Below are 57,671 nucleotides of genomic sequence, written 5' to 3'. Positions count from 1 at the left end.
CTAGGCCTGACAATAATCCAAGTAATAACTCACCTGCAAATATATTACCGTACAAACGTAAACCAAGCGTTAACGTTGAAGTAAATTCTTCAAAAATGTTAATCGGTAATAAGAAGATAGGTTTTGTATAGTTTTGGAAATAGCCTTTAGTACCTGTCATCTTAACACCATAATAATGCGTCAATAGGATGACTAATGTTGATAGTGTTAAAGTTACAGTGGCATCTGCTGTCGGTGATTTCCACCACAGTGTATGACCTGAAATTAATTGAAATGGTAGCCCTAGCATATTACTTACAAATATGAAAAATATTAAGGTAACAGCTAAGAAATGGAATTGACCACCTTTGGACCAAGCCATGTTACTTTCAATAATTCCTCGTACAAAGTCAAAAACCCACTCGATAAAATTTTGCTTACCAGTCGGACGTTTCTTGAGGTTGCGTGTACAAATAATAGCTATGACAAAAACAATAACCGATGTAATAATCAACATCAAAATTGATGATAGGTTAAACACGATGTCTATACCGAATACATCCCAACTGACAAGAGGGTCTTTATGCTTCATGCTTTCTCACCTCTTTCATATATTAAATTTATTTCTTGTGTATAAATGGTTTGAAAACAATCAAAACATACGAAATCATTAAACCAATGACTACACCAATAATATTAATTTGATCCTTATAAAAATACCAAATACAACACGAAAGTATCACTACTAAATATCTCCAAACGTTGCCCGTTGATATATGTATATTGTCTTTCTCTTTTGCTTTCTCTAAATAATATTCGAAAGTAAAGGTGTTAATAAGTGATCCGAGTGTACCGATTATAAGTCCCAAAACAAATGGCGAGTATGTGAAAATAAACACAATTAATAGCACAATTATACCATAAAAATAGTATTTAATGTACCTATTAAAAAAGATGTTGAAACGTTTCATGACTGTGCCTCACTTCGTCTTTTTCGTTCAATTATGAAAACCATTTCAATCATACAATTTTAATAATAATATAGGGTAGTTAACGTGTCAATTCTATTCAAAATGTAGTTTTATTTTTTACATAATTGTCACAAAAATGACACATTAACACCTTTTATTATTTGAATGATTCTGGCTTTTCAGAAATTATATGAAAATAATATTTAATATTCTCACATATTCGTAATGATGCATTACCATCACCATAAGGATTGCGGGCACTACTCATCGTTTCATATACTTGTTGATTTTCAAGTAATTGTTTTGTAGCCTCAAAAACGGTTTGTTCATTTGTACCTACTATTTTAAGTGTGCCAGCTTCTACACCTTCTGGTCTTTCAGTTGTATCTCTTAAAACTAACACTGGTTTACCTAATGATGGCGCTTCTTCTTGTACTCCTCCAGAATCAGTCAATATCAAGTACGATTGGTGGGCGAAATTATGGAAATCAACCACTTCCAACGGTTCGACCAATTCTATACGATGATGCCCAGATAAATAAATATCAGCAATTTCTCGTACTTGAGGATTCTTATGCATAGGATAAACAACAACAACATCTTCATAAGTATCCACTATATCTCTTACCGCTTTAAAAATATGTGACATAGGTTCACCAATATTCTCACGTCTATGCGCAGTCAATAGGATGATACGTTTATCTTTATGTTTCGAAATAATATCAGATTGATAATTTTCGTGAATCGTTGTCTTCATCGCATCAATTGCTGTATTACCAGTTACGACTATAGAATCCAACGGTTTGTTTTCTGCAATAAGATTATTTGCTGCATCATTAGTAGGAGCAAAATTCAAATCTGCCATTACCCCTACCATTTGTCGATTCATTTCTTCAGGAAATGGCGCATATTTATCCCATGTACGTAAGCCAGCTTCAACATGCCCAATAGGTACTTGATTGTATAAAGCAGCTAAACTTCCAGCAAAGGTCGTCATAGTATCGCCATGAACCAATATCATATCTGGTTTCACTTCTTGAATGACATGCTCTAACCGTTGTAAAATACGCGATGTAATTTCTGATAAAGATTGCCCTTGCTTCATAATATTCAAATCATAGTCTGGCGTGATATGAAAACTTTCTAACACTGAATCAAGCATTTCTCTATGCTGAGCAGAAACTACAACAATCGGCTCTAGTTCATCATCGTTTTTCAATGCTTGTACAAGAGGCGCCATTTTTACTGCTTCAGGACGTGTCCCAAATACAGTCATTATTTTTTTCATTTTATTCCACTCCTAGGCGAAACTATTTTGTACCGAATAAACGGTCTCCTGCATCACCTAAGCCTGGTGTAATATAAGCATGTTCATCTAATTTCTCATCTAATGCTGCGATGAAAATGTCTACGTCTTCGTGCGCTTCTTGTAATTTTTTCACACCTTCAGGGGCTGCAATTAAGCACATAAAGCGGATATTTTTGGCTCCACGTTTTTTAAGTGAGTTAATTGCTTCTATAGCTGATGCGCCAGTTGCTAACATAGGGTCAACAACTACAATTTCTCTCTCTTCGATGTCTTGCGGTAATTTTACAAAGTATTCTACAGCTTCAAGTGTTTCAGGATCTCTATATAGTCCCACATGTCCAATTCTAGCTGCTGGTACTAAGTTCAATATGCCTTGTGTCATACCTAAACCAGCTCTTAAAATTGGTACGAAAGCTAACTTTTTGCCTGTTAAGCGTTTAGCTATCATTTTAGTAACAGGTGTCTCTATTTCTACATCTTGTAATTCTAAATCTCTTGTTACTTCGTATGCCATTAACATACCAACTTCATCTACTAACTCTCTAAATTCTTTAGTCCCAGTATGTACGTCTCGAATGTAACTTAATTTGTGTTGAATAAGTGGGTGGTCAAAAACATGTACTTTGCCCATAATTTATTTCCTCCAATTTTAGTTATATAAAGGATGTTTAGTAGTTAAAGCTTTAACTCTTTCTTTTCCTTTTTCTAACGCTTTTTCATTTTCTGGATCTTTTAAAACTAAGCTAATGATTTTTGCAACTTCTTCAAAAGCAGCTTCATCAAATCCACGTGTTGTTGCTGCTGGTGTACCTAAACGAATGCCGCTTGTCACGAATGGCTTTTCTTGATCAAATGGAATTGTATTTTTATTACATGTAATACCTATAGCATCTAATGTTTCTTCAGCAACTTTACCAGTTATACCTACTGAACCTTTGACATCTACAGAAACAAGATGATTATCAGTACCACCTGAAACAACTCTAAATCCTTCGTCAGTCAATGTATTTGCTAAAGTTTTAGCATTGTTAATTACTTGTTGTTGATATGCTTTAAAGTCATCTTGCAATGCTTCCCCAAATGCCACAGCTTTAGCAGCGATAACGTGTTCTAAAGGACCACCTTGGATACCTGGGAAGATTGTTTTATCGATTTGCTTTTTATATTCTTCTTTACATAAAATCATTCCACCACGAGGTCCGCGTAATGTTTTATGCGTTGTAGTAGTTACAAAATCAGCATGTTCTACAGGATTTGGATGTAAACCAACTGCTACTAAACCTGCAATATGAGCCATATCTACCATTAATTTTGCGCCTACTTCGTCTGCAATTTCTTTAAAGCGTTTAAAATCAATTGTTCTTGAATACGCAGAAGCACCTGCAACGATTAATTTAGGTTGATGTTCTTTGGCTACTCTTAATACTTCATCATAGTCAATTTGTTCGTTTTCTTCGTCTACGCCATATTCAACAAAGTTATAAAATTGACCACTAAAGTTAACAGGCGCGCCATGTGTTAAGTGTCCACCATGACTTAAATTCATACCTAATACAGTATCACCGTGTTCTAATGCTACGAGATAAACAGCCATATTTGCTTGAGAACCTGAGTGTGGCTGTACGTTAACATGTTCTGCACCAAATAATTTTTTGGCACGATCAATTGCTAAAGCTTCTGAAACATCCACAAATTCACAACCACCATAGTATCTTCTGTTTGGGTAGCCTTCAGCATATTTGTTAGTTAATACTGAACCTTGCGCTTCCATAACTGCTTCTGATACGAAGTTTTCTGAAGCAATCAGCTCGATATTGTTGTTTTGACGGTTAAATTCATTTTGAATCACTTCATATATTTCCTTATCTTGCTCTTGAATAAATGACATTTGGTAATTCCCTCGTTTCTGTATTAGTTGTATTTTGCTCTTTCGCCACCAATTTTTTTTGGTCTTGAAGAAGCGATTGTAACAATTGCTTCACCAATTTGCTTGACACTTGTACGCTCTGGAATCGCCACATGTTTGATATGCATTCCAATTAAAGTCTGTCCGATATCAATACCTTTAGGTACAGAAATATGCTCAACAACCATTGGATCAACCATATGTTGATACGCATAAGTTGCTAAGCTTCCACCAGCATGAACATCTGGCACAACTGTAACTTCTTCCATTGTAAGGGGATTAAAGTTTGATTTCTCAATGGTCACTGCACGATTAATATGTTCACAACCTTGAAATACAAACGAAACGCCTGTTTCATTTTCAATTTCTTTTAATGCTTCAAATATTTCTTGAGCAATTTCCATTGATCCAACACTACCGATACGTTCACCAATTACTTCAGATGTCGAACAACCAATAATGCATAATTCATCAGCTTTAAAAAATGATTGTGCTTTTAACTCGTTTAACAGTAACTTTAAGTCTTCCATTCTTCCACCCCTTTTAATTAAGTTGAATAAAAGTATGTAAATACCCAGGTGCTTTAACAACATACAAAATTGACTGACAGCAAATTTGCTACACGTTATCATTATAACGTATTTAGGAACGCTCTCATACTCATTTCACACATTTAATTTTTTTATATTTTATTTTTTAAACTATCTATCATTATATTTAATTCATTATATATTTTAATGTAGTCACCTTTGCCACCGCCAAATGGGTCTGAAACTTCGCCATGTAGCCCAACGTATTCGTTCAAGGTAAAAACATGTGCTGTATCATGACCCATTTGTTGAATAGCTAATTTATGCGACTGGCCCATGGTTAAAATTAAATCTGCACTTAAATCTTGATGTGTAAACGACATCGCATGTTCTGGTACTGGCAATCCTTCTTCTTCTATTATATTTAATGAATATTTAGAGATAGGTTGACCATCCATAGCATAAATACCTCTTGATACTATAGTATGGTTAGGTAATTTTGCTTTCGCTATACTTTCTGCTAAAGGACTTCTACAAGTATTCCCTGTACATACAAAAACGATTCTCATAATTCGTCTCCTTTTATAACAGTTTGGTTAGCTGCTTTCATCATTCTGTTCATAATCGCGGTAGTATCATCATTCAATGGAAAGCCAAAGATATAGGCATGCTCTATTTCACACTCTTGATCTAACCGATGTAATATATGATACAGATTATGATTGGCACCTTTAATATCATTGCCATCTTTACATAGTGGGATGAATTTTGCTTGATTCGGAACTATTTCTCGATGACTTTGTGGGACGATAAAGGCAACCTTACTCCAATTCTTAGCTGATGAAGGTTTCTTATGAAAATTTTCTAATATTTTTATAGGTGTGTCTGGTGAATAATGTTTATATTTCATACCAGGAGCAATCGGCTTGTCAGTATTCAGTGATACATCTGTTGCAATACTGTTAGGTAATACTTTTTCAATCATAGATTTTGTAATTGATCCAGGTCTTGCTATTCTAAAAGGATATTGTGTGCAGTCTAACACTGTACTTTCTAGTCCCTCTTCACTTTGGTCACCATTAACAATCCCATCTATACGACCATCTAAATCATGATATACATGATCAAAAGTCGTTGGCGAAGGCCTACCACTTAAATTTGCGCTAGGCGCAGCAATAGGAATATCAATGAATTGAAGTAACGCTCTGCCTATAGGGTGACTAGGCATTCGCACAGCAATAGAATTTAGTCCACCGCTTACACGATTACATAAGTATCCTTTTCTTAACGGTAAAATAAATGATATAGGTCCTGGCCAAAATGCATTCATTAATCCTTCAACTTCGGGTGTTAAGTCAGCAGTAAATGACTTTAATTGGTTAAGTTCATGTATATGAACAATTAAAGGGTTATCCGAAGGTCTACCTTTAGCTTTATAAATTTTTTCAATCGCTTGATTATTACGTGCATCCCCACCTAATCCATAAACTGTTTCAGTTGGAATTGCGATTAATCCACCCTTTTCAAGAATTGATTTTATATCTTCAATCCCATCATAAGCAGTCAGATTGTATTCATATTGACGTAAATCCCATATACGCGTTTTCATCTAGGCACATCCTTTCATCTTATTATTCATTTTAAAGCAAAATAAAAAGTTATGCACTCTCATGATTGTCCATGTTCAGTGCATAACTTTTTTACCATACGAAAGCAATTATACGATCGTTATTATTAATGTCTTTTATAATTTGAACATCTAATGTTGGATATTTTGCGATAATCTTTTCTTTTAATTTGGGGCCTTGCGCAAACCCTATTTCAAATACTACTTTGGCATTCGGTAGTAAGACTTCTGGTAAACGATCTAAAATTGTATCATAAACTTTGTAACCATTATCTGCTGCGAATAGCGCAGAGTGCGGTTCATATTTCAGCACTGTATCTTCCATCATTTCCGCTTCTTCACTATCAATGTATGGTGGGTTAGAGATTAAACCGTTTACTTTTATGCCTTGTTCTATAAGCGGGGTTAAACCGTCTCCATGTAAAAATTTAACTTCAACTTGATGATGTTCAGCATTTGCTTTAGCTACGGTTAATGCATTTTGATATAAATCTGTTGCATACACATTGAACGTGCTATCTAATTTTTTTAGTACAATTGGAATATTACCACTTCCTGTACCTACATCTACTACAGTATCGCCTTTTTCAAGTTGATGATAGAAATGTAACATAACTTCTTCTGTTTCAGGTCTAGGAATCAAACAATTTTTATTTACATTAAAAACCTCACCATAAAAAGTTTGTTTACCCGTAATATACTGTATCGGTTCACCATTTAGCATTCTATGCTCTGCTTCATCAAACATTTTTAAATGTGATACTGTTATTTCATCATTCATGTGCATTAAATAATCCGCCTTGGACCAATCGAACAAATCAAGCATCAACCATTCAGCTCGAGCGGTCTCAATATGTCGTTCGACGCACTTTTCTTTAGCATCGCTTAAAATAGTTTTATAATTCACCATTGTTAAGTTCTTTCAATTTATCAGTTTGTTCAGCTAATGTTAAAGCATCTATAATTTCATCCAATTTACCTTCCATAATTTGATCTAACTTTTGTAATGTTAAACCAATTCTGTGGTCGGTTACACGGCTTTGAGGATAATTGTATGTTCTAATACGTTCTGAACGGTCTCCTGTGCCGACTGCAGATTTACGTTGTGCTGCATATTTTTGTTGTTCTTCTTGTAATTTCATATCAAATAAACGTGCTTTTAATACTTTTAAAGCTTTTTCACGGTTTTGAATTTGAGATTTTTCTGATGAAGTCGCAATAATGCCCGTTGGAATATGTGTAATACGTACTGCTGAATCTGTCGTATTTACGTGCTGACCACCTGCACCACTAGAACGATAAGTATCAATTTTCAAGTCTTCATTACGTACTTCAATTTCCACATCTTCTACTTCTGGCAAAACAGCCACAGTAGCTGTTGATGTATGAATACGGCCACCAGATTCTGTTTCTGGAACACGTTGCACACGGTGCGCACCATTCTCATACTTCAATTTACTAAACGCACCACTTCCAGAAACTGAGAAACTGATTTCTTTATATCCGCCATGATCACTCTCTGTAATTTCTACAATATCAGTCTTGTAATTGAGTGCTTCAGCGTATTTAGAGTACATTCTAAATAAATCCCCTGCAAAAATAGCAGCTTCATCTCCACCTGCGGCAGCACGAATCTCTACGATAACATCTTTCTCATCATTAGGATCTTTAGGAATAAGTAAGAATTTAAGTTCTTCTTCTAATTTAGGAACTTTATTTTGAAGCGTTTGATGCTCTTCTTTTAGCATTTCAATTTCTTCACTATCCTTTGTATCACGTAACATTTCTTCAACTTCTGCTAAATCTTCTTTTGTTTGTTTATAGTCACGGTAAACTTCTACCGTTTTTTGTAAGTCTGCTTGTTCTTTTGAATAATTACGTAAATTATCTGGGTTGCTCACTACATCTGGATCACTTAATAATTCATTTAATTGTTCATATCTCTCTTCTACAATATCTAATTGATCAAACACTACATTTCCTCCTTCTCATCATTACTCGGTGCGACGATGTGATGTGCCCTACATCTCGGTTCATAACTTTCATTTGCACCAACTAATATAACTGGATCATCTATTTTTGCTGGGTTACCGTCTATTAACCTTTGAGTACGACTTGAAGATGCGCCACAAACTGCACAAACTGCTTGTAATTTCGTTACATCCTCACTCACTGCTAATAGCTCTGGTATAGGTTCAAAAGGTTTGCCTCTAAAATCCATATCTAAACCAGCTGTTATAACTCTATGTCCTTTTTCAGCTAATTGCTCAGCGATATGCACGATACCATTTTCAAAAAATTGCACTTCATCTATACCGATTACATCTACATCTGATAAATCGTGTTTAAAAATTTCTGCTGCTGTTGATATATTAATTGCTTCTATCGCGTTACCATTATGAGAAACAATTTTGTCTTTATGATAACGGTCATCTATAGCTGGTTTAAACACAACTACTTTTTGTTTAGCGTAAAGGCCACGTCTTAACCGACGTATTAGCTCTTCAGATTTACCACTAAACATACTTCCAGTAATACATTCAATCCACCCGGAATGATAAGTTTCATACATTATGCGTTCCACCTTTTTCAAAACATAATCGGTTTATTATATCATATTTTTTAAGTTAAAATATGATATATCTTCAAGTTATTGCGTTTATTTATGTCTGAATTTCTTTAATATCGCCATGCCATTATGTCATTTTTAATTTAAATTTATGTAAAAGTAAAAAAGCATCCTCATAATATGAGAATGCTTTAAAACAACAATTATTCGTTGCTTGATTTGAATCCGAATTTTTTGTTGAAACGTTCCACACGACCATCCGCAGCAGCGAATTTTTGACGTCCTGTATAGAATGGGTGTGAATCAGATGAAATGTCTAAACGAATAACTGGGTATTCATTACCATCTTCCCATGTCATAGTTTCTGATGAAGATTTAGTTGAACCACTTAAGAATTTAAAATCCGTAGTAGTATCTAAAAAGATAACCTTATGATATTCAGGATGAATATTTTGTCTCATTACTTTTCAGCTCCTTTGCCCTGAACCATCTGGCACAGAGTTTTTTGTGAGTTTTTACCCAATACTTGATAATTATAATGGCTTTAAATATAAAACGCAACCCCAAATCAAATATTGCTTAGATATATACCGAATTATTTCAGATTAAATAATTGGTTTACCTGTTTTAGTGCTTTCTTTAGCAGCTTTTTGTAACTGTTCAAAGAATTCTTTGTTGTTATATGTACGTTTCAATTTGCGCACAAATCTTTCTGTAAAATCTGTAGAATCCGTGAACATATTACGCAATTGCCACAATGACTCAAGCTCTTTTGGATCTATTAGCAATTCTTCTTTACGAGTGGAACTACGACCGATATCGATTGCTGGGAATACACGACGTTCAGCTAACTTACGATCTAGATGTAATTCCATATTTCCTGTCCCTTTAAATTCCTCATAAATCATATCATCCATACGAGACCCAGTATCTACTAGAGCAGTAGCTAAAATTGTCATGCTACCCCCCGCTTCAATATTTCTGGCAGCCCCGAAGAAAGCTTTAGGTTTGTGTAAGGATGCAGGGTCTAAACCACCAGATAATGTTCGACCACTAGGTGGAATCACAAGATTATAAGCACGAGCCAACCTAGTAATTGAATCCATCAAAATGATGACGTCTTTACCAATTTCTACTAGACGTTTTGCACGTTCTAATAATAATTCCGCAACTTTCACGTGATGTTGTGGCGGTTCGTCAAATGTAGAGTGCACTACTTCTGCAGATTCAACTGATCTTTCTAAATCTGTAACCTCTTCAGGTCTTTCTCCAACAAGCAACACAAATAACTCTGCATCTGGTTTATTTATCGCAATTGCATTTGCAATTTCCTTAAGCAATGATGTTTTACCAGCCTTTGGTGGGGCAACAATTAAGCCACGTTGTCCTAAACCGATTGGTGTTACTAAATCCATAATACGCGTTGAAAAGTTTTGTTTTGTTGTCTCTAATAGAATGCGCTCTTCAGGATATAATGGTGTCAAAGCTTGGAAATGCGGACGCTTTTTAACTTCTTCTGCATTCTCACCATTTACGAAATCAACTTGTAATAAACCATAGTATTTTTCATTATCTTTCGGCTTTCTCACTTTGCCAGTCACTTTGTCTCCACGTTTAATTTCAAAACGACGAATTTGACTAGCAGAAATATAGATATCTTTTTCACCTTTAGAATAATTAACTGTTCTTAGGAAACCATAACCATCTTGTTGGATATCATCTAAAATACCCTCCATATAATAATTACCATCTTTTTCCATTTGTGCTTCCATAATAGCTAGAACAAGTTCTTTTTTATTCAATTTACTATAATTTGTTAGTTTTAGAGATTTTGCTTTTTGAGTGAGATCTTTTGTAGTGTAATTTTTGTACAATTCGTGGAACGATTCATACTGAGGTGATGTCCGTACTTTTTCAGGCATTATCTTGCACCCATTTCATAAATAAGTTTTTAAATAACGTAGTAACTACGCTACTTACTTTTATAACTATAGCAAATTTCCTTTTTAATTACAAAACGTATTTCAATTTCTAAAAATCAGAAAAAAGATGAAGCATAAATGTATGCCCCATCTTCTAATAATTAAACTATTAAAATTTATTATTTATAGTAACCTGCAATAGATTTAACTTCTAGGAATTCTTCAATACCATAGTCTCCCCATTCACGGCCAATACCTGATTGTTTATAGCCACCGAATGGTAAATCTGGTTTGCGTCCTGCTTCATTAATTTCAACTGTACCTGCTTCTAATGAACGCGCTACTTTGTGCAACGTGTCTTGGTCCTCACCATATACATATGCTGCTAAACCGTATTCTGTATCATTTGCAATTTTAATAGCTTCATCTACATCATTATAAGTGATAATAGACATCACAGGTCCAAATATTTCTTCTCTAGCGATTACCATATCATTATCTACATTGTTAAAGATTGTTGGGCGTGCAAAATATCCTTTTTCCAGACCTTCTGGCTTACCTGGTCCACCGTAAAATAATTCTGCACCTTCTTCAATACCTTTATCAATGTATGATTGAACTTGGTCAAATTGTTTTTTACTAATGATAGGTCCTACCTCAGTGCCTTCTGCACGTGGGTCTCCTACTTTAACCTGGCTAAACTTCTCTTTTACAGCTGTTAAGAAATCTTCTTTTATGCTTTCAGGTACGAGTGTTCTAGTACCTGCTGTACATACTTGACCAGTATTTGTCACAACTTTACCAGTTGCTGCACTTGCTGCTTCATCTATATCTACATCATCTAGGATAATGTATGGTGATTTACCGCCTAGTTCAAGTGATACTTTTTTGAAATCATCTGCAGCTTTTTTCATAATGCTTGAACCTGTTGGACCAGAACCAGTAAATGACATCATTCTAACTTTAGGATGTTCACTTAAAGGATTTCCTACGCCTTGACCATCACCATTGACTAAGTTAAATACACCTTTTGGCACACCTACTTTATCAAAAATTTCAGCTAAAATAATTGCTGCAAACGGAGTCTCTTCTGATGGTTTTAAAACAACTGGACTTCCTGCTGCAAATGCCGCTGATAATTTAAGTGATGTTTGGTTTGTAGGGAAGTTCCAAGGTGTGATTAAACCAGCTACACCAATGGCTTCTTTGACAACTAAGTCATCACCGCGGCGCTCCTCAAATTCAAAATTATCTAATGCATCACGTGCTGCCTCAAAGTGATCTAACCCCATTTGATAATGGACATTTTCCGATACGTCTAATGGCGCACCTAGTTCATCCGTAATAGCTTCTACAAGATCTTCTTTTCTATTTTTATACTCTTGAACAATTTTATCTAATAGTTCTTTTCTTTCTTGAACAGAACTGTGTCTAAATTCAAAATATACATTTTCTGCTGCATCCACTGCTTTATCAACATCTTCTTTGTTACCTTTCGCGATTGTACCCGCTACTTCTTCTGTTGCAGGATTGATAACTTCTATTGTTTCTCCACTTGCACTTTCAATCCATTCACCGTTGATATATTGTTTAGTGAAATTTCTCATTATATATTCACTCCTTAAGTTATGTTGATAATTATATTCTAACCGATATTTTGTATTTTTAAACATAACTGCTCACAGCTACTAATACATAAAAAAAGAGCCTAAAACATCATATTGACGTCTCAGACTCGATTGTACAAGGTATTGAGTTACTTGTTTTCAAGTTCAATATACTCTTGTGCCCATTCTTCCATTGGTACTAACGCTGCCGCTAAAGCATCACCTTTATCTGTAAGCTGATACAAAATATTCATTGGGCTTGTAGATACTACATTTTTCTCTACTAGTCCCCATTCCGTAAGGTCAGTTAATTTTATACTAAGTGCACGTGGTGTTATCGTCTTCAAATCACGCTTCATATCTGAAAAGTGCGCAGATTTTTCCGTACATCTAGATAAATAATTAATAATAAGACCGTTCCAGCTTCTACCTACGATTTTAAAGGTTTCTTCTAGATAAGGGCAAACCTCCATGGCTATCACCTCATTATCGATTTTATTCTAAAACACATATCACTAAATACACAACTTTTTACTTAGTATATTTAGTATACCACATTTTTTAAACTTCTTCAGTCCAAATATCTGCACCAAGTGATTTTAGAGTTTTTACGATGTTCGTGTAACCACGATATATATGTTTCACATTATAAATAGTTGTAACACCTTCTGCTAACAATCCAGCTACAATAAGACAAGCACCAGCACGTAAATCACTAGCGTAAACATCAGCACCAGTTAATTTCGATGGTTTTATAGTTGCTGTACCATTGTCTGCAGAAATATTCGCACCCATATTTTTCAGTTCATCTACATGCTTAAAACGAGCTGGATATATCGTTTCAGTAACAAACGACACACCATCAGCCATAAATAATAAAGGTGTTATGGGTTGTTGTAAGTCAGTGGCAAAACCAGGATATACTAATGTTTTAATATCCACACTTGAATAAGGTGTGCTACGTCTAATAAGTACGCTGTCATCCTCAACTTGGATGTCTACACCTAATTCTTTCAGTTTAACTGTAAGTGGTTCTACATGCGTTGGGATAATATTATTAATTCTGATATTCTCACCGCAAGCAGCTGCAATACACATATATGTACCTGCTTCAATTCTATCGGGAATCACTGGATGATGTGAACCATGTAATCGTTCTACCCCATTAATTTTGATTGTACTTGTACCTGCACCTTTAATATCAGCTCCAAGGCTCATTAAGAAATTAGCCACATCAACCACTTCTGGTTCTTTCGCAGCATTTTCAATAACTGTATGTCCTTCAGCACGTACTGCTGCCAACATGATATTAATCGTAGCACCTACACTTACGATGTCTAAAAATATATTTGCGCCGACCAATCTATCTGCTTCAATCTTCATAGACGTACTACTTGATTCATCAACTTTTGCACCTAATGCTTTAAATCCTTTAATATGTTGATCAATCGGTCTTGGCCCTAAAGGACATCCGCCAGGTAAACCAATGACACATTTTTTGAATCTCCCTAACATTGCTCCCATCATATAATAAGAAGCACGTAATGATTCTACTTTATTATTTGGTAATGGTGCATTTTCAATGTTTTCAGGATCAACATGTAATGTCATACCTTCTAATTCTGTCTCAATGTTTAAATCTCCAAGTAAACTTACTAAAGTTTCTACATCAGAGATTTCTGGAAGGCCTTCAATTGTTACTTTATCTTCAGCCAAAATCGCTGCTGGTATAATTGCTACTGCACTATTTTTAGCACCGTGGTTATTCACTTCACCTTTAAGTGTTTGCCCACCTCTAATTTTAATCACTTCTTGAGCCATTCGCTTGTTCTCCTTTGCCTTTCAATCGATATTCTATTCCAATATATCATTTGCATTATAAATTAAATGATTACAGTTTGCAAAGCACAACAGTTTCATAAAATCTATTTCAAATTTAATTAAGTGCTGCATAATGCATATAATTTTTTACTATAATTTCTAATTCCCAATATTTTGCAATTTAAATCATTTTTTTAAGATTTATTTATAAAAATTATGTGAAACACTGTCATTCTATTTATCAGCTTGCAAAGCCTAACAAATTATAACATAAAAAAAGGGACGAAACAGAAATCAAAAATTCAATTTTGATTTCTTATTCTCGCCCCAGAAAACGACTAGATATCTAAAAGCTTGTTTAAAGCTTATTTAGTAATTAGACAATTGCAGTACTTATGATAGAGCCACTTCGTCGTAGCTCAAATTGTAATTATAACCTAGTCAACTTTTGCTATATAATAGTTAAATTATTTAGCTTTATTAGATGTACCAAACTCTTTAATTTTACCAATAACTGTAGCTTTAATTGCTTCACGAGCTGGTCCTAAGTATTTACGAGGATCATAAACTTCTTTGTCGTTATCTAACGCTTCACGAACAGCTTTAGCAGAAGCAATTTGGTTTTCAGTGTTTACATTGATTTTAGCTGTACCAAAAGGAATTGCTTTTTGGATGTCTTTAGTTGGGATACCTGTACCACCATGTAATACTAATGGTAAACCAGTAGAAGCACCAATTTCTTCCATTTCTTTGAATCCTAATTTAGGTTCACCTTTATAAGGTCCGTGTACTGAACCTAAGGCTGGAGCTAATGTATCGATACCTGTTTTTTCAACAAGTTCTTGACACTCTTTAGGGTCTGCATAGATAACGCCTTCAGCAACAACATCATCTTCTTGTCCGCCAACAGTTCCTAATTCTGCTTCAACTGAAACGCCGTGCTCATGTGCATATTCAACAACTTTTGAAGTAATTTCAACGTTATCTTCAAATGAACCATGAGAAGCATCGATCATTACTGAAGTAAAACCAGCATCAATTGCTTCTTTACATTTTTCAAAGCTTGAACCGTGGTCTAAGTGAATTGCTACAGGAATAGTAATTTCTTTGTCGTGCATTAATCCTTCAACCATTTTAACAACAGTGTAGAAACCACCCATGTAACGAGCAGCACCTTCAGATACACCTAGGATTACTGGAGCGTTCTCTTCTTGAGAAGCTTCTAAAATCGCTTGTGTAAATTCTAAGTTATTTAAGTTGTATTGACCAACCGCGTAACCATTTTCTTTTGCGTCTATTAACATTTCTTTCATTGAAACTAAAGGCATGAAAGTTCCTCCTTGGTGCTTTAAGCACATATTTTTACAATCTAATTATATCAAAGTCATATCACTTTTGCATTCTTCTATATAATTGTAAGCGTTTTTATTTCACATTTTTTATTTGAAAAGTGAAAATCTTATAATTTATACCATTTTTTATATAAATACAGCAATTTGAAATTTATATTTTAATACAAGTATAAAAAAACGCGATATTTAGAAATTAGCTAAACACTATATTTCTGATATCGCGTTAAATCTATATATTATTTACTTTGTTGATGTTTTAATGATGCTTCAATAAATGCTTTGAAAATTTGTTGAGGACGGTTAGGTCTTGATAAAAATTCTGGATGGAATTGACAAGCAATAAAGAAGTCATTTTCAGGAATCTCTACCATTTCAATTAAACGACCATCTGGGCTTGTACCAGAGAATACCATGCCGTTCGCTTCAAGTTGTTCTCTATAATCGTTATTAAATTCATAACGATGACGATGTCTTTCTTCAATATTCGTTTCGTTGTAAATATCATGAGCTAACGTACCTTCTTGAATATGACAAGGGTATAATCCTAAACGTAAAGTCCCACCTAAATCTTCGATATCTTTTTGTTCAGGTAATAAGTCGATAATTGGGTGTGGTGTACTAGGATCTAACTCAGCAGAATGTGCACCATCAAGGCCAATTACATTTCTAGCAAACTCAACAGTGGCAAGTTGCATACCTAAACAAATACCAAAGTATGGTACATTATTTTCACGTGCATATTTAATCGCAGATATTTTCCCTTCACTTGCACGGAAACCAAATCCACCTGGTACTAAGATGCCATCTACATCAGCTAGAACTTCTGAGACGTTTTCATCTGTTACTTCGCTAGAATCAATCCATCTTACTTCAATATCTTTTTTCAATGGATATCCAGCGTGTTTTAGTGATTCAACAACTGAAAGATAAGCATCTTGTAAACTTACATACTTTCCTACCAAACCTATTGTTATTTTTCCATCTAAACTATTTACAGTATCTAATAAATATTGCCATTCATCTAGTTGAGTTTCATACTTCGCGTTCAATTCTAAACGTTTTATCACAATGTCATCCATGTCTTGGTTACTTAGTTGTAATGGAATTTCATATAGTGAGTCAGCATCACGGCATTCAATAACACTTGCTTTATCAATATCGCAGAATAAGGCAATTTTATCTTTTAGATCTTGTGTCAGTTCATATTCTGTTCTGACTACAATTAAGTCCGGTTGTATACCAAGTCCACGTAATTCTTTCACACTATGTTGTGTTGGTTTTGTTTTCATTTCACCAGCAGCTTTAATATAAGGAAGTAACGTACAATGTACATACATTACATTTTCACGGCCTAAATCACTACGAATTTGTCTAATTGCTTCGATAAACGGTAATGATTCAATATCACCAGTTGTACCACCGATTTCAGTGATAACAACATCTGCATTTGTACTTTCCCCTGCTAAAAGTAAACGTTCTTTTATTTCATTCGTAATATGTGGGATAACTTGTACAGTACCACCTAAATAATCACCACGACGCTCTTTTTTCAATACATGTGAATAGACTTTACCTGCAGTTACATTTGAATATTTATTTAAATTTATATCAATAAATCTTTCATAATGTCCTAAGTCTAGGTCTGTTTCTGCACCATCATCCGTTACAAATACCTCGCCATGTTGATACGGGCTCATCGTACCTGGATCTACGTTTAAATAAGGATCAAATTTTTGGATAGTTACTTTTAATCCTCTATCTTTTAATAATCTACCTAAAGATGCTGCTGTGATACCTTTACCCAATGAAGAAACAACTCCACCAGTTACAAAAATAAATTTTGTCATGTTCTGCCTCCTATTATTAAAACAGTAATTTCCTTCAATACCTATGATTGACAAACACATTTCCAATTCAGTGGTTAATTAATTTGTGAGATAGCTTTTACATAGCAAATTATTTATACATACGAATTGCCTTTACAAACAATCACCTAAATTAAAAATATTATAAAGCTTATATAGTAATTTAAATAAAAAAATCGCTCCCTCTCACATGGTTGTAAGGGGGAGCGTATATTATTTATACACGTCGTCCTATTTAAAGGAGCCCGAATAAAATTTTATCATGTTCTTGGAAAAAGTCAATTAAATCTCGAAGAATTATTCTTCAAAATCCTCTTCATCTTCTTCAAATTCTTCGTCTTCTTCTTCATCTTCTTCATCATCAAAATCTTCGTCGTCTTCATCGATAGCGATATCTGATTCATTAAGATCTTCATCTACATCGTCTTCTTCTGGATCTTCTGGATCATTTAATGTTTCTTGGTCATCCGTTACTGCTGGAATATCATCATCGTCTTCGGTTTCATCTTCACCAAGTAATTTTAAGTTTTTGTCTTCTTCCGCATCGTCATCTAGGATGTCGAATTTTTGAATTGTTGGAGCGATTTTTTCTTCAATGTCAGCAACTGAATACCAATCACGTAAGCCCCAAATGTTTTCTCCAACGTTTAAGAAACGTCCGTCTGTGTTTAAATCCGTATAGAATTGAACAATTCTATCTTCAATTTCTTCATCTTCATAGTGGCCTAGTGCTTTAAATTCATCAATGATATCGTATAAATTCATCGTATCATTTTTTTCGTTTAATAATGTGTAAGCCATATCGATAAATGATTTCTCATCAACCATTTCTTTTGTATAATCTTGAATTCTCATTATTTATTCTTCCTTTCAAAGGCATTTATCCAAATCAGTACTAAGTTTATCATAAGTAATAATAACAAATGTAAATTATAAATGACAATGCTTGATTTCGCAATCGCATTTAATAATTTATATATTTTTCAAAAACAATAAAGTCATCAGCCGCCTCAATTTCAACAAAATTACTATTTATACATAATGGTTTTAATTCATTATTCTCTCCATAAAGTGTAATTGTCAAAAGTGCTACATCACTAAAATGCTTTCTGACATATGTTGCTAATTGTCTCAAGGCACTTTCTGCTATACCATGGTGTCTTTTATCCTTATTTACTTCAATCTTAGAAATATTCATTCGGCCATCATGTCTCTCTATAGCTATAAAGCCCACTTTTTGGCCATCTTTTATTAAATCTATGATGTGTATATTAAAGGGTTGTTCATCTGTATTTGGCTTTAACTTTAAAGATGAGACATGCTTAGAATCCAAATCTAAATAATATAATCGCTCTTTACCAATTGGCCCTTCTTCTTTCGTTGCAGCATGCATAAAACCTGCACGTTCATATACATTCCATGCACCTTTATTCTCTGCATCAACCACAAGATATAAATGGTTAAAATTCGGAAATAAATCTTGTACATATTGTGGCAAATACATCATCATCTTTGTGCCGTAGCCATAACCTTGGTAATCTTCATTTACAGATAAAGACCTAACATAAATAACTTGGCTCGGTGTATCATATCCTTCATGCTGATAATATTGATGTAGCACGAAAAAACCAACAACATCTCCTGCTTCATTTAGTGCAATATTGGCAATCCTATCCTCATCATTTATTGCATCATCTAACACGTCTTTCGGTAAAGAAGAATAGATTTGTTGACGCTCATTTAAATTAAAATCATAAAGTGCCTGTCTATACTTCTCTTCAAACTCTTGTACTATAATGTTTTCAAAATTTTGCTTAATCACCATTTTAATATCCCCTATTTAAAACGTAGTAGTAATTATTAATACCACTATTGCACATAAAATAATCTATAAATCTAGAATTAATTTAAAAAGCTATTCATTGCGCTATTACTAATTAGTATTTTAACCATCGAAATATCTATTGAAAAATTAAAATATTTGCATGTGTCTTTTGCATGTCTACTTTTATAATATAATGCTTACTTCAAGTGAAGAAATTGGTACTCTCGCAAATTCATAGTTGATTTTCTTAAATTTTATTATACTATTAGTTAAAATGGAAATTTTTTAGGAGGAATTTTAGATGAAAATTGGCATCGATGCTGGTGGGACGCTTATTAAAATTGTTCAAGATTATGCCGGTAAACGTGAATATAATACAAGATTAACAACGGAAATCGATGATGTCATAAAATGGTTGAACCAACAAGACTGTGAAAGTATTAGTTTGACAGGCGGTCAAGCTGCACTCATAAATGATAAATTAAATTTTGATGCACGCATATTTGTTGAATTTGATGCTGCTGCTAAAGGGTTGGAGATACTACTTGAAGAACAAGGACACTTTTTAGATGACTACATTTTCACAAATGTAGGTACTGGTACTTCTATTCATTTTTCTGATGGAAACAGTCAACAACGCGTCGGAGGCGTTGGCACAGGTGGCGGTATGATACAAGGCCTGGGTTACTTATTGACTGGAATCAAAGACTATAAAAATTTAACTGATACTGCTCAAAATGGTAATAGGGATATCATTGACTTGAAAGTAAAACACATTTACAAAGATAGTGAACCACCAATCTCTGGTGATTTAACGGCAGCAAACTTTGGTAATGTCTTACATAATTTAGATACTAACTTTACAGAAGCAGATAAATTGGCCTCTGTTATAGGTGTCGTCGGTGAAGTTATTACTACAATGTCTATTACTGTAGCGAGAGAGCATAACACAGAAAACGTCGCATATATCGGTTCATCATTTCATAATAATGAATTATTAAAAGAGGTCGTTAAAGACTATACAGTATTAAGAGGCTTTAAACCGTATTATATCGAACACGGTGCCTTCTCAGGTGCTCTAGGCGCTATTCATTTATAAGCTTAATTTCATTTAAGTTAATTACAACCTATAAAGTTAAAAGGGCCCCGAGACATATATTCATGTCTTAGAGCCCTTTTATTTTTAAAAAGGAAGTTGATCTAATACTTTTTGTGCAGGTACTACACTACCTAAAACGCCTGGTTTCAAATCGATTGCAACTGCGTTATCATCATCACGTAAGTTATCTAACCATTCAGCGAATAATTCGCCTTCTACTTCTATAATGTCACACTCTTCAAAATCTTCATCTCTTACCTTCTCAGCTCTATTTTTGATACTCCATACAGGCATGATGTTAGGTCTTTGATGTGATTCATCACTGATCATAAGGAATTGCTTAACGTTTTTATTTGTCAAACCGAACACTGCGTCTTCTTTTGCAACATCCTTAACAAATTCTTTCAAACGAATATTATCTAAATCAGACATTAATTCATCCGTAGCTTCTGCGATTGGTATCAGTTCACCATCTTTCTCAGAAGTAGGGTTCATCAATACTTGTTCGTTATCGCTAAAGACATTATCAATTTCATAAGTTACAAAACGATCGATATCTATCTTTTTAATTTTATCGTAATCAATTTTTTGCTTTTTCAAGTAAGCTTCGGCAGTCTCTTTATCAGTCCAAGTACATACGACGTTATTTTCATCTACTTCTTGTCTGATTAATTCCTTTGCTTCCGTTGCTACATAAAACACTTCATTAATTAATATTTCTTTAAAAAATGAACTTTCTTTATAAGACATCAAAACACCTTCAATCCATTCATAATAATTTACCTATATTAAGAATATAAAGGACTGCATGGCTCTAGTCAATCGCCGATAATAAACGAGACGTTATACAATAGACGTTCATGATAGAAATGTGACAACAAACAACTGCTACTGCAATGGCACATTAAGCTTACACTTATAGATACCTTAGCTCGTTACAATCACCGATAAAATTAAATGTATTTATCATTCAATATGCTATAAGTTATATTACCCTTTTTTCAGTTCTTCCAAAAACTGTCGCTCTATTGATTCAATGAATGCTTTACTTTCTCCATGCCAAATACAACCAAATCTTGATTTAACAACTTCATCCTTATACCAGTCACCATCATAATAAGATAACGGGAACAATACGCCTTTATTTACATATTTCTCAATTATCTTGAAAAAATATTCATTGTCGCAATTGTCTGGCGCTATATAACTAAAGAATTTATGATATTTACCTTGCAATATAGGTTCTAGTAATAGCATACTCGTTGAACCGTTTTGTCTAAAATTTAAATCTATGGCAAATACTTCACCATGCTTATCTAACAACAAATCGAATCCAGCGATACCAAAATAGCCTTCCGCTACACCTATTTCCATTATCTCTCTACCAGCTTGAATCACTGATTGTGGCACATCATGCGTATTTTGATTACCTTTGTAAGAACCATAATCATCTGTAATTTGGTCAGATGTACCAATATATTGAATACCTGTGCCTTTAGAATATGCAAATTGCACGCAATAATTCGTAACTACCTCTACTTTTTGTTCTATAATCATTGTGTCTGTTTCGCTTTTAGCTTGATCAATTCGTGTTTTAGCTTGGTCTAAATCTTTTTCATTATTACAAATCATCACACCATATCCACCTGCTGTCGGTAAGTCGTCGCCTGGTTTTAATACAAATGGAAATTCCCAAAAAGAAACTGCGTGTTGAAAATCATCAATTGCTACAACTTCTCTTTTAGGTAAATATTTATAATTAGTCCACTCTGGGATACGCGCTTTATTATTTAAAGCCATAAAAACATCTTTATTTAATGCATAATAAGCTTTGTTCACAATATCTTCACCATGAATATATTGGAAGTATATTTTTTTATTGTCATTTAATGCTAAATCTTGAATCACTTGTTCATAACTTCTTCGATTATTAAATTGAATAATATTTGTAGGCATAGCTTTACCTACAGCTTCAAACAAAATTTTCACTTTATTTGTAACACATGCCTCATGTACTATTACAGGCATTTGGTTAGCAATGATGAGCTCTCTACCAGTTAGAAAATTAGATTGATGTTCTTCAGGTTCTAACCAAGGATTCGAAACATATGATGGGCGTGAAGTATAGACAATACTAGAATCATATAGATCACTAAGTGTTAATTGAGGATGCAGAGAGCTTGGATTAGTCATTTTTTATGCTCCTTTATATATCGGTGTTGCTCAATAATTTCATCAAACAACGATTTATTAGTGATTAATTCTAAACCCATTAAGGCAAGAATCTTCGTGCCTCTAATTAAGGCATTATCACCTTGTGTACTTGCTGCAGCTTCACGAAATCTATGCGTGTGGCCAACTAAATTACGAGACCCTATTTTAATATGAGGATGTATTGTAGGCACAATATGACTTACGTTCCCCGTATCTGTTGAACCATACCCAAAATCATCGTCTATAACAGCTTCTCCCATTTCAGTTGCATATTTTGCAAACAAATCGTCTAGCTTAGAAGATTTTATAAATTCATTTACACCGTTTTGTATTGGTCCAAATTCATAATCGCATCCAGTTTGAATGGCTGCACCTTTTGCAATTTGTCCTACTCGTTCTGTTAATATATCTAATTCTTGACGCGAAGTTGCTCTTGTATAAAAACGCGCATGTGTATAGTCCGGGATAATATTAGCCGCCTTACCGCCGTCTAATATAACACCATGTACACGTTGTCCATTTTTAATATGTTGTCTTAATTGTGCTACACCATTAAAATAAGAAATCATTGCGTCTAATGCATTTCTTGCTTCATCAGCATTTTCAGAAGCATGTGTACTTTTACCATAAAATTTAATATCTAAAACATCTACCGCCAATGTATTAATCGTTCTATAAGTTTCATTACCTGGATGCACCATTAACGCAATATCTAATTCGTCAATGACACCTTCTTTAACGTAAGTTGCTTTAGCGCTCCCGTTTTCCCCACCTTCTTCAGCTGGGCATCCAAGTACAATAACCTTTCCTCCGACTTTATTTATAAGTTGTTTCAATGCAATACCCGCAAAAGTACTTGCCGTTCCAATAATATTGTGACCACAAGCATGACCTAAACCTGGTAATGCATCATATTCCGCTAAAAACCCTATCGTAGGACCCGGTAACCCTGATTCATATCTAGCTATAAAACCAGTAGCATGACCAGCGATATCCGTTTCAACTTCAAAATCATTGCTGTCTAACATTTCAATTAATGATCTAGATGCAAAAATTTCTTCATTTCCTAATTCTGGTCTTTGATGTATTTGATGGCTCATTTCCAAAAATTTATATTTATCATTTTCTATGTAATCTAAAATAATTTGTTTGTTTTCCATAGTATAAATACGCCCTCCTAATATTGCCTTTGTAACGATTGACGCTAAAGTGAAACGCAATAAGTAATTTATTTAATAACACAATTTATAATTCATAATGTACAAAACCTGTTTTAATCATTACTTATTCTATCGGGTTTGTTGGATTCTGTCATTAATTTTCTGAAATTTAAAATAATTGTTAGCTATTCTATGAGTTTACCCAAATACAGAAATTGTAAATACTGTTTGGTCTTGTTACAATTAACTTATGTAAAATTTTAGGAGGATAACACCATGCCAAAAATGAATGTTGAAAGCTTCAATTTAGACCACACAATTGTATCTGCGCCATTTGTAAGACTCGCAGGAAAAATGGAAGGCGCAAACGGAGATGTTATTCATAAATATGACATTCGCTTCAAACAACCAAATAAAGAGCATATGGATATGCCAGGATTACATTCACTAGAACATCTTATGGCTGAAAATATCCGTAATCATTCAGATAAAGTCGTTGATATCAGCCCAATGGGATGTCAAACGGGCTTTTACGTTTCATTCATCAACCATGATGATTATACAGACGTGCTACAAATCATCGAAAAAACAATACAAGACGTATTAAATGCTACAGAGGTACCGGCTTGTAATGAAGTACAATGTGGTTGGGCAGCGAGTCATTCATTAGAAGGCGCAAAAGAAATCGCGCAAACATTTTTAGATAAAAAAGATGAATGGCATGATATTTATGGTGAAAATAAGTAACTTTAAACTGAAGTCTCTGCAAAAAGATAGAACATAAGCAATGACTTATTATCAACAAAAAAAAGATGAGGTTGGCATGCAGTTTTATGCTAAACCTCATCTTTTTTATAAATCATAAATCTATAAACAGTAAATATAACCATTTTATCTCTATGTAAAAACGCTTCGAAGCAGGCATTCTTTAATGCACACTTTGAAGCGTTTCTATTTATTAAAACGAATGTCTTATAGTTTACTTATCATTTTAATCATGACAAATTGTAGCGGCAGTCTACCATACAATGCCCACTTAGGTAGTTCTTTACCGCCTAATGGAATATTATTACGCGCCATATAAATATTAGCTGGAAACACAGCCCATAAAAACGCAATGATAGCCTTTTTCAAGCATGACGAAGGTTTGCGAGTTAGCAATAACAAACCAAAAATCACTTCAAACACACCAGTAATTAATACTGCCGCCTTTCTAAATGGAAGATAAGTTGGTATGATTGCTCTAAATTTTTGTTCGTCTTTAAAATGCAAAATACCAGCAATACTAAAGACAATGCCAAAAATTACTCTCGTTATTTTATTCACTTTTCAACACCCATTTCTTTTAAGTAACTTCTGCCAAACTCTGGTAATTTCACACCAAAGTTATCAGCAATCGTTGCACCTAAAGAACTGAATGTGCTATCGACTGTTAATTCATGGTAGTCTTTAATTTTCGGACTAAACATCAACACGGGTACAAATTCTCTTGTATGATCTGTACCATCTGCAGTCGGATCATTGCCATGGTCGGCTGTAATAATCACTAAGTCGTCTTCTTGCAAATGATCAATAAGTTCTGGCAAACGCTCATCAAACTCTTTAAGGGCTTGTGCGTAACCGCCTTTATCACGACGATGGCCATACAAGGCATCGAAATCAACAAGATTTAAGAAACTCATACCATTAAAGTCTCGTTGTACTGTTTCAACTAATTTATCCATACCATCCATATTATCTTTAGTACGAATTGATTCTGTCACGCCTTCTCCATCAAAGATATCGTTGATTTTACCTAGGGCAATCACATCATAACCGTTATCTTTTAATTCATTCATTACTGTTTTGCCGAACGGTTTCAAGGCATAATCATGTCTATTGGAAGTTCTTTCAAACGAACCGGGCTCACCTATATAAGGTCTAGCAATAATTCTACCAATCAAATATTTTGGATCTTTAGTTAACTCTCTCACTTTCTCACAGATATCGTATAACTCTTCTAAAGGTATAATATCTTCATGCGCAGCGATTTGAAGCACAGGATCTGCTGATGTATATACTATCAAATCACCTGTCTTCATTTGATGCTCTCCCCACTCATCAATTATCTGCGTTCCTGAGGCTGGACGGTTTGCCACAACTTTACGACCAGTTAATGATTCTATTTCACTAACGAGTTCTTCAGGAAAGCCTTCTGGATATACTTTGAAGGGTTGCATTATATTTAAACCCATAATTTCCCAATGACCAGTCATTGTATCTTTACCCACTGATGCTTCACTCATTTTAGTATAAAACGCTTGTGGTTGTGATTCTTGTTCAATAATTGGCAAGGGGTCAATGTTACCTAGACCCAGCTTTTGTAAGTTAGGCAAGTTTTGATTAAATCCTTCTAATGTGTGTTTTAATGTATGACTGCCTTCATCATTAAAGGCTTTGGCATCAGGTCCTTCTCCAATACCAACTGAGTCCATAACGATTAAATGGACACGTTTGAATGGTGTAGTCATGACGTTCACTCCTATTCGGTAATAATTTTATGAATCAATGTCGGTTCGGTACCAGTTTGACTTATCGTAATATTTTGATTGAGTTTGTCTTTGACGTCATCAATTTGCTCTTTATTACTATGAATGGTTAATAGTGCTTCTCCTTCATTCACCTTGTCTCCTACTTTTTTATGCAATACGAGACCAACACTTAAATCAATATCATCTTCTTTTGTTTGTCTACCTGCACCTAACATCATCGAAGCAACGCCTATCTCATTTGCAACGATCTCTGTTACAACCCCCGTCTTTGGTGATGGCAATTGGATTTGATATTTCGCTTGTGGTAATTTTTTAACATCGTCTACAACTGAACCGTCACCATCTTGATTTTCTAAAAATGTTCTAAAAGTCTCTAATGCTGAACCATTTTGAATTGCATTTTCTAACAATTGACGTGCTTCATCTAAATCTTTAGCTTTACCACCTACAACGACCATTTGTGAGCCTAGTGTCATCACTAATTCTGTAAGGTCTTTTGGACCTTTACCTTGTAAAGTTTCAATTGCTTCTTTAACTTCTAGAGCATTTCCAATGGCATTGCCTAACGGTTGACCCATATCAGAAATGATAGCCATCGTATTTCTACCTATATTGTTACCAATGCTAACCATTGCATGCGCCAACGCTTCAGCTTCTTCAATTGTCTTCATAAACGCACCATTACCTGTTTTCACATCTAAAACAATGGCATCTGCACCTGCAGCAATTTTTTTACTCATGATTGATGAAGCAATTAATGGAATCGAATTTACAGTTCCTGTAACATCACGAAGACCATATAATTTTTTATCTGCTGGGGTAAGGTTACCAGTTTGACCTATCACTGCCACTTTCGCTTCATTGACTAATTTAACAAATTTATCTTCACTGATTTCTACATGGAAACCTGCTACAGATTCTAATTTATCAATCGTTCCACCTGTATGTCCTAGACCACGACCACTCATTTTAGCGACAGGTACGCCTACTGATGCTACTAAAGGCGCTAATACTAGTGTAGTCGTATCACCCACACCACCAGTTGAATGCTTATCTACCTTAATCCCATCGATATTAGATAAATCTATAACATCGCCAGAATTTACCATAGCCATGGTTAATGCTGCACGTTCATCATCATTCATGTCTTGAAAATATATCGCCATAGCTAAACTTGATGCTTGATAATCTGGGATATTACCATTGGTATACTCCTCAATAAAGTATTCAATCTCTTGTTTAGTCAATACTTGTCCATCACGTTTTTTTTCAATAATATCTACCATTCTCATATGAGTTGGCCTCCCTTTTCAAATAAAGACGTTAAAAACATTAATATTCCCGTGTCTAATTAGTAATTAATAGTCAGAATTACTTTCTAAACCTTGAACGATTTGAACACCAGCACTTGCACCAATACGTGTAGCCCCAGCTTCAAGCATTTGATTAAAGTCATCTAAGTTTCTTACGCCACCAGAAGCCTTAACTTCTAAGTCTTCTCCTACGGTATCTTTCATTAATTTTACATCTTCTGGAGTAGCACCTCCACCTGCAAAACCTGTTGAAGTTTTAACAAAATCAGCACCTGCTGCTTTGCTTAATTCTGATGCTTTAACTTTCTCTTCATCTGTTAACAGGCATGTCTCAATAATAACTTTAACTGTTTTTCCATTAGCAGCGCCAACTACACCTTCTATATCTTTTTGAACTTCATCAAAACGACCGTCTTTTAATGCACCGATATTGATGACCATATCTACTTCAGACGCACCATTTTTAATCGCATCTTCAACTTCAAACATCTTTGTTTCTGTTGTAGATGCGCCTAAAGGAAATCCAATAACCGTACATACTAATACATCCGAACCTTTAAGTTGTTCTGCAGCATATTTAACATGTGTAGGATTGATACAAACTGATTTAAAGTTAAATGACTTAGCTTCTTCAATAATTTTATCAATTTGAGCTCTCGTAGACTCAGGTTTAAGTAATGTGTGATCTATATATTTTGCGTAATTCATATTAAATCCTCCTAAATTATCTATATGTTTTCATACCACTCATAATTATAAAGCAAAATTAATAACATATCCTTAATAAATAACTTTTCTTTATCTCTATATTACAAAAATTAGCAAAAATAATAAACAAATGTTATCTTTAATTTGATAAAGAATTTAAAGGAGAAGATGACTATGACAAAAGCAACACCTCATATTCAACCTAATGGGACTAAAATCGCTAAAACTGTATTAATGCCAGGCGATCCGCTTCGAGCAAAATATATTGCTGATAACTATTTAGAAAATGTTGAACAGTTTAACGAAGTACGTAATATGTTCGGCTATACAGGTACATACAATGGTAAGGAAGTATCAGTAATGGGCTCTGGAATGGGCGTACCAAGTATTGGTATCTATTCTTATGAACTTTATAATTTCTTTGATGTTGAAACGATTATTCGCATCGGCTCTTGTGGTGCATTACAAGAAAATGTAAACCTTTATGACGTTATTATTGCTCAAGGTGCTTCAACAAATTCTAGTTATGTTGAGCAATATAATATTCCTGGCCATTTTGCACCGTTGGCAGATTTCGACTTAATACTAAAAGCAAAACAAAAAGCAGATGATATTGGTGCAACAACACATGTTGGTAATATCCTATCATCTGACACATTTTATAATGCTGACGAAACATTCAATGAGAGATGGCAACGTATGGGTGTCTTAGGTATTGAAATGGAATCAGCAGCATTATATTTAAATGCCACATATGCAAACAAAAAGGCCTTAGGTATCTTCACTGTAAGTGATCATATCTTACGCGATGAAGCTACAACAGCTGAAGAACGTCAAAACTCATTTACTCAAATGATGGAAATTGCATTAGAAATCGCAGAATAATTCAATATTAGACCTTACCTTTAAGCTATGCTGTCATAGACCATTTACAGTATAGCTTTTAATTTTTTGAGATATATAAAAAGAAGCTTCTCAGTACAATGTCTGAAAAGCTTCTTTTTATATTTATTTATAGTTTAGCCTGAATAGATTATCTACCTAAATATGATTTTAACATCCAGTTATGTTTATCAATGTTTGTTTGCATACCAATGAACATATCTTCAGTTACATCATCTTCTGCATTTGAAGCAACTTCAATTGCTTGTTCTAACTGTTTTGATACATTATCGAAGTCTTTCGAAAGCGCTTCAACCATTTCTTCAGCTTTATAACCTTTGCCAGCTTCTTCGATAATTGAAAGCTCTAAACTTTCTTTTAAAGTTGCTACAGGATTACCGCCTGCTGCTAAAATTCGTTCAGCTAAATCATCAATGTATTGGCTTGCTTCATCATATAATTCTTCAAATTTAGTGTGTAGTGAGAAGAAATTAGGCCCTTTTACGTACCAATGAAAATTGTGTAATTTGGTGAATGCTACTGTCCAGTTTGCTACTTGTTGATTTAATACTTTTACTACTTCTTCATTACTTTTTGCCATAAAAAATCTCTCCTTTTAAAATTCATTATCGTCATAAGAGACGACACAAACCCTTGATTACAATTAATATTATATAATAATAATTACAATCTGTAAAGAGGTGAACGTTAATAAATTAGAATTATTTTAATCTGTATCTAGTTTGAATATCCACTTCTATTATACCAATAAGATAGCATTTATTCCAGGTCTTTTCTGTATGGCATTGCACCTTGAGCCCCTAATCCAGTCACTGAATAACTGCCTGCTAAATTAGCAAAAGCAACTGCTTGTTCTAATTGTTTATTCTCAATTAGAGCAACTGCTAATGCACCATTAAATGTATCCCCTGCACCTGTGGTATCAACTACTTGCTTTTTGTATCCCTCTACTAATTGTTGAGAATCACTATAATACATTGCACCAGAAGCACCTTTAGTAACAATCAATTTGTGTGGATATGCCTTTAATGCATCATCAACTTGATTATCGAATAGTAATTCACTTTCAGTTTCATTCGGTGTTAGCCACGTTACTTTTTCAATTATTGTGTTATCCAATTTTCGATAGGGTGCTGGATTTAATATCACTTTCATATCATGGTCAATAGCATAATCAACAACATCTTTTATCGTTGATTCAGGTATTTCGTGTTGCATTACAATAATGTCTCCCGCACTAAAATTTTCAAGTTTTGGTAGAACACTTTCTGCTGTTACATAATTATTTGACGCTGGTACTACAATGATACGGTTATCATCATCAAATAAAGTAATGTGTGCGGTACCAGATTTCTCATTTTCGATAATATCCATATAAGTTGTATTAACATTATTCTGTTCTAAATTTGATAGTATTTGTTTGCCATTATCATCGTCACCGACAGCACCTATCATATAAACTTCATTACTTAACCGAGCTGCTGCGACTGCCTGATTTGCACCTTTACCTCCTGGATTAGTAAAGAATGATTTTCCCATCACCGTTTCTCCCGCTTCAGGTAAGATTTCTGTTTGTACTACCAAATCAATTGATGCGCTACCTATCACTATAATTTTTCCCATGTCTGTATCCTCCGTAGTTTCAGTTAAAATTCATTAATCAATAAAAAACGATTTTTCGTAATCATTGGGTTGATGCCAATGTGTTTTCCACATATGGTTTCTATTGTCAGCAAATAATTGATAACCTAAATCCCTAATCAATTTAGGTGTTAAATGCAATAGTATCCCTATCCATTTATAATTAGTCAATGATGTGATCAGCGTTGTAATTGCATCTGATTTATATTCTAAATGATCCCCTTCTTGTAATATAACGCTATCATATTGTTGAGTTTCAGGATAGTTTGATAGTAGGTTCTGTGCTGTTTCGCCTTGTAATGATGCGAATTGATAGCGTCTAGACAAACCCTTTTGTATCAGCCATATTGCATAATTATAACAATAAACACAATTGCTATCGTAATAAACGATTGGCATATTTAACACTCCTTATATTATATAACTTTATAGTTAATTATTCATAAATTAAAAATTCTCCTAATATTATTATAACCTAAATTTCATAAAATAAATCATACTGCTACCGGCTACAAATAATATATTATTCAATATATAAAATGGATAATCACAATAAAAAAAGCTTACCTCGTCTATAAATAAGACGATTGTAAGCTCATTTCCTCGATAAAAAATATGTGAATAGCTAAAACGTTTTAAGGACAAGTCTACGGCCAGCGATTAACATGCTTTTATGCACATAGACGGTTAAAATATTGATCGTATCTCATTCGTGATTTGTGATACTAGTTTACACTAGTCTTGGTTCACTTTCACAATTCTAGTGTATTTCAAAAATTGGTCAGTATATTTTTGTTTAATATCATTTAAGTTATCATAAGTTACACCCACAATATGCCAGTTAGGATTAAAGTGGTAGTAAGAATCTTTCTTTCTAGACCATTTTACCATTGTACCATCTTTATTATAGCGTGGTAGCGTCACTTCATACCCTTCTAATACATTAATGTATGCTTGAAATACATCTGGATCAATTCGATTAAAGTTATCGATCACTAAATAACTTTTATCTTTTCGAGGCATAAGATTAGTAATAAATCCCTCTCTATAATAAAGGGCACCTGTCTCATTTGGTAAATATTTACCATAGAGCATATCTTCATTAAAGTCAGGATGTCCTGTTGTTATTACGGGATTCGCGTTAGTCTTCTGTAATAAGTCTTCTGCTGCTTTTAGACCTTCGCCCTTATCTACGACTAGCAAAATGAATGGTTTTAATTCTTCTTGCGCTTTATCAATGACATTTTCAGTAGGAATAGACTCAAATTGTGATTTCAGACCATCATTTGCACTCATATCAAGGATTGCTTCAAATTGTACTTGAGACAAGCTAGCAATAGCCTGTTTAGCATTTTCTTGTAAAAAGTAAATATTTTTCAATTTAGGGTGCTTGTTCAATGTACCGAGTGATACAGGGTCAATTTCTTTTTCAAAATAAACTTCAATAGCGGTACTATTAGTCCTACCAGGTATCGGCGCCTTTTCATGTATATGCTTACTGACTTCTCCTACACCAATCACAGATTGATCTCGTTTTTTATTATAAAAAACGATTTTATCACCAATCTCAAGTTGCGTATAATAATGGTAGCCATTACGTTTAATACCATTGTAAGTATGTGTGTAAATTGTATTATATGAATTAGGTTCAAAATCTTGTGCTTCTGATACAAAAAAGTATCTAGGTATTTTAGTTTCCCCTTTACCTAAACTTACAATTAATTCAAATTCTTCTTTCGTAATTTGATTAAAAAGTGTTTCTTTCATGTTACTCATTCTAAATTCTAATTGGTCACTTCTCTTTAAATAATCAGCCGTTAAAGGCTTCAGCTGTTCTTGTAATTGAAAATGAACACGAATTTTATTTTGTGCACCAGTTTGAACACTTGTAATTTCCCCAAAACCTAATAAGCCAGTATCCATTTGTACTTGATAGAAGACAACTCGATCTCCTACTTTAGCTTGTTTAAAGGATCGGAAACCTTGTGAAGGATTAAATTGTGCACCTGATTCAAATAATGTCGTTTGCCCTACCATTGGTTCATTATGATTCCAGCGATTATAACCGCAGTTTAACCAAAAATAACTCGTTTCCTCTACCATTTAGATACTCCTTATCTCATATAAAATTCTATTTTTCCTATTATATTCAAAAAATTCATTAAGAACAAACATTATAGTAAGTTAACTAATTTCATTGTTATCAAACTTGTAACAATCACTACAATCCATGTAGCTAAACCGAGTAATACCGGTTTAAAACCAGCCTGTTTAAATTGATTAAAGTTAACATTTAAACCAATACCTGCCATAGCCATGGTAATTAAAAATAGTGCTACTTGTTGGAAGAAGCTTATAACCATAGGTGAAAAATTGAAAATAGTACTAATTAAAGAAGCTACAACAAACCATACAATAAACCACGGGAATATTTTAGCAATTGATGTATCAGTCTGTGCTTCTCTTTCTTTTCGTATCGTTCTATATGTAAAAAATAATACGACTGGGATAATCATTAATGTACGTGTTAATTTTACAACAGCACCAGTTTCTAATGATGTTTTACCATAATTTGATGTGGCAGCAATTACACTTGAAGTATCATTAATTGTCGTTCCGCCAAAATAGCCGAATGTACTTTGACTCATATGCATCATGTGACCTAAAGGCGGAAAGATAAAAACAGCTAATAAATTAAATAAAAAAATAGTTGAAATTGCAAAAGCAACTTCACTTTCTTTCGCCTTAATAACTGGACTAGTTGCTGCGATGGCAGAACCACCACATATCGCTGTACCAACACCAATCAATATACTAAGATGCTCATTTATTTTAAATAGCTTCATCAATAAGAATACTGCTAAAAACGCCGCACATAATGTAACAATAATTATTGGCAAAGACTTCCAGCCAATGATACCAATTGATTGAAAGCTTAGTGTAAATCCTAACACTACAATACTATAATGCAGTATTTTCTTACTGCTGAATTTGATACCTGCTTCATATTTTTTGGGAATTAAAATTACATTATTGATTATTATACCTATTATTATAGCAAAAATAGCACTGCCAATTATTGGAAACTTACTCCCCATGATTGTTGCTACCATCGCTATAACCAATGTCATAACAACCCCTCTTACTTTATCCAACCTTGTCACCCCCAATTTAAATTCTATTTTAACATATTTATTCATCGGTAAACTTTGAAAGTTACATGGATTCAGTAAATTTCAACAGTTTATATAAGATGTCAGAAAGTCAGATTACCTTTTAGTCTTGGTGTCAAATCACTGATTTCGTGACTTGCATAACAAATCTAATCTGTTACTTTAAAATATACCATGTAACTAATCTATGTTATCTAAATATTTATGACATCATATTTGAGGCTGAGACATTAATTATGTCTCAGCCTCAAATTCACAAATCATTGCGCTAAAGTTAGCGCCCCCATAATAGGCATCAAATTAATTAATACACCACCAAATTTCAGCATACCACTTATCTCTTTATCTGGAAGCGTGATTAATGCTGAAATAATGCCAAGCGCACCGATTATAATTGGAAAAGCCGTTGAGGGAAACACAGGGAATTTCAGAAACGTGCCAGCACCAGCTAACAAGCCACAAATTAAAGAAAAATATAAAAATTTATACACACTCATACTCTCCCACTATTTTAACTATAGATAACTTACAATTAATTCATAATCTCCTTCAAATATAGTATCTAAATCATCTGAAGTTAAGATGAAATTCTGTCCTTGATCTAAGGTATATACCTCACCATCTACAATGACTTGTCCTTCACCTTTAAGTACAGAAACTAATACGAACTCTCTCGGTTTCATATAATTTAAAGTTCCAGAAATTTTCCATTTTACAATGGTAAAAAAGTCACTAGACACGAGTTGGGTTCTTTTATGATTTTCGATAATTTCTGTATCTGTCGGTATATTAATATTATCATTAGACAGTTCAATGACATCTTTAGCTTTATCTTTATTTAACACACGTTTATCACCAGTATCGTGCGTACGTTCATAATCATACACCCGGTATGTAACATCTGAAGATTGCATTGTTTCATAAACAAGTATACCTTCTCCTATAGAATGAATTGTGCCGGCAGGTATAAAATAAAACTCACCCGGCTTTACCTTCACCTTATTTAACAATGCTTCGTAATCTTCTTCGTCAATTTTATCTATTGCAAGGTCTTTCGATTCTGTATTTAATCCGTAGATGATTTCTGCGCCTTCTTCAGCATCAATAATATACCAACATTCTGATTTACCATATTGTTCTTTTTCATTTTCATATGCATAGGCATCATCTGGATGAACATGAACCGATAATGATTCTCTTGCATCTACAATTTTGGTCATCAGTGGAAACTCTTGACTTGGAAAGTCACCGAATAACTCTCGATGCTCGCTCCAAACTTGATCCAAAGTTTGCCCTTGATATGGACCATTCAGTATTTCACACTTACCATTTGGATGTGCTGATATCCCCCATACCTCTCCTACATAATCGCTGGGTAACTCATATCCATAATCTTTTAAACGATTGCCACCCCAAATTTTCTCATGAAATACTGGCTTTAAAAATAACGGCATACATCACACCTCCAAATTCTCAAGTTGTAATTAAATTATTATATTTATCTCATATACTTTTGTATGATTGTCATACGCGTATCATTTCAAAATTTTCAGAACCATTGTGATTGTATCACATTCATCCCACTTGAATAAACGCTTAAATCACAATGCTAGTACTTTAGAGCCACTTTCAATTATATCAATGCTTTGTAAAATTCGATAGCCTATTATATTTTGTTCAATAACATTTTATGACATTTTATTGAACGGTTATTTTATCTTTCTAATTTTTAATCAATTAATACTTGCTAATTAGCTGTAATTGATTTTATAATTAACTGTAGAGTTACAGCAATGTACTCTATCTGTTTTTTACATATAAGGTAATGTATTAATTATGATTTAGTTGAAATTGTTGATTACTTTTTCAACACAGTTAATTTGCGATAAAGTCCAAACTTCGGAAAAGTTTGGGCTTTTATTTTATCCAAATTTATTTGGATATGCTATCTTTTTTATTTACATTATTAAATGGATTTTATCGTAATCATTTGAGAGTTATTTATCATACACCCTATATACGATTATTCTTTGAAATTAGCCAATATAGTTTCCTTAACTTCTAACAGGTGTGCGCGCATCGCATCTACAGCTTTAACATCATTTTGCTGTAAAATGGCTTGATATATCACATCATGTTCCTCTAATAATTTATTCATAGTTTTTTGTTTACTATAAATAAAAATCTTCCTTGTTTCTTCCATAGAATTTCGCATTAGTTCTGAAATATTATTTAATAACTCTACTAATAATGTATTTTGGGCAGCTTTCGCAATTGAGAGATGAAACTCTAGGTCTGCTTCTTCACCCGAAGTACCATCTGTTACAGCTTGTCCCATTTCAACGAGTGCTTGCTTCAGCTCCACCAAATCTGCTTCAGTTCGATATAAAGCTGCTTTTTCTACAGTAGCACTTTCAACAATTTCACGTAACTCTAATAATTCTTTGATTTGACTTAGCGACGTGAATTTGTCACCGAGTTCAAAAAAGGTAGGCTCTGTCTGTTTAATAAATGTGCCATAACCTTGTTTCATTTCTATAATTCCAATTGTTCTTAAAGCATTTAATGCCTCTCTTACCGAAGCTACACTCACGCCATACTGCTTTCCAAGCTTTTGGATAGAAGGCAATTTGTCCCCCACTTGGTAATCGCCTGCTTTAATTTGCTCTAAAATAATATCTGCGACTTGCTCATAGATTTTCGTGTTTGAAATTCTCATAATTACCTCCAAACGATATCTATTATTGTATCAAATTTTAGCTAATATATACTATAAAATGGCTATAAAAAAGCTATAAAAAAAGCGTTTGCTAATGAAACCTAATCTTTTATCATAAGATTTCATTAACCCACGCTATAAAAAGCTATAAGATTGCAATTAGTACCTTTAGCAATCATCCAACAGTCGCTTCTTTTTTTTAAAATACTTTGGATATCTTTCAGTTACCTATTATTTGAGTCTTAATTATTTACTAAAATCTGCTAATGCTTCTGGTATGGAGGCATCCCCACTAATAATTTGGAATTCTGTATTTAACAGATTATCACTAGTTAATACTTCTCTAATAACAGCAGCTACATCTTCACGAGGAATCGTTCCTCTACCTTCGAAGAATGCACCAACTTCTATTCTATCTTTGGCAGGATCATCTGTTAAGCCACCAGGGTGTACAATCGTATAACCAATATCTGCTTGTTTTAAATACTCATCAGCGTAGTGTTTAGCAATCGTGTAAGGCTTCAAATCACCACTTGCATCAAATGCTTGTCTTCTTGAATCGTAAGTTGAGACCATTACATATTGTTTAACATTATTCGCCTCACTCGCTTTAATCGATTTAATTGCACCATCTAAATCAACACTAATTGTCTTGTCTGCACCTGTGCTACCACCAGAACCAACTGAAAATACAACTTTATCAAAGCCGTTAATTTTTTCTGTTAAAGTATCAATATCATCTGCTTCAACATCGATTAAAATTGCTTCAACACCTTCTGAGGCTAATGCTTCAACTTGAGATTGTTTTCTAACACCTGCTGTAAATGACTCTCCACGCTCTTTTAATTGTTTAACTAAATATTGGCCTACGCCACCGTTTGCTCCAATAACTAATGTACTCATATTTTATAGCCTCCTTAAAAAATTATTAATTAGACTTTACCACTTTTACTTTATTTTGAAACGAAATCTGTTTGGCTTTGACAATTTCCAAAAAATACATTAATATATGAACATATATTCATATATTAAAATCAATAATTAGGAATGAGGGCTTCATTTTGGAAGAATCATTTAACGAACAAACGATTGAGCAAGTAACTGATATCTTCAAGGCACTGAGTGATGGCAATCGTCTACGTATAATGCATTTATTAATCCAAGGAGAAAGTAGCGTGGGTCATATTGCGCATGTATTAGATTTAAGCCAATCTAATGTCTCTCATCAATTACGCATACTTAAACAAGCGCATTTGGTAAAAGGAAATCGAGATGGCCAATCTATGATTTATACAATTGATGATACACATGTCACAACATTACTTAAACAAGCAATTCATCATGCTAGTCATAAACAATAATTGAAAGGTGGACACTCAATATGTCTGAACATCACGGTCATAATCATGCACATGGTCATGTACACACAAATAATAAAAAAATATTACTCATCAGTTTTCTAATTATTGGAATCTTTATGATTGTAGAAATTATTGGAGGGTTTGTATCAAATAGTTTGGCGCTATTATCTGATGGTTTGCACATGTTTAGCGATACAATATCTTTAGGCGTAGCCTTGGTCGCTTTTATCTATGCTGAAAAAAATGCTACCAAAAGTAAAACTTTTGGATATAAAAGATTTGAGATTTTAGCTGCATTATTTAATGGTGTAACACTCTTTATTATCGGTGTTGTTATCATAGTAGAAGCGATTGGTCGTTTCTTTAATCCGGAAGACGTTAAGTCAACAGAGATGTTCGTCATAAGTGTAATTGGACTTATTGTTAATATCATTGTCGCTTTATTTATGTTTAAAGGCGGCGACACTTCCAATAATATTAATATGCGTGGCGCCTTCCTACATGTTATGGGTGATTTATTAGGTTCCGTAGGCGCAATCATCGCCGCTATACTCATATGGACTTTAAATCTAACGATTGCAGACCCTATCGCAAGTATTATTGTCTCTATCCTTATAATAAAAAGTAGCTTAGGTATAACGAAATCTTCCTTGAATATATTAATGGAGGGTACACCATCTGATGTTAATATGAATGAAGTGATTTCTACAATTACTGAAGAAAATGAAATTGAAAATGTACATGACTGTCATATATGGACTATTTCTAATGAAATGAATGCATTAAGTTGTCATGCTGTCGTTCCTAGCGATATGTCTGTTGAACAGTGTGAAAATTTACTAGATAAACTAGAACACAAGCTTCAACATTTGAACATTCAGCACATGACTATCCAATTAGAAACTATAAACCACAAACATGATAATGACACGCTTTGTTCAGCACATGATACATCAAAGTCTCATCATCATGCACATAGCCATTAATTATTAATCGTATAACAATAAAAAGCTGATAGTTTCCATAAGTTATCTTTCCTTTCAAAGTTAAGTCTTTAAGGAATACATACTTACGATATAACTATCAGCTTTTTTATAATCGTAATTATAAAAATTTATCAAAAATAAGTTTTTTGGCAGGAACTTGCTTCTCATTGAATCCTCTAATAAATTCTTCATTATCATATGGTACTTTCACACGTTCAAATGAAAATTCATTTTCATCTACCGTTACGATTCCATAAACTGCATACGCACCATTATTTAATCCAACAGAACCAGGATTGAAATAAACTGTTGATTTATCATCAAATAAATGCACCGTATGATTATGCCCAAAGACAATTAAATTGGCATCTTTATCTTCAAAAAGTGCTTTCATGTTCTCTTCGTTTGGTTCAACAATTGGGCTGAATGGTTGCCCATCAATTGGCGTATTTAATTGATCATTAGGAATTTCGTAATGAATAAATAATACTTTCTTATGACAAAATGTTTTCTCAATAACACGAGGTAACTCATTTAATCTGTCATAGTAATCTTCATCTAAATGACTCTCTATCCATTGATGATGTTCATAGAATTTATCTTTTAAGTCTTCAGGATAGGGTGTACCGTTTACAATTGACATTACCGCTTCATCATGATTACCTGCAATGATTTCCATATCATCTCTATCAAAGATTTCATCAAGTACTTTATTCGTTTCATGTCCAACACCAATATTATCACCTAGATTAAATATTTTATTGATATCTTCTCTTCTATCAATATCATCCAAAACAGTTTCTAATGCATCAAAATTACCATGAACATCAGTTATAATTGCAAATTTCATGATGATATCTCCTTTCAACTTTTTCTCATTAGGACATTTTAACATTTTATATCGATTTTGTTACCTATTTATTTTAAAATCTTCAAATTTTTGATATCGTATGCTTATGACGAAAAAGGAGTGCTTAAAATTTGTTTAATTTCCATAAATTAGCATTACAAAATGCAAAACCCCAAAATGCTAAAGTATTACTGTTTACAATCGTAAGTTTTATAATACTACTCGCTTTAACTATTTTAACGTTTATGCCATTACAACCAGCTATTTATAAGTTAATGATGTCAATGGCTATGCAACAATCTGTAGTTGGTCCAATATTTGGAATCGTCCTTGCAATACTTGTACCTATCCTAGTATTTTTATTTGTAGGCTATCCATTAATTGCTGGAACTATCTACACTATAGACAAAGCATTAAATAAAGACAAGGTTAATTTTAAAGATTTATTTTCAGTGTTCGCAAAAGGTAAATATCTAAAAGCAATAAAACTTTCATTAATTACGGTATTGTTTATCATTATCGGATTGGTGTTAGGAGAATTAATTGCGCAATTGCTACAATTAGGAATCATTCAATTGTATCAAGCAATACAAGGTCCACTCAGCAATTCAGATCACGCGCTTGGATATTCACTAGCGTTCCAAATAATTGCCGGGACTTTAACGCTTTTCATTAAATCATTTATTTATTGGCTGTTAGTTATAATTATCATTAACTATACTGTAGCATTTATTAAAGAGCCTAAAAATGGTGCATGGAGTTCCGTGAAACGCGGATTTAAAGGTATTAAAAATGGCCAAAAAACATGGTTTAAATTCTACATTGGTTTATTACTATTAAACTTAATTGTTATTATCTTAGCTAGCCCAGTTAGTCAATTGATTTCCATCTTAACTGGTGGTATTTCTCAAAATATGGCTACGATTTTAATTTATATTGTTCATATTATTGTTATCATTGTTAGATTAGCTGTTTACTATACAAATATACTAGCTATCGTTCAATATTATAACCGTAATGGCGAACCAACGAATCATAATAAAGCTAAAAAAGATAAGAAAAAGCATGCAAATATTACAGATAATCAAGATTCAAAAGTAAATAGTAGCGTAACTAATACTACTGAAAAAGCAAAATCAAATATAGACCAAAAATCAGATCAACTTCAAGATAAAGCAAATAATGAAACAAAAAATTTAAAAAACAATTTAAATCAATCTGATAAGTAACTTTTCATACAAAATTAAAGAAAGCTAGACATTTTAATGTCTGGCTTTCTTTTTGTCTTTAAAATTTATTTACATGACTCACAAGGCTAAATATATTAAACACTTTTACTTTAAAAAGTGTTCTTTTAAATACTGTGCTGCACCGTTTTCTTCATTTGTATATGCTGTCACATCCATAGTCAGCTCTTTAATTTCTGGCCTAGCATTTTTCATAGCTACCGTATAATGACCAAAAGCAAACATCGCTCGATCATTATCGCTATCACCAATAACTAGCGTCTCTTCTTGTTTGATACCAAAATGTTCTATCATTTCTTTAATGCCTGTACCTTTATCAATTTGATAAGCCATCGTCTCTGCATTATAACGAGATGAATTGGAAACGCTAATTTTTAAATCTTGTTGTTCTTCAATCAACTGATTACGGAAGTTTGTTATTTTGTCATAATTTGGTGAAAATAGATATATTTTTGAAAACGTCGTTTCAGGAATTGTCGTTGCCCAATCTACTTTGTCTTTAAGTGACGCTTTCCTAGAAGTCCATTCTGAGACGCCTACATTACCTGGAGGTGTTTCTGCTTTAAATAGTGCAGTTGCCCATGATTGATCTTCTTTAAGTACAATACGATTACCCTCAAATGGAAAAACTTCGTAATAAATCTCTTGTTGTTGTGCACGTTTCACAATGTCATTGACAGTAGTAAACGATAAGCTATGCGTAAATAACTTTTCATCATTAATCATTCCTAACGTACCATTCGAACTAATAATGCCATCTACTTCAAATGATGATGGAACTAAGTAATGAATTTCATTATGAGCACGTCCAGTAGCCAAAAAGACTTTATATCCGTTAGTCCTTAATTGATGTATTACTTCTGTCGTTTCCATATCAACTTGGTTGTCTTTATGTAAAATTGTACCATCCATATCTAAAAATATCGCTTTAACATTTTTCATTTATAAAAGCCTCCATCACATATTCTCATTTTAAATTATGTCACTATCTAAAGTTTTAAGCAATGTGCTAACGCTTTAAAAATAATGAATAACGTTCATTTTGATGTAACACATTCACCCTACGATTAAAAAAATCACTCAATGTATCGCTATTTAATACATTTTTTATTTCACCTTGTTTATAACACGTACCATCTTTTAATAAAAATCCTTTTTGTATATCTTTTGTAATTTCTTCAACAAAGTGCGTAACATATATAACTGATAATTCAGGTTGCCGTTGATATAATTGTTCAAGCGCGTCTAACAAATCTTCACGAGCAATAAAATCTAATCCTGAAGCAGGTTCATCTAAGATAAGTAACTTAGGATTCCCCATCAATGCTCGAGCAATCAATACTTTTTGACGTTCACCTGTGGATAAATAACCGTAATACTGTGATTCAAATTCACTCATACCCATCTGTGCTAAATAATGACGTGCCATTTCAACATGGTGGTCTTCTATTTCTTTAAAAATACCAATCGATTTAAAGATTCCACTAATTACTACATCACGTACGATTTCTCCATCTTGAAAACGCTCCATTAAACTACTAGACACAAAGCCAATCTGATTGCGCACTTCGTCTGCCGAATACCCAATTTTACCGGGTTGCATACCAAAAAGCGTTAATTCCCCAGACGTATTTGGTTCATAAGCATTTAAGATATTAAGCAATGTCGTTTTCCCTGCACCATTAAGCCCATAAAGCATCCATTTTTCACCTTCGTTAATACGCCAACTTATATTTTTAATTATTTCTTTCCCCTGTTTTCTGCGTGCAATATTTTTTAAATCAATAAGCATATAATATTCCTTTCTGATACGTGATTATATACTAGCAATTTTCTATGTTAGTATGTTAAACGTCGTTTCTAAATATTTTATTCAAAGATTTTCCTTTTGCTAATTCATCAATCATTTTATCTAAATACCTAATTTCTTTCATTATTGAATTTTCCATTTCTTCAATACGAATGCCACAAATTACACCTGTTACCTTAGTTCTATTTGGATTTAATTTTGGTGCCTTATTAAAGAAAGTTTCATAATCCGTACCATCTTTGATTAATTGATTGATTTGAGTTTGCGAATAGCCTGTCATCCAACGAATGACTTCATCAGCTTCCTCTTTTGTTCGACCTTTTTTCTCAACTTTTTCTATTAAGTATGGATATATCGAAGCAAACGACATTGTATAAATTTTAGGCTTTGTCATCAATACTTTCCTCCCTTTAACTATATACAATCATATACTGTCTTATTTAGAATAATAAAGACTTAACATATTTAAAAATATTTTGATTCTCACCATTTTCAAATAATTGCTATTCCTATTAATTCTTAATTTTTAATAATAAGTTCATTGCTTCATATTCTTGTTCTACTAGTTTATCTAGTATCGTAGAAGCTTCATTTAAAAATGTCTTGTTTTGTGTTAACCCTGCCTTTTTTATTAATTCAATAACATTTTCCCAGTTTACTACTATATCTGTAAACATATGATAGGCTCGAGTCAAAGCATCATCTTCAATCAATAACTGTGCTTCTTTCAAAAATGATTTATACATTTTCCTAAACAATGCACCACCAGTCCCCCCATTTTCCATTAAATTAGCTACAAGCAATAAATCAGCTTCAATATTAGTGCTTCTTTCAAACCAGGTTTTCACCTTTTCACTTGTCTTCTTTATTCCCTTATATCCTATATTCTTTATTGGTGGATTTAAATAATCCTTCGCATTATTTTGTATAGCTGTTAAAACGACTGCTCTCATATCCGGCATGGATGTCACTTGCTTAATTGTATATGAAAGGTTCTTAGAAGACATTGGCCCTTTAGCATTCCTAGCTTGTTCTATACTATTTAGCGTTGTTTTAACATTACTCCCCTGTTGTTTCGTATCAATTAAATAGGCGTATAAATCATCATAATCATACATTGCTACATAATGACCTGCGAAATGAACTTTGCTAGAAAAATAATCTAAATAATAACTATCTAATTTCAAACCAACTGGCTGGCCAGTATCAATTGCCTTTTTGACATTTTGCCATGCCTTTTTAATTGATGTAGTTTCTTCTATATGGATTTCTAAATTTAAATTTTTCACGATGTTTTTTGTTAAATAATCTGGTTTAATACGCCCGCCAAGAAAAGGAAATGTCATATTTTTCATATCCTAATAAATATAGCCAAGACCTTCTCCAATACCAAATAGCATCGGTTCTGACAACTCTATATTTATAAACTTAAGTAACGTTCCAGTTGCCGTAGTTTCACAATGCTCACCTATAAAATAATTTATATTATTTTCTTTCATTTCAATTCTACCCTTTCGACAAATGATATGTTAACAATTAAATTGATGTACTTATATGATGCCCTTTGATGAAACTTATAAATTAAAAAAGACTTATCAATAGCGATAAATGCTAGTGATAAGTCCTTATATTAATGACAAAGTATGAAGTTTGCCACATTTAATTTAGATTGGTTTATTCAACTGTAACTGATTTTGCTAAGTTACGTGGTTTATCTACATCTAAGTCTCTGTGCAATGCAGCATAATATGAAATTAACTGTAATGCTACTACTGAAACAAGTGGTGTCAATAATTCATGTACGTGAGGGATGACATATGAATCACCATCTTTATTCAATCCATCCATTGAAATAATACATGGATTTGCACCACGTGCAACGACCTCTTTTACGTTACCACGGATAGATAAGTTTACTTTTTCTTGCGTAGCTAACGCAATAACAGGCGTACCCTCTTCAATTAATGCAATTGTGCCATGTTTCAATTCTCCACCAGCAAAACCTTCCGCTTGGATATATGAAATTTCTTTAAGTTTTAATGCACCTTCTAAACTTACATTATAGTCTCCTGTACGACCAATAAAGAATGCATTACGTGTAGTTCGTAAGAAATCAGTCGCAATTTGTTCCATAATATCTGCATCATCAACAATTGATTCGATAGCAGTTGTAACTTTTGCTAATTCACGTAATAAACTTACTTCTACGTCTCTGCCATGTTCTCTCGCAACGATTTGTGACAGAATAGATAATACTGCAATTTGTGCTGTATAAGCTTTTGTAGAGGCTACTGCAATTTCAGGGCCGGCATGTAACAGTAACGTATGATTAGATTCACGTGATAGCGTAGAACCTGGCACGTTAGTGATAGTTAATGACTTATGTCCTAAACGATTTGTTTCAACTAATACTGCTCGACTGTCTGCTGTTTCCCCTGATTGAGAAATATAGATGAATAATGGTTTTTCAGAAAGTAACGGTGTATTATATACAAACTCTGAAGAAACATGTACTTCTGTAGGTACACCAGCCCATTTTTCAATGAACTCTTTACCCACAAGCCCAGCGTGATAGCTTGTACCTGCTGCGATGATATAAATACGATCAGCTTCAGCCACATCTTTAGTCACTTCTGGATCCATCTTCAAGTTACCTTCTTCGTCTTGGTACTCTTGAATGATACGACGCATAACTGCTGGTTGTTCATGAATTTCTTTTAACATATAGTGATCGTATACGCCTTTTTCCGCATCAGCTGCATCAATTTGTGCTGTATAAGCTTCTCTTTCTTGAACATTGCCATCTTGATCTTTGATGATTACTTCATCACGTTTAACTATAACAATTTCATGGTCATGAATTTCTTTATAACGATTAGTAGCTTGTAACATTGCAATTGCATCTGACGCAATTACATTGAAACCATCACCTACACCAATTAATAATGGTGATTTGTTTTTAGCGACATAAATAGTATCTCTATCTTCATTATCAATCAGTCCTAAAGCATAAGAACCATCTAATAACGATACAACTTTTGTGAATGCTTCTTCAATAGTTAGACCAGTATTTGAAAAATATTCAACTAATTGTACGATAACTTCTGTATCTGTCTCTGAAATGAAAGTAATGTCACTTAAGTATTCATTTTTTAGTTCTTCATAGTTTTCAATTACTCCATTATGAACTAATGTAAAGCGTTCAGTTGCAGATTGATGTGGGTGTGAGTTTTCATGATTAGGTACACCATGTGTTGCCCAACGTGTATGACCAATACCTACATTACCGTCAGTATCTTCGCCATCTGCAACTTTTCTTAATTCTGCTATACGACCTTTTGATTTGAATACTGATGTGCCCTCATTATTAACGATTGCAACACCCGCTGAGTCATAACCTCTGTATTCTAATTTTTCTAATCCTTTTAATAATAATTCTTTCGCATTATCTTGACCAATATAGCCGACAATTCCACACATATAAATTTCCTCCAATGTAATGGCAATGAGATAATTGAACGTCTAGCGCATACGAACTTGTTCAATATATTTAGAACCCTTATGGACAGACTCATCCCTATTTAAATCAATAGTACTAGGTCTCCTCATAATAATGGTTATCTCGATTACCTTATAATAATAGTTATTTAATTTTGGCTATCTTATTAACTTTGTGCACTAGGTTGCCCTAATGTTTTCCTTAATAAGTTCACGAATGAGCCACATCCGGGATAGCATCCGCCGATGGTTCGATAACTATCCTCCTCGTCTACAAACTTCGATTAACCTACCTATTAAGCTTTCTGTTTTAAAACTTAAATTGTTAATACGTAACCTCATCATTTGTACAGGCGCTTTAATTGACTAAAACTCTAACTTTCCTCCTTCCTCTCAATAACATTAATTGTACAATGTTATTCATCTGTAATGCAAACAATTTATTAACAATATATTTACAAACACAAAAATAAAGTTGAGTATTAGTTAAAAGCATCGTACTTTCTTTGATATTAACAATGCTTCCTCAGCATAATTGAGCATAACCTAAGTCCTTGCATTAACCATATGATTTATAAAATAATCTCCTATATTCATAAAATATTTAAACATTGCTTATGTTATTTCTTAGTTTTAAAGAAGGCAGTAATAGTCTATTTCTACATTGTCATAATTGTCAAAGACAGTGTGACAAATTTGAAATTAGTTTACATTGTTTAATTCATTATTGCCACCTACAATTAAGTTATAAATAAAAAGAGAAAAAGAGGTGCAATAATATGTCACAAACAGAAACTAAAGAAAATAATGGGATTGGTCGTAAGGTACAGGCGTTCGGATCATTTTTAAGTAGTATGATTATGCCGAACATCGGCGCTTTTATCGCATGGGGCTTCATCGCTGCTATATTTATAGATGGCGGTTGGTGGCCAAATAAAGATTTAAGCCAATTGGCTGGACCTATGATTTCATATTTAATACCATTACTGATTGCTTATAGTGGTGGACGTTTAATACATGAAATGCGTGGAGGTATTATCGCAGCTGTAGCAACTATGGGTGTCATCGTTGCTTTACCTGATACGCCAATGTTACTTGGCGCCATGATTATGGGACCACTCGTTGGTTGGTTAATGAAGAAAAACGATGAATTTATACAACCAAGAACGCCACAAGGATTTGAAATGTTATTCAATAATTTCTCAGCTGGTATTTTAGGTTTCATTATGACTATTGTTGGATTTAAAATATTAGCTCCAATAATGGAATTTATTATGCATGTGTTATCTTTAGCTGTAGAAGCTTTAGTGCATGCACATTTACTACCACTAGTAAGTATTATTGTAGAACCTGCTAAAATTGTATTCTTAAATAATGCAATTAATCACGGTGTGTTTACACCACTTGGTGCAGACCAAGCATCTTCTGCAGGACAATCAATACTATACACAATAGAATCTAACCCTGGTCCAGGTCTGGGAATCTTAGTCGCTTATATGATTTTCGGTACTGGGACAGCTAAAGCAACATCATATGGTGCAGGTATTATCCACTTCTTAGGTGGAATTCATGAAATTTACTTCCCATACGTGTTAATGCGTCCTTTATTATTCATCGCTGTCATTTTAGGTGGTATGACAGGTGTAGCAACATATTCTCTACTTGATTTTGGATTCAAGAGTCCCGCTTCACCAGGATCATTCATCGTTTATATGTTAAACGCACCTAAGGGTGAGTTTTTACATATGGTAATCGGTGTATTACTTGCAGCAATTGTTTCATTTATCGTTGCTGCGATTATTTTAAAATTCACAAAAGAGCCTGAAGAAGACTTAGAGGCTGCTACTGAAAAAATGGAAGCTTCAAAAGGGAAAAAATCAAGTGTATCTTCTAAGTTAAAAGGGAATGAAGATAGTAATACAACTTCAACAACTGGTGCTGCTACTGCAACCACTGCTGATACAGATAGTACAGACACACAATCTGAAGAAGATTTATTAGACAATTACGATACTGAAAATGTAGATGCTCATGATTATAGTAAAGTAAACCATGTCATATTCGCTTGTGACGCTGGTATGGGATCGAGCGCTATGGGTGCAAGCATGCTACGCAATAAATTTAAAAAAGCTGATATACAAGACGTAGATGTAACCAATACTGCAATCAATCAATTACCAAGCGATGCACAACTGGTTATTACACAAAAGAAACTTACTGATAGAGCGATTAAACAAGTACCAAATGCAATTCATATCTCAGTTGATAATTTCTTAAATTCACCTAGATATGATGAATTACTTGAAAATCTTAAATAATTAAACAATCACTATATAGAACAATACTGGAGGGTATGGCTATGTTTTTGAGTACACGTGAAAAAGAAATTATCGAAATGTTAATTAAATATCACGGTCAATATGTCACTATTTACGACATTGCTCAACATCTAGCTGTATCCTCTCGTACTATTCATAGGGAATTAAAATCTATTGAATCATTTTTATCGACATTTGATATCGAGCTTGAACGAGTTACCAAAAAAGGTATACAACTGAAAACGACGGAGATGGCGTTAAATTCACTAAAACATGCATTATTAAATGAAAATACCATAGATTTATCACAAGAAGAACAAAAAGTAATTATTTTATATGCATTGATTCAAACAAATACTCCTATTAAACAATACGTTTTAGCACAAGAAATCGGTGTATCTAATCAAACAATGACAAAACTTTTAGATGAATTAGATACAGAACTTGATCAATACCAATTAACGCTACAAAAAAAACGTGGTGAAGGTATCCAATTACATGGTGCAGAATCAAAAAAACGTGAGCTATTAAGCCAGTTGATGGTCAATAATCTAAACAGCACCAGTGTCTATTCAGTTATTGAAAATCATTTTGTATATCAATCTATTAATCAGTCACAATTAGCAATGGTTGATATGGACAAAATATTTCAAATTGAACGTATTTTAATGGATCACTTAGGTCAACTTCCCTATTCTTTAACAGAATCAAGTTACTTAACCTTAACTGTACACATTGTCTTAAGTATTGAACGAATGCTAAATAATCAATACGTAGCTTTAAATGACGACATTTATAACAGTGTTAAAGATTCTTTTGAACACGAGGTAGCAAAGGCGCTTGCCTTACACCTTGAACATATTTATGGCGTACAGTTTAACCAAGCTGAAGTGACTTTTATCACTATTCACCTTAGAGGTGCGAAACGTAAAGAATCCGCCGAAGTATTTAAAGATAGTAAAGATGAATCAAAGATTGAAAAATTTATTCATTCTGTTTCACACTTTTCTCAACAATCGTTCAAAGATTTTAAAACGCTTAGCGAAGGATTAAAGTTGCACATCATACCAGCAATTAACCGTTTAAACGCTAATATTGAAACTTATAATCCATTAACGGAAATGATTCAACATAAGTACCCACGGCTATTTGAAAGTGTTCATCGTGCCTTACTACAAACCTGGCCAGATTTTAATTTTCCAGATAGTGAAATTGCATTTATTGTGCTTCATTTTGGTGGTGCTTTACAAAATCAAAATAGCGCCTTTTACAATGTACTCGTAGTATGTAGTAGTGGTATCGGAACAAGTAGATTACTGGCAACACGGTTACAACAAACATTTAGTGATATTCAAAATACTACTCAAGCATCAGTTGGTGATTTAAATGATATTGATACTACACAATTTGATGCGATTATTTCCACTGTAGATTTAGATATCGCTTTACCATACATTACGGTGAATCCTTTACTACCTGACGCAGATGTAAATCACGTATCAGCCTTTTTAAACACACAGCATAAACAACCAAAGATTCAAACATATGAAACGAATCATAGTAACATTTTAAATCCTGAAGAAAAATTAACATACATCAGAAAAGGATTAGAAATCATTGATTCTGTAAATGTAGATTATACGTCCGTTTCGAACTGGACAACTTATTTAACCAACACATTATTGGAACATCAAATCATCACGGAAGGCCAGTCATTCGCTGAACTGATTAAGCAACACATGGATCGACAAGGGTTTGTTTTAGACCCTTATCCAATCGCAATTCCTCATTTGAAAAGTGAGATTATTAAAAAACCTTTTATATTAATAACTATTTTAAATGAGCCTATTTTGCTTAATAGTAATCAAAATGACAATCTTTCCGTGAGATATTTGTTAAGCATGTTCGTTCCTCCTGATGATACAATGGCACAACTTGTAAGTGATATTTCAGGAAAATTGGTCGAACATCTAGATAATATTGATGGATTTATGGAACAACCAGAACAACTTCAAGCATTACTTAAGCAAAGTTATCTTATGCAATTACAAAAATTATTAAATATGGAGTGAAGCAAAATGAGCGAATTATTTAGCAATGAAAACATTTTTATCAACCAAACAGTTAAAGATCAAAACGAAGCAATTGAAAAAGCAGGCCAAGCTTTAGTATCAAGTGGTGCTGTAACAGAAGCGTATATTCAAGCAATGAAAGACCGCGAGCAAGTAGTAACAACATTTATGGGCAATGGCTTAGCTATCCCTCACGGTACTGATGAAGCTAAAGCTAGTGTGTTAAAATCAGGTTTAACTTTAATTCAAATACCTGAGGGCGTTGACTGGGACGGCGAAGTTGTTAAAGTTGTCGTAGGTATTGCAGGTAAAGATGGTGAACATTTAGACTTACTTTCCAAAATAGCTATTACGTTTAGCGAAGAAGAAAATGTAGAACGTATTATTCAAGCTTCATCAGCAGAGGAAATCAAACAAGTCTTTGAGGAGGCTGACGCATAATGAAAGCTTTACATTTTGGTGCTGGAAATATAGGTAGAGGTTTTATCGGATATATTCTTGCTGATAATGATATAAAAGTAACTTTTGCAGATGTTAATACTGAAATCATCACGGCTTTGGATCAACATCATGAATACGATGTCATTTTAGCTGATGAAGCTAAAACAACAACACGTGTGCATAATGTAGATGCTATTAACTCTGGTGCGCCTTCAGAAAGTTTAAAACAAGCAGTTTTAGAAGCCGATTTAATTACAACTGCAGTTGGTGTCAACATCTTGCCTATAATCGCAAAATCGTTTGCGCCCTATTTAACAGAAAAAGAAACACCTGTTAATATTGTTGCCTGTGAGAATGCAATTATGGCAACCAATACGTTAGAAAAAGCAATTTTAGATATAACAGGCCCACTTCCTGAACACATTCATTTTGCTAATTCTGCAGTTGATCGTATTGTTCCATTACAAACCAATGATAATCTTTTAGATGTTGTCGTTGAACCTTTCTATGAATGGGTAATTGAAAAAGACGCTTGGTTTGGTCCAGAACTTAACCATATTAAATATGTAGATAATTTAACTCCATACATTGAACGTAAGTTACTTACAGTGAACACTGGCCATGCTTACCTTGCTTATGCAGGTAGATATTTTGGTCAACCAACTATACTAGATGCAGTTAATGATGCAGACATTAAACATGATTTAGAACGTGTTCTTAAAGAAACAAGCCAATACATTACCAAACAGTTTGATTTTAACGAAAACGAACAAGCTCAATATGTCGAAAAAATTATTGAGCGTTTTAAAAATCCAAACTTATCAGATGAAGTTACACGTGTAGGACGAGGTACTATGCGTAAAATCGGACCACAAGATAGAATCATTAAACCGTTAAATTACTTATACCAAAATAATTTAAAACATGATGCCTTAGTTAAAACTGCTGCTTTGTTATTAAAATATGATGATACCAATGATCAAGAAACAGTAGAAAAAAATGATTATATTCAAGAACATGGTCTTGAAGCATTCTTAAAAGAGTTTGCTAAAACAGATGAACAATTAACTCAAGAAATCGTTCAAGCATACAATGTATTATAAATGTAAGAAACCGTTACTATTACAATAGTAATGGCTCAGAACATAAACACCCCTTAGGTGGCGCTTCACCTAAGGGGTGTTTATTTATGTGTTAAAACCATTATGATAATAACCCAACACATCCTATAAAAATGATGTGCTGGGCTACTTGAATTAAATATTTAGGTCTTGGTTAAATTTAAATAATAATTATTTATCTAATCCCATTTTATCTTGAACTACATCAGCAATTGTATTGGCAAAACGCTGCGCATCTTCATCAGTTGATGCTTCGACCATCACTCGCACTAATGGTTCTGTTCCAGAAGGTCTTACTAAAATACGACCTTCACCATTCATTTCTACTTCTACTTTAGTCATTATTTCTTGCACATCAATATTCTCTTCCACACGATATTTATCTGTTACACGAACATTAACTAATGATTGTGGATATTTTTTCATTTGACTTGCAAGTTGACTTAAACTTTTACCAGTCATTTTTATAATACTAGCTAATTGAACGCCTGTTAACAAACCGTCTCCAGTCGTATTATAATCCATTAATACAATATGGCCTGACTGTTCTCCGCCTAAATTGTAGTTACCTCTTCTCATTTCTTCTACAACATAGCGATCTCCAACTTTAGTTTTGTTAGATTGGATACCTTCATTTTCTAAAGCTTTATAGAAACCTAAGTTACTCATTACAGTAGAAACAATCATATTATTATTTAATTCATGATTTTTGCTCATCGCTTGACCAATAATAAACATGATTTGGTCACCATCTACAATATTACCTTTTTCATCTACTGCAATTAGTCTGTCACCATCACCATCAAAAGCTAAACCAAAGTCACATTCTGATTCGACAACTTCTCTAGCTAATGTTTCAGGGTGTGTAGATCCAACATCTTTATTAATATTATAACCATTTGGTTTACAGCCAACTGTCACTGTATCAGCCTCTAAATCACCGAATAAAAACGGTGCTAAAGAAGATGTAGAACCATTTGCACCATCTAATGCAATCTTCATTCCATCTAAGTTCACATCAACAGTTGATTTTAAATAGCTAATGTATTTTTGTGCACCTTCAAAATAATCAGAGTAATGTACAATATCTTCGCCAACAGGTCGAGGTAAATCAGGATTTTCTTGATCTAATAATGCTTCTATTTCCTGTTCTTGATCATCTGATAATTTGAAGCCATCAGAACCAAAGAATTTAATACCATTGTCTGGAACTGGGTTATGAGAAGCAGATATCATGACACCTAATTCGGCTTCCATTTCTCGTGTTAAGTATGCTACACCTGGTGTTGAAATAACGCCTAAACGCATAACTTCTGCACCGATGGAAATTAGTCCTGCAATTAAAGCAGATTCTAACATCTCTCCTGAAACACGAGTATCTCTACCAACTAGTACTTTAGGGTGCTTCTCACCTTTATTGTGTGCTAAAACATAGCCGCCATAGCGCCCTAGTTTAAACGCAAGTTCAGGTGTTAATTCTTTATTTGCTACTCCCCTTACGCCATCTGTACCAAAATATTTTGCCATTATTTATATCTCCTTTATTTATACAAATCTATTTAACTGTAATTTTTGCTGTAGTACCATTTGGATTAACTTTTGTCACATCTTTAGGTACTTTAAACTTCACATTTTTTTCAGTAGTATCTGAGATATTATCTAAATTTACATTTGCAGTAATTTCATCAATATCCTCTAAATCATCTTTATTACCATAAATTTCTACTTCTTCATCTTCTAAACTTATATTGTCTAATTCACGATTATTTGATAATGATCCTACTGCTTTTGTTTTTACTTTAACTTTTTTACTATAGTCTTCTACCTTAACGCTTAAGTTTACCTCATTCGGTTGTATTGAAACGTCAATTTTATTAAGATTTCTATCAAATGCAGTGATTTTTGCTACATCTGTAGTATTTTTAGCAATTTTACTCTTGTTTTTATATGTTGCTTTTAAATATGCTATTTTATCAATTTGGTCTTGCCCACCAGTCACTTTAACTGTCTCTGGTGAAACGCTTTGCTCACTAATTTTATAGTCTGAATCTAAGTCATTATTACTTACATCCGGTTCTACTTTTAATGTTTTGCTCACACGTTCTTCAAGATTTACAGTGGCCTCTTTCGGTTTAACACTATAATCAATGTCTTTATTCAATCCATTGACCTGGAATTGCGTCGTATGTTTTCCTGCTTTTTCACCACTTAAATCTAAGACTGCTTTAATATTTTCACCATTCTCAGCTTTTAAAACCTGTGATTGAGGGCCTGAAATTTCTACATCAACTTTATCAGGCACTTCACTCGCGTATAATGATTTATTATTATACTTCACTTGCACCGGTACTTCCTGAATCGTTTCAGAAGACTTTTGGCCTAAGTTATCAGCATTAAATATATTTCCAAACATATTGTTAACTGATAGGAAAAACACAAGGGCTAACACAAGGGCAATTAATCTTAATCCCCATTTACTTTCTAACATATTACTTCACACCTTTCTCATGAAAGTGTGTACCAAACCAATGTTCAGCTAATAATTCTTCAAATGCTTCATTTGAAATATCTTTTCTTAATTTACCGTCAAAAGTAACAGAAATAGATCCAGTTTCTTCTGAAACGATAACAGTAAAAGCATCTGATACTTCTGATATACCTACTGCAGCTCTATGTCTCGTCCCTAAACTTTTAGCGATTTTAGCGCTATCAGATAAAGGCAGATAACTCGCAGCACTAGCAATCTTATTCTCTTGAATTATCATTGCACCATCATGTAATGGTGTGTTTGGTATAAAGACATTTGTTAATAGTTCTTGTGATATTTCTGAATTCATTGCTATGCCTGTTTCAATATAATCTTGTAACCCTGTTTCATTTTCAAATACAATCAATGCGCCTATACGACGTTTAGCCATATATTGTACTGCTTTTGACACAGAAGATATTAACTTGCCTTCATCACTATTTAAATTCGTTGAATAACGTTTAAATAAGCTACCTCTACCAAGTTGTTCCAAAGCACGGCGAATTTCTGGTTGGAATATCACGATTAAAGCTAATACCCCCCATTGAATCACTAAATCAAAAAGACGGGATGTAGCTGTTAAGTTCAGCATTTTACTCAATTGTTGACCAATGACTATTACAACAATACCTTTTAATAGTTGAATGGCTTTAGTACCTTTAAAAACTGTAATGAGAAGATAAAGTACATACCATACTATGAGTAAATCGAGTACACTTGCAATTATTTTAACTGTACTCCAGTTATCAAAAAAGTTGGATAATTCCATAACATCTCCTCCGGTTATCTGTTCCCATGTTATATATTATACCAATCATAACACCAACTGTCATATTTAGTATTTAAATTTTTAGCAAAATCAAAAAGAGCGAAACTGAAATCTTATTTTTAAATAAGATTTCATAATCCCGCCCCAACAAAATTGACTGACACAATACTTAAGCAATACATTCTGCTATCAGTCAACTATTCCAATATTACATTTTAGCTAAGTACTTGGCCTATGTCTCTGTGTTATTGACATCGTTTCAACTGAATTATAGTAATGTTTCCCCGAAGAAGCTACCTACTAAACCTACTGCTTGCTCTGCCGTATCATTGTTATGATCGATTAGTGGATTCACCTCCACTAAATCCATAGAAGTAATGAGGTTAGAATTATGTAACAACTCTAATGCAAAATGACTTTCTCTATACGTTAAACCTCCAAGAACTCTAGTGCCTGTTCCTGGCGTTTCAACAGGATCTAAGGCATCAACATCAAGTGACAAATGAATACCATCTGTTTTAGGTTTTAAATAAGCAATTGTTTCTTCAATCACCTGTTTAATACCAAATCTGTCAACTTCAGCCATCGTAAACGTTTTAATATTATGTTCTTTTATGTAGCGTCTTTCGCCTTCATCTAAATCTCTCATGCCAATAAGCACAATATTTTCAGGTTTAACTTTAGGTGAATAATCAGAAATATTAACCAAGCGCTCATCGCCATCACCGGCAAGCACACGTAACGGCATACCATGAATGTTTCCTGAAGGTGATTCTTCAGGGACATTTAAGTCGCCATGTGCATCATACCAAATCACACCTAAGTTCTCATAATGCTTACTGACACCTGATATAGAACCAATTGCAATTGAATGGTCTCCCCCTAGTACAAGTGGAAAATGATTTTGTTCAATGCTAGTTGATACCGCATCACTTAATATGTTTGATGTTTCTATGATTTCTTCTATATTACGTAAGCCCTCTTGCTCTGAATTAAACTTTTCTAAATCTAATTTAGGTACTGCAATGTTCCCAGAATCTTTAACAGTTAGGCCAATTGCTTTAATACGGTCCTCAATTCCAGCGTATCGAATCGCATCTGGACCAAGGTTTACCCCTAATTTCCTTTGTCCAAATGTTGCTGGTACTCCAATAATTTCTACTGTTTTATTCATTTTTAAAACCCCTTTGTTGTTATATGTTTCTAGAATAATCTAAAGACATTAACATTTCAAGCGTTGCTAAAACAGCATTTTCTCTTCATTTCAGTCTTTTTACATATAAAATCAATATAGTGATTTATCATTCAAAACAAATCCTTTTAGTATCGATTTTTATTATTTTACTAGACAGTAAAATGTATAAATAAAAAACAAAATTTATTTAAAGTTTAAACTATAAAGGAAGTACTTCATGCTTAGATGATCACTTTATACAAGTGAAATTGGGTAAATAACACAAGTACTTGTCTAAAAGTGAAATATAATTTTATATACAAAAAAGCACTTCTCTTCTGAGAAGTGCTTACTAGTGAGCCATAGTGGGCTCGAACCACTGACCCTCTGATTAAAAGTCAGATGCTCTACCAACTGAGCTAATGGCTCTAATGGCTGGGCTAGCTGGATTCGAACCAGCGCGTGATGGAGTCAAAGTCCATTGCCTTACCGCTTGGCTATAGCCCATAAATGGTGGAGGGGGGCAGATTCGAACTGCCGAACCCGAAGGAGCGGATTTACAGTCCGCCGCGTTTAGCCACTTCGCTACCCCTCCGTACTATTCAATTAAAAATGGTGGAGGATGACGGGTTCGAACCGCCGACCCTCTGCTTGTAAGGCAGATGCTCTCCCAGCTGAGCTAATCCTCCAAATATGTAATGACCCCGACGGGACTCGAACCCGTGTTACCGCCGTGAAAGGGCGGTGTCTTAA

Annotated in this window: 56 protein-coding genes, 4 tRNA genes and 1 pseudogene (1 of these 61 running past the window's edge); 10 read left to right on the top strand and 51 right to left on the bottom strand. The window is 33.6% G+C overall.

The genetic code is table 11. The features are described 5' to 3' along the window. From atpB to D9V42_RS11700, 20 genes are all read right to left on the bottom strand, one after another. On the bottom strand, positions 1-571 hold the 5' portion of the coding sequence (gene atpB / locus D9V42_RS11795) for a F0F1 ATP synthase subunit A (RefSeq protein WP_017722088.1). The gene continues 152 nt to the left of window position 1, outside the view; 571 of the gene's 723 nt are visible here — the first part of the coding sequence; its start codon is at positions 569-571; its stop codon lies off the left edge, out of view. A gap of 28 nt (positions 572-599) precedes the next feature. Beyond that, on the bottom strand, positions 600-950 hold the full coding sequence (locus D9V42_RS11790) for an ATP synthase subunit I (RefSeq protein ID WP_122065101.1): 351 nt from the start codon (positions 948-950) through the stop codon (positions 600-602). A gap of 157 nt (positions 951-1,107) precedes the next feature. Then, on the bottom strand, positions 1,108-2,238 hold the full coding sequence (gene wecB / locus D9V42_RS11785) for a non-hydrolyzing UDP-N-acetylglucosamine 2-epimerase (RefSeq protein ID WP_122065099.1): 1,131 nt from the start codon (positions 2,236-2,238) through the stop codon (positions 1,108-1,110). A 22-nt stretch (positions 2,239-2,260) separates the two neighbouring features. Then, positions 2,261-2,890, bottom strand: a complete 630-nt coding sequence (upp, locus tag D9V42_RS11780; protein ID WP_122065097.1) for a uracil phosphoribosyltransferase — start codon at positions 2,888-2,890, stop codon at positions 2,261-2,263. An 18-nt stretch (positions 2,891-2,908) separates the two neighbouring features. Next, positions 2,909-4,147, bottom strand: a complete 1,239-nt coding sequence (glyA, locus tag D9V42_RS11775) for a serine hydroxymethyltransferase (protein WP_122065095.1) — start codon at positions 4,145-4,147, stop codon at positions 2,909-2,911. 23 nt (positions 4,148-4,170) lie between these two features. Beyond that, a complete protein-coding gene (locus tag D9V42_RS11770; RefSeq protein ID WP_107555608.1) occupies positions 4,171-4,695 on the bottom strand; it encodes a TIGR01440 family protein in 525 nt (174 codons plus the stop codon). 152 nt (positions 4,696-4,847) lie between these two features. After that, complete coding sequence (locus tag D9V42_RS11765; protein WP_107555607.1) at positions 4,848-5,264, bottom strand: low molecular weight protein arginine phosphatase; 417 nt, start codon at positions 5,262-5,264, stop codon at positions 4,848-4,850. After that, positions 5,261-6,304 (bottom strand): L-threonylcarbamoyladenylate synthase, encoded by a 1,044-nt coding sequence (locus tag D9V42_RS11760; RefSeq protein ID WP_122065093.1) that lies wholly within the window; start codon positions 6,302-6,304, stop codon positions 5,261-5,263. The genes D9V42_RS11765 and D9V42_RS11760 overlap by 4 nt, the downstream gene beginning before the upstream one ends. A gap of 91 nt (positions 6,305-6,395) precedes the next feature. Next, on the bottom strand, positions 6,396-7,232 hold the full coding sequence (gene prmC, locus D9V42_RS11755; protein ID WP_107555605.1) for a peptide chain release factor N(5)-glutamine methyltransferase: 837 nt from the start codon (positions 7,230-7,232) through the stop codon (positions 6,396-6,398). Further along, positions 7,219-8,295, bottom strand: coding sequence for a peptide chain release factor 1 (gene prfA, locus D9V42_RS11750; protein WP_017722080.1), 1,077 nt, complete (start codon positions 8,293-8,295; stop codon positions 7,219-7,221). Before prfA ends, prmC begins: the two co-directional genes overlap by 14 nt. Next, a complete protein-coding gene (locus D9V42_RS11745; protein ID WP_017722079.1) occupies positions 8,295-8,894 on the bottom strand; it encodes a thymidine kinase in 600 nt (199 codons plus the stop codon). Before D9V42_RS11745 ends, prfA begins: the two co-directional genes overlap by 1 nt. 200 nt (positions 8,895-9,094) lie before the next feature. Then, entirely contained in the window at positions 9,095-9,352 is a 258-nt protein-coding gene (locus tag D9V42_RS11740; RefSeq protein WP_017722078.1) for a type B 50S ribosomal protein L31, read from the bottom strand. Between the two features lie 144 nt (positions 9,353-9,496). Further along, positions 9,497-10,813, bottom strand: coding sequence for a transcription termination factor Rho (rho, locus tag D9V42_RS11735; RefSeq protein ID WP_122065091.1), 1,317 nt, complete (start codon positions 10,811-10,813; stop codon positions 9,497-9,499). A gap of 179 nt (positions 10,814-10,992) precedes the next feature. Continuing rightward, the gene (locus tag D9V42_RS11730) at positions 10,993-12,420 is read right to left on the bottom strand and encodes an aldehyde dehydrogenase family protein (protein ID WP_107555603.1); all 1,428 of its coding nucleotides are present in this window, start codon (positions 12,418-12,420) and stop codon (positions 10,993-10,995) included. Between the two features lie 149 nt (positions 12,421-12,569). Continuing rightward, the gene (locus tag D9V42_RS11725) at positions 12,570-12,893 is read right to left on the bottom strand and encodes a winged helix-turn-helix transcriptional regulator (protein WP_029377995.1); all 324 of its coding nucleotides are present in this window, start codon (positions 12,891-12,893) and stop codon (positions 12,570-12,572) included. 88 nt (positions 12,894-12,981) lie between these two features. Continuing rightward, positions 12,982-14,241 carry a UDP-N-acetylglucosamine 1-carboxyvinyltransferase gene (locus D9V42_RS11720; protein WP_107555602.1) on the bottom strand — a complete coding sequence of 420 codons (1,260 nt, stop codon included), beginning with the start codon at positions 14,239-14,241 and terminating at the stop codon, positions 12,982-12,984. Positions 14,242-14,708: 467 nt separating this feature from the next. Beyond that, entirely contained in the window at positions 14,709-15,569 is an 861-nt protein-coding gene (fdaB, locus tag D9V42_RS11715) for a class IIb fructose-bisphosphate aldolase FdaB (protein ID WP_017722073.1), read from the bottom strand. A 260-nt stretch (positions 15,570-15,829) separates the two neighbouring features. Then, complete coding sequence (locus tag D9V42_RS11710) at positions 15,830-17,440, bottom strand: CTP synthase (RefSeq protein ID WP_107555691.1); 1,611 nt, start codon at positions 17,438-17,440, stop codon at positions 15,830-15,832. A 315-nt stretch (positions 17,441-17,755) separates the two neighbouring features. Next, a complete protein-coding gene (rpoE, locus tag D9V42_RS11705) occupies positions 17,756-18,313 on the bottom strand; it encodes a DNA-directed RNA polymerase subunit delta (protein WP_122065089.1) in 558 nt (185 codons plus the stop codon). A 109-nt stretch (positions 18,314-18,422) separates the two neighbouring features. Continuing rightward, positions 18,423-19,283 carry a GNAT family N-acetyltransferase gene (locus tag D9V42_RS11700; protein ID WP_107555693.1) on the bottom strand — a complete coding sequence of 287 codons (861 nt, stop codon included), beginning with the start codon at positions 19,281-19,283 and terminating at the stop codon, positions 18,423-18,425. Positions 19,284-19,584: 301 nt separating this feature from the next. Between D9V42_RS11700 and coaW the strand changes: the two genes are divergently transcribed. Further along, positions 19,585-20,382 carry a type II pantothenate kinase gene (coaW, locus tag D9V42_RS11695; protein WP_107531909.1) on the top strand — a complete coding sequence of 266 codons (798 nt, stop codon included), beginning with the start codon at positions 19,585-19,587 and terminating at the stop codon, positions 20,380-20,382. An 84-nt stretch (positions 20,383-20,466) separates the two neighbouring features. Here coaW and D9V42_RS11690 read toward each other — a convergent pair whose 3' ends face one another. The 3 genes from D9V42_RS11690 to D9V42_RS11680 all read right to left on the bottom strand — a co-directional run bounded on the left by D9V42_RS11690 (position 20,467) and on the right by D9V42_RS11680 (position 23,756). Then, entirely contained in the window at positions 20,467-21,132 is a 666-nt protein-coding gene (locus tag D9V42_RS11690) for a DUF2750 domain-containing protein (protein WP_107555694.1), read from the bottom strand. A gap of 240 nt (positions 21,133-21,372) precedes the next feature. Continuing rightward, complete coding sequence (gene ldmS, locus D9V42_RS11685) at positions 21,373-22,575, bottom strand: L-aspartate--L-methionine ligase LdmS (protein ID WP_107555695.1); 1,203 nt, start codon at positions 22,573-22,575, stop codon at positions 21,373-21,375. Beyond that, positions 22,572-23,756: a M20 family metallopeptidase gene (locus D9V42_RS11680; RefSeq protein ID WP_122065087.1), complete on the bottom strand. Its 1,185-nt coding sequence runs from the start codon at positions 23,754-23,756 to the stop codon at positions 22,572-22,574. The genes ldmS and D9V42_RS11680 overlap by 4 nt, the downstream gene beginning before the upstream one ends. Positions 23,757-24,032: 276 nt before the next feature. Between D9V42_RS11680 and D9V42_RS11675 the strand changes: the two genes are divergently transcribed. Then, positions 24,033-24,503 (top strand): S-ribosylhomocysteine lyase, encoded by a 471-nt coding sequence (locus D9V42_RS11675; protein ID WP_107531913.1) that lies wholly within the window; start codon positions 24,033-24,035, stop codon positions 24,501-24,503. A gap of 225 nt (positions 24,504-24,728) precedes the next feature. Here the strand turns inward: D9V42_RS11675 and D9V42_RS11670 are convergent, their stop codons facing one another. The 4 genes from D9V42_RS11670 to deoC all read right to left on the bottom strand — a co-directional run bounded on the left by D9V42_RS11670 (position 24,729) and on the right by deoC (position 28,308). Further along, a complete protein-coding gene (locus tag D9V42_RS11670; protein ID WP_107555697.1) occupies positions 24,729-25,082 on the bottom strand; it encodes a DoxX family protein in 354 nt (117 codons plus the stop codon). Next, the gene (gene deoB, locus D9V42_RS11665; protein ID WP_122065085.1) at positions 25,079-26,266 is read right to left on the bottom strand and encodes a phosphopentomutase; all 1,188 of its coding nucleotides are present in this window, start codon (positions 26,264-26,266) and stop codon (positions 25,079-25,081) included. The genes D9V42_RS11670 and deoB overlap by 4 nt, the downstream gene beginning before the upstream one ends. An 11-nt stretch (positions 26,267-26,277) precedes the next feature. After that, entirely contained in the window at positions 26,278-27,579 is a 1,302-nt protein-coding gene (locus D9V42_RS11660) for a pyrimidine-nucleoside phosphorylase (protein WP_122065083.1), read from the bottom strand. A 66-nt stretch (positions 27,580-27,645) separates the two neighbouring features. After that, positions 27,646-28,308: a deoxyribose-phosphate aldolase gene (gene deoC / locus D9V42_RS11655; RefSeq protein ID WP_107530980.1), complete on the bottom strand. Its 663-nt coding sequence runs from the start codon at positions 28,306-28,308 to the stop codon at positions 27,646-27,648. 174 nt (positions 28,309-28,482) lie between these two features. Here deoC and deoD point away from each other — a divergent pair, with 174 nt between their 5' ends. Further along, a complete protein-coding gene (deoD, locus tag D9V42_RS11650; RefSeq protein WP_039069099.1) occupies positions 28,483-29,193 on the top strand; it encodes a purine-nucleoside phosphorylase in 711 nt (236 codons plus the stop codon). 148 nt (positions 29,194-29,341) lie between these two features. On the opposite strand, the gene D9V42_RS11645 is transcribed toward deoD, so the two are convergent. From D9V42_RS11645 to D9V42_RS11605, 9 genes are all read right to left on the bottom strand, one after another. After that, positions 29,342-29,791: a Dps family protein gene (locus D9V42_RS11645; RefSeq protein WP_107555701.1), complete on the bottom strand. Its 450-nt coding sequence runs from the start codon at positions 29,789-29,791 to the stop codon at positions 29,342-29,344. A 179-nt stretch (positions 29,792-29,970) separates the two neighbouring features. Further along, positions 29,971-30,834 (bottom strand): ribokinase, encoded by an 864-nt coding sequence (gene rbsK / locus D9V42_RS11640; protein WP_122065081.1) that lies wholly within the window; start codon positions 30,832-30,834, stop codon positions 29,971-29,973. A gap of 33 nt (positions 30,835-30,867) precedes the next feature. Beyond that, the gene (locus D9V42_RS11635; RefSeq protein ID WP_107555703.1) at positions 30,868-31,251 is read right to left on the bottom strand and encodes a thiol-disulfide oxidoreductase DCC family protein; all 384 of its coding nucleotides are present in this window, start codon (positions 31,249-31,251) and stop codon (positions 30,868-30,870) included. A 336-nt stretch (positions 31,252-31,587) separates the two neighbouring features. After that, positions 31,588-32,955 (bottom strand): EVE domain-containing protein, encoded by a 1,368-nt coding sequence (locus tag D9V42_RS11630; protein WP_122065079.1) that lies wholly within the window; start codon positions 32,953-32,955, stop codon positions 31,588-31,590. A 71-nt stretch (positions 32,956-33,026) separates the two neighbouring features. Further along, on the bottom strand, positions 33,027-34,007 hold the full coding sequence (locus D9V42_RS11625) for a YeiH family protein (protein WP_107555705.1): 981 nt from the start codon (positions 34,005-34,007) through the stop codon (positions 33,027-33,029). Positions 34,008-34,285: 278 nt separating this feature from the next. Then, positions 34,286-34,522, bottom strand: a complete 237-nt coding sequence (locus D9V42_RS11620; RefSeq protein ID WP_425275809.1) for a hypothetical protein — start codon at positions 34,520-34,522, stop codon at positions 34,286-34,288. Between the two features lie 18 nt (positions 34,523-34,540). After that, the gene (gene manA, locus D9V42_RS11615; protein WP_122065075.1) at positions 34,541-35,479 is read right to left on the bottom strand and encodes a mannose-6-phosphate isomerase, class I; all 939 of its coding nucleotides are present in this window, start codon (positions 35,477-35,479) and stop codon (positions 34,541-34,543) included. Between the two features lie 569 nt (positions 35,480-36,048). Further along, the gene (locus tag D9V42_RS11610; RefSeq protein WP_107555663.1) at positions 36,049-36,744 is read right to left on the bottom strand and encodes a FadR/GntR family transcriptional regulator; all 696 of its coding nucleotides are present in this window, start codon (positions 36,742-36,744) and stop codon (positions 36,049-36,051) included. Between the two features lie 246 nt (positions 36,745-36,990). Then, on the bottom strand, positions 36,991-37,647 hold the full coding sequence (locus D9V42_RS11605; protein ID WP_107555662.1) for an SDR family oxidoreductase: 657 nt from the start codon (positions 37,645-37,647) through the stop codon (positions 36,991-36,993). Positions 37,648-37,805: 158 nt separating this feature from the next. Between D9V42_RS11605 and D9V42_RS11600 the strand changes: the two genes are divergently transcribed. Then, positions 37,806-38,105 carry an ArsR/SmtB family transcription factor gene (locus D9V42_RS11600; RefSeq protein WP_017722050.1) on the top strand — a complete coding sequence of 100 codons (300 nt, stop codon included), beginning with the start codon at positions 37,806-37,808 and terminating at the stop codon, positions 38,103-38,105. Positions 38,106-38,125: 20 nt separating this feature from the next. After that, positions 38,126-39,091 carry a CDF family zinc efflux transporter CzrB gene (gene czrB / locus D9V42_RS11595; protein ID WP_107555661.1) on the top strand — a complete coding sequence of 322 codons (966 nt, stop codon included), beginning with the start codon at positions 38,126-38,128 and terminating at the stop codon, positions 39,089-39,091. Between the two features lie 118 nt (positions 39,092-39,209). On the opposite strand, the gene D9V42_RS11590 is transcribed toward czrB, so the two are convergent. Continuing rightward, positions 39,210-39,941, bottom strand: coding sequence for a metallophosphoesterase family protein (locus D9V42_RS11590; protein ID WP_107555660.1), 732 nt, complete (start codon positions 39,939-39,941; stop codon positions 39,210-39,212). 131 nt (positions 39,942-40,072) lie between these two features. Between D9V42_RS11590 and D9V42_RS11585 the strand changes: the two genes are divergently transcribed. Then, the gene (locus D9V42_RS11585; RefSeq protein WP_107555659.1) at positions 40,073-41,170 is read left to right on the top strand and encodes a hypothetical protein; all 1,098 of its coding nucleotides are present in this window, start codon (positions 40,073-40,075) and stop codon (positions 41,168-41,170) included. Between the two features lie 105 nt (positions 41,171-41,275). Here the strand turns inward: D9V42_RS11585 and D9V42_RS11580 are convergent, their stop codons facing one another. The 6 genes and pseudogenes from D9V42_RS11580 to glmS all read right to left on the bottom strand — a co-directional run bounded on the left by D9V42_RS11580 (position 41,276) and on the right by glmS (position 46,478). Beyond that, positions 41,276-42,130: an HAD family hydrolase gene (locus D9V42_RS11580; protein WP_122065073.1), complete on the bottom strand. Its 855-nt coding sequence runs from the start codon at positions 42,128-42,130 to the stop codon at positions 41,276-41,278. A gap of 67 nt (positions 42,131-42,197) precedes the next feature. Next, on the bottom strand, positions 42,198-42,980 hold the full coding sequence (locus D9V42_RS11575; protein WP_122065071.1) for an ABC transporter ATP-binding protein: 783 nt from the start codon (positions 42,978-42,980) through the stop codon (positions 42,198-42,200). A gap of 55 nt (positions 42,981-43,035) precedes the next feature. After that, a complete protein-coding gene (locus D9V42_RS11570; protein ID WP_122065069.1) occupies positions 43,036-43,392 on the bottom strand; it encodes a DUF2200 domain-containing protein in 357 nt (118 codons plus the stop codon). Between the two features lie 118 nt (positions 43,393-43,510). Continuing rightward, entirely contained in the window at positions 43,511-44,035 is a 525-nt protein-coding gene (locus D9V42_RS15670; protein WP_341866761.1) for a DUF4872 domain-containing protein, read from the bottom strand. Between the two features lie 51 nt (positions 44,036-44,086). Further along, a pseudogene (locus D9V42_RS15665) lies at positions 44,087-44,497 on the bottom strand (BtrH N-terminal domain-containing protein); the annotation flags it as partial. Positions 44,498-44,672: 175 nt separating this feature from the next. Beyond that, positions 44,673-46,478, bottom strand: a complete 1,806-nt coding sequence (glmS, locus tag D9V42_RS11560) for a glutamine--fructose-6-phosphate transaminase (isomerizing) (RefSeq protein ID WP_122065067.1) — start codon at positions 46,476-46,478, stop codon at positions 44,673-44,675. 797 nt (positions 46,479-47,275) lie between these two features. Here glmS and D9V42_RS11555 point away from each other — a divergent pair. From D9V42_RS11555 to D9V42_RS11540, 4 genes are read left to right on the top strand one after another with little or no spacing between them, the layout of a single operon-like run. Then, positions 47,276-48,814 carry a PTS mannitol transporter subunit IIBC gene (locus D9V42_RS11555; protein ID WP_122065065.1) on the top strand — a complete coding sequence of 513 codons (1,539 nt, stop codon included), beginning with the start codon at positions 47,276-47,278 and terminating at the stop codon, positions 48,812-48,814. Positions 48,815-48,855: 41 nt separating this feature from the next. Then, positions 48,856-50,886 (top strand): BglG family transcription antiterminator, encoded by a 2,031-nt coding sequence (locus D9V42_RS11550; protein ID WP_107555654.1) that lies wholly within the window; start codon positions 48,856-48,858, stop codon positions 50,884-50,886. Positions 50,887-50,892: 6 nt separating this feature from the next. Next, positions 50,893-51,327 (top strand): PTS mannitol transporter subunit IIA, encoded by a 435-nt coding sequence (locus D9V42_RS11545; protein ID WP_017722036.1) that lies wholly within the window; start codon positions 50,893-50,895, stop codon positions 51,325-51,327. Beyond that, the gene (locus tag D9V42_RS11540) at positions 51,327-52,430 is read left to right on the top strand and encodes a mannitol-1-phosphate 5-dehydrogenase (RefSeq protein ID WP_107555653.1); all 1,104 of its coding nucleotides are present in this window, start codon (positions 51,327-51,329) and stop codon (positions 52,428-52,430) included. Before D9V42_RS11545 ends, D9V42_RS11540 begins: the two co-directional genes overlap by 1 nt. A 189-nt stretch (positions 52,431-52,619) precedes the next feature. Here the strand turns inward: D9V42_RS11540 and glmM are convergent, their stop codons facing one another. The 8 genes from glmM to D9V42_RS11500 all read right to left on the bottom strand — a co-directional run bounded on the left by glmM (position 52,620) and on the right by D9V42_RS11500 (position 57,607). Next, entirely contained in the window at positions 52,620-53,975 is a 1,356-nt protein-coding gene (gene glmM / locus D9V42_RS11535; protein ID WP_107555652.1) for a phosphoglucosamine mutase, read from the bottom strand. Between the two features lie 28 nt (positions 53,976-54,003). Continuing rightward, the gene (locus D9V42_RS11530; protein WP_107555651.1) at positions 54,004-54,936 is read right to left on the bottom strand and encodes a CdaR family protein; all 933 of its coding nucleotides are present in this window, start codon (positions 54,934-54,936) and stop codon (positions 54,004-54,006) included. 1 nt (position 54,937) lies between these two features. Next, positions 54,938-55,744, bottom strand: coding sequence for a diadenylate cyclase CdaA (gene cdaA / locus D9V42_RS11525; protein WP_017722031.1), 807 nt, complete (start codon positions 55,742-55,744; stop codon positions 54,938-54,940). Between the two features lie 268 nt (positions 55,745-56,012). Continuing rightward, complete coding sequence (gene rocF / locus D9V42_RS11520; RefSeq protein WP_107555650.1) at positions 56,013-56,918, bottom strand: arginase; 906 nt, start codon at positions 56,916-56,918, stop codon at positions 56,013-56,015. Positions 56,919-57,274: 356 nt separating this feature from the next. Then, positions 57,275-57,347: transfer RNA gene (locus D9V42_RS11515), tRNA-Lys, on the bottom strand. A 3-nt stretch (positions 57,348-57,350) separates the two neighbouring features. Continuing rightward, a tRNA-Gln gene (locus tag D9V42_RS11510) sits at positions 57,351-57,425 on the bottom strand. 4 nt (positions 57,426-57,429) lie between these two features. Next, positions 57,430-57,513: transfer RNA gene (locus tag D9V42_RS11505), tRNA-Tyr, on the bottom strand. 18 nt (positions 57,514-57,531) lie between these two features. Further along, a tRNA-Val gene (locus tag D9V42_RS11500) sits at positions 57,532-57,607 on the bottom strand. Between the last annotated feature and the right edge of the window lie 64 nt (positions 57,608-57,671).

The organism is Staphylococcus pseudoxylosus (genome assembly GCF_003697915.1).
Lineage (GTDB): Bacteria > Bacillota > Bacilli > Staphylococcales > Staphylococcaceae > Staphylococcus > Staphylococcus pseudoxylosus.
This window is presented reverse-complemented; position numbering and strand designations above follow the sequence as displayed.

Bases quoted from the DNA above. Each gene is read 5' to 3' on its own strand.
- cdaA (WP_017722031.1), bottom strand. From the start codon at position 55,744: ATGGAATTATCCAACTTTTTTGATAACTGGAGTACAGTTAAAATAATT.
- D9V42_RS11675 (WP_107531913.1), top strand. From the start codon at position 24,033: ATGCCAAAAATGAATGTTGAAAGCTTCAATTTAGACCACACAATTGTA.
- D9V42_RS11710 (WP_107555691.1), bottom strand. From the start codon at position 17,440: ATGACAAAATTTATTTTTGTAACTGGTGGAGTTGTTTCTTCATTGGGT.
- D9V42_RS11770 (WP_107555608.1), bottom strand. From the start codon at position 4,695: ATGGAAGACTTAAAGTTACTGTTAAACGAGTTAAAAGCACAATCATTT.
- D9V42_RS11570 (WP_122065069.1), bottom strand. From the start codon at position 43,392: ATGACAAAGCCTAAAATTTATACAATGTCGTTTGCTTCGATATATCCA.
- D9V42_RS11620 (WP_425275809.1), bottom strand. From the start codon at position 34,522: ATGAGTGTGTATAAATTTTTATATTTTTCTTTAATTTGTGGCTTGTTA.
- D9V42_RS11610 (WP_107555663.1), bottom strand. From the start codon at position 36,744: ATGAGAATTTCAAACACGAAAATCTATGAGCAAGTCGCAGATATTATT.
- czrB (WP_107555661.1), top strand. From the start codon at position 38,126: ATGTCTGAACATCACGGTCATAATCATGCACATGGTCATGTACACACA.
- D9V42_RS11545 (WP_017722036.1), top strand. From the start codon at position 50,893: ATGAGCGAATTATTTAGCAATGAAAACATTTTTATCAACCAAACAGTT.
- D9V42_RS11555 (WP_122065065.1), top strand. From the start codon at position 47,276: ATGTCACAAACAGAAACTAAAGAAAATAATGGGATTGGTCGTAAGGTA.
- D9V42_RS11725 (WP_029377995.1), bottom strand. From the start codon at position 12,893: ATGGAGGTTTGCCCTTATCTAGAAGAAACCTTTAAAATCGTAGGTAGA.
- rho (WP_122065091.1), bottom strand. From the start codon at position 10,813: ATGCCTGAAAAAGTACGGACATCACCTCAGTATGAATCGTTCCACGAA.
- D9V42_RS11760 (WP_122065093.1), bottom strand. From the start codon at position 6,304: ATGAAAACGCGTATATGGGATTTACGTCAATATGAATACAATCTGACT.
- D9V42_RS11550 (WP_107555654.1), top strand. From the start codon at position 48,856: ATGTTTTTGAGTACACGTGAAAAAGAAATTATCGAAATGTTAATTAAA.
- glmM (WP_107555652.1), bottom strand. From the start codon at position 53,975: ATGGCAAAATATTTTGGTACAGATGGCGTAAGGGGAGTAGCAAATAAA.
- rpoE (WP_122065089.1), bottom strand. From the start codon at position 18,313: ATGAGAATTCAAGATTATACAAAAGAAATGGTTGATGAGAAATCATTT.
- D9V42_RS11645 (WP_107555701.1), bottom strand. From the start codon at position 29,791: ATGGCAAAAAGTAATGAAGAAGTAGTAAAAGTATTAAATCAACAAGTA.
- D9V42_RS11730 (WP_107555603.1), bottom strand. From the start codon at position 12,420: ATGAGAAATTTCACTAAACAATATATCAACGGTGAATGGATTGAAAGT.
- D9V42_RS11630 (WP_122065079.1), bottom strand. From the start codon at position 32,955: ATGGTAGAGGAAACGAGTTATTTTTGGTTAAACTGCGGTTATAATCGC.
- manA (WP_122065075.1), bottom strand. From the start codon at position 35,479: ATGCCGTTATTTTTAAAGCCAGTATTTCATGAGAAAATTTGGGGTGGC.
- glmS (WP_122065067.1), bottom strand. From the start codon at position 46,478: ATGTGTGGAATTGTCGGCTATATTGGTCAAGATAATGCGAAAGAATTA.
- D9V42_RS11690 (WP_107555694.1), bottom strand. From the start codon at position 21,132: ATGTCTTATAAAGAAAGTTCATTTTTTAAAGAAATATTAATTAATGAA.
- D9V42_RS11680 (WP_122065087.1), bottom strand. From the start codon at position 23,756: ATGGAAAACAAACAAATTATTTTAGATTACATAGAAAATGATAAATAT.
- D9V42_RS11790 (WP_122065101.1), bottom strand. From the start codon at position 950: ATGAAACGTTTCAACATCTTTTTTAATAGGTACATTAAATACTATTTT.
- deoB (WP_122065085.1), bottom strand. From the start codon at position 26,266: ATGACTACACCATTCAAACGTGTCCATTTAATCGTTATGGACTCAGTT.
- D9V42_RS11720 (WP_107555602.1), bottom strand. From the start codon at position 14,241: ATGGCTCAAGAAGTGATTAAAATTAGAGGTGGGCAAACACTTAAAGGT.
- D9V42_RS11635 (WP_107555703.1), bottom strand. From the start codon at position 31,251: ATGCCAATCGTTTATTACGATAGCAATTGTGTTTATTGTTATAATTAT.
- D9V42_RS11575 (WP_122065071.1), bottom strand. From the start codon at position 42,980: ATGCTTATTGATTTAAAAAATATTGCACGCAGAAAACAGGGGAAAGAA.
- D9V42_RS11660 (WP_122065083.1), bottom strand. From the start codon at position 27,579: ATGAGAATGGTAGATATTATTGAAAAAAAACGTGATGGACAAGTATTG.
- glyA (WP_122065095.1), bottom strand. From the start codon at position 4,147: ATGTCATTTATTCAAGAGCAAGATAAGGAAATATATGAAGTGATTCAA.
- D9V42_RS11580 (WP_122065073.1), bottom strand. From the start codon at position 42,130: ATGAAAAATGTTAAAGCGATATTTTTAGATATGGATGGTACAATTTTA.
- wecB (WP_122065099.1), bottom strand. From the start codon at position 2,238: ATGAAAAAAATAATGACTGTATTTGGGACACGTCCTGAAGCAGTAAAA.
- D9V42_RS11740 (WP_017722078.1), bottom strand. From the start codon at position 9,352: ATGAGACAAAATATTCATCCTGAATATCATAAGGTTATCTTTTTAGAT.
- D9V42_RS11605 (WP_107555662.1), bottom strand. From the start codon at position 37,647: ATGAGTACATTAGTTATTGGAGCAAACGGTGGCGTAGGCCAATATTTA.
- ldmS (WP_107555695.1), bottom strand. From the start codon at position 22,575: ATGACTAATCCAAGCTCTCTGCATCCTCAATTAACACTTAGTGATCTA.
- deoD (WP_039069099.1), top strand. From the start codon at position 28,483: ATGACAAAAGCAACACCTCATATTCAACCTAATGGGACTAAAATCGCT.
- fdaB (WP_017722073.1), bottom strand. From the start codon at position 15,569: ATGCCTTTAGTTTCAATGAAAGAAATGTTAATAGACGCAAAAGAAAAT.
- D9V42_RS11540 (WP_107555653.1), top strand. From the start codon at position 51,327: ATGAAAGCTTTACATTTTGGTGCTGGAAATATAGGTAGAGGTTTTATC.
- upp (WP_122065097.1), bottom strand. From the start codon at position 2,890: ATGGGCAAAGTACATGTTTTTGACCACCCACTTATTCAACACAAATTA.
- prmC (WP_107555605.1), bottom strand. From the start codon at position 7,232: ATGGTGAATTATAAAACTATTTTAAGCGATGCTAAAGAAAAGTGCGTC.
- rbsK (WP_122065081.1), bottom strand. From the start codon at position 30,834: ATGGGAAAAATTATAGTGATAGGTAGCGCATCAATTGATTTGGTAGTA.
- D9V42_RS11700 (WP_107555693.1), bottom strand. From the start codon at position 19,283: ATGGTGATTAAGCAAAATTTTGAAAACATTATAGTACAAGAGTTTGAA.
- D9V42_RS11745 (WP_017722079.1), bottom strand. From the start codon at position 8,894: ATGTATGAAACTTATCATTCCGGGTGGATTGAATGTATTACTGGAAGT.
- D9V42_RS11590 (WP_107555660.1), bottom strand. From the start codon at position 39,941: ATGAAATTTGCAATTATAACTGATGTTCATGGTAATTTTGATGCATTA.
- D9V42_RS11765 (WP_107555607.1), bottom strand. From the start codon at position 5,264: ATGAGAATCGTTTTTGTATGTACAGGGAATACTTGTAGAAGTCCTTTA.
- D9V42_RS11530 (WP_107555651.1), bottom strand. From the start codon at position 54,936: ATGTTAGAAAGTAAATGGGGATTAAGATTAATTGCCCTTGTGTTAGCC.
- coaW (WP_107531909.1), top strand. From the start codon at position 19,585: ATGAAAATTGGCATCGATGCTGGTGGGACGCTTATTAAAATTGTTCAA.
- rocF (WP_107555650.1), bottom strand. From the start codon at position 56,918: ATGAATAAAACAGTAGAAATTATTGGAGTACCAGCAACATTTGGACAA.
- deoC (WP_107530980.1), bottom strand. From the start codon at position 28,308: ATGAATTACGCAAAATATATAGATCACACATTACTTAAACCTGAGTCT.